Below are 57,671 nucleotides of genomic sequence, written 5' to 3' on the forward strand. Positions count from 1 at the left end.
CATTTCATGGGCTATCGTTTTGCTTTGTTTAATTATGCTACAAAAAATATAGGGGGAGCGGCCGACTTTGACTTTTTTCATATAACAGGTTCCATTTCATCGGAAAAATAAAGCGCATTAAATTAACACTTAACCACCTTTCATGAAAAAACTCTAAATTATTTATTAGGCATCCTGACATTAACAAGATGCAGTAAGCAAGAAATTGCTGATTTAAGCGTAAAACCAGTTATTACAAACACTAATAAGTCGTTYGACGCAACCAGTTACRTATTATTTACAATATAAATCTCCGATCGATGACCACAACTTGGAAAATTTTAACTTTTTTAATAGTATTTAGTTTTTGTACATCTGTAAAGGCGCAAAACACGAGTGTTGCGCTAACCCCCCCCATGGGATGGAACAGTTATAATTGTTACGGTTCGGCGGTTCATGAGGATGAGGTGAAAGCAAATGCTGATTACGTTGCGCAAAACCTGAAGGCGCATGGCTGGCAATATATAGTGGTGGATTTTTTATGGGATTTTGATAACCAACCTGGTAATATTTTTGAAGTGTTTCAAAAAAGACTTGAAGATGGCTCATATAGCCCCCGGCTGGCTATGGACCAATGGGGGCGTCTAACACCTAATATAAAAAAGTTTCCGTCGGCATTTGGAGGTAAGGGATTTAAGCCATTGGCTGACTATGTCCATTCGCAGGGGTTGAAATTTGGTATTCATGTAATGCGTGGCATCCCACGCCAGGCAGTATGGGCAAAATCACCTGTAATGGGCACTAATGGCATAACTGCTGATATGATAGCCGATACTAATTCAAAATGCCCCTGGATGAACCACATGTATGGCCTGGATATGGCTAAACCCGGTGCGCAGGCATACCTGAATTCAATATTGAACTTATATGCTGGTTGGGGCGTTGATTTTATTAAGGTCGATGACTTATCAAGGCCTTATAGCACTGCGGAGGTTGAAGGCTACCGCAAGGCAATTGACAATTGCGGCAGGGCCATCGTGTTCAGTACATCACCGGGGGCTACGCCTGTTGATAAAGCTGATAACGTAAAACAAAATGCTAACATGTGGCGGGTGGCCGATGACTTTTGGGACGAGTGGAATGCAGTATTGCAAATGTTTAATTATGGCAAACAATGGGAAGGCGTTGGCGGGCCCGGCCATTGGCCTGATTGTGATATGATACAGATAGGCAAGTTGTCAAAACGGGGCCCTGTTGGTGACGAACGTTATAGCCGTTTTACAAAAGACGAGGAGTATTCGCATATGACATTTTGGACCATCTTCCGCTCCCCGTTAATTTTGGGCGGCAACCTGCCCGAAAACAGGGAACAGGAATTGAAACTGTTTACAAATGATGAGGTGATAGCCGTTAACCAACATGGGACCGAACCGCGCCAGTTATACAAAACTAATGATGCATTGGTTTGGTATTCGCACGTGCCCAATAGCAAGGATATTTATGTCGCTTTATTCAACCTGGCGACACAACCGCAGGATGTTGATGTAAACTTTGTCCAGCTTGGGCTGAACGGAAGGGTAGCCGTTCGGGACCTTTGGGAAAAAGAAAATGTAGGTACCTTTAAAAAAGGATATAAAAAAACAATCAATACACACGGGGCCGCTTTGTTAAAACTATCGATGGTTAATTAAAGTTATCTTAGCGGTAATACACGCTCAAATAAAAAACTATAAATGAGGGTTTTAAGTTTGGTCTGTTTTTGTTTACACTTTTATCAGTTCGGGAAGGATATGTGGCTTACCGGATGCTACATAAAGTTATCCATGGCAAACATGTTCCTGCATTGGGTGCTGGCATTATGATATAGGGTTGTATGAGCGCAATGGGCTATCGTTTTGCTTTGTTTAATTATGCTACAAAAAATATAGGAGGAGCGGCTGACTTTGACTTTTTTTATATAACATATTCCATTTCCCCGGAAAAATAAAGCCTTAGGAATTAACGAACACAAAAAATGAAAAATATATCTTAATGTTATTATGCTTACAGCCCCGGTTATTTCCGGGGCGTAAGCTATCAAAAAACGGCATTAGATTTTAACGCAACCCTAACCTGGTGCGAAATTCGCCCAAAATGGATAGTCTCCTAAGCGACAGCCTGTAACAGCCTATATTTTACTGTAAGTTCAGGCATGGCGTATTATATCGGGTATGCCGAAGTAGATGGGATTGCAAATTAACCACAACCCTGCTGCATAGCATTAAAAAAACTATTGTAAAAGTTTAAAAGTCAACAATATCAGAGTTCACGCTATTCGAATAAAACAATGAAAATAAACAAACGGATATTATTAGTGTTTTTTACACTATTCCATTTTTTCCAAACATCCGGTTATGCCCAGGTAACTTTGCCAAAAGTGTTTGGCGATAATATGGTTTTGCAACGAGGCATAAATATTCCTGTTTGGGGTAACGCAACTCCGGGTTCTTTGATTGTTGCAACGCTTGGTAAATTAAGTACAAAAGCTGTAATTACAATGGATGATTTGATTTCAGTTAGTATTTGACTATCAGCCAGGCTGCGCTTCATATTAGATTTAGAATTTCGACTATGTTCACTAAAGTTAACGCAGAAAGGGCATTCAACCATGAACTCCCTTTCTGCATTTCAAATGAGATCGTCCAGTCTTTATTATTTAATAATGAAATTAAAACTATATTCCACCTTAACTAAGTATGTCTTACAGTCCTGATTTGCAAAGTCTATGAGCTATACATTTTTTCCCGTTAGGTCAGGCCAATTGATGAAAACTGGCGTGGCTTTGCCTGGATACCTTCCAATTAGTTTTACTCTTCGAATGCCATTTACAGTATTTCGAGCAGAATGTTATCAATTTATAAAATTGGGTCTCCCAATTCTGCAATTCCTCTTAAACTATCAATGAATTTATTAGAATTAAACCCATTGTGGGGAAGCTTTTCAACCTAGCGGTAAGAAAAAATTAACTGACTCGAGATTGCCTCTTTATTACAGATCGGCATCCAAGACATTTATAATTCGAATAATACCTCAATGCGTATTTGTAAAATGTTTGGGCAGCAATAAGGATGTATCACCTGGCTGAGAAAGTAAAATACTTTTCTCATCGAGTGTTTGTTTCAATCTTTTGTCGCCAATCGTATCCAACAGTTCATTTTTCAAATAAAAAAAGCGAATTGCATTGCCGGGTGATTGCCATTTAATTATTTTACAACTACAAGCTGCGTTTTGCGGCGTATTTATAATCTCCTCTATCCGTCCCCTTTTGCCTTGTTTGATGAAAAGCTCCCGTATGCCGATGATCCTGTTTTTTTTTCCCTGGTCAAAGTTCCAGGAAGCGGAGATGACGTCCACATAAGGCCTGCCTTCATCCAAACGCATCAATGATAGTTTAGGCGACTCGATGCTATCCCGGGCGTTAACGACATGCGAGTGAATAGAAACCAGCCAGGCTGCCTCAAACTGCATATAGCCCGCATGTTCGAAATTGGACCCGTAACGAATGAATTTGAAGTAACCATCCTGGTATTTCACATCCATGATATTAGAAACAATTTTATGGAATCGCCCAGCATCATACGTCCGGGCCTGCGGCGATCCGGTATAGCACAGCCAGATTCCCTCCAGGCTGTCGATCTCGGCGCTTGAGGGCCGGTAGGGCAAAATGCTTAAATCACGGAAGAGCTTTTTTTCCTTTGAATTTTCTTCAGCCCAAAGAATCCCTCCAACTAATAAAATACAACAAAGCAGGATTACAATTGCCCGATATGTTTTGATCTTTTTGGACAGCAATAATATACTGCTCTTTATAGGAAGCACGTCAACGATTGGGACTTCAACAGCTGCCGGCTCATCCACTAGCCCTGCATCAACTGGTTTTTGCGCAAAACCCTTTCTACCCTGTCCATATAAATAAATGTAACAGGCATCAACCAAAAATGGGCGCGGGTTCGACACGATCCCATTAATAGCATCTTTTAGCTGACCGCCGGTTATGTCATATTTGCGGAATGGGTAAATGGCAGACGCATTGTTTTCACCCGGCGGGTAATAATTATGGAAAAGCGTTTCACTGGTATTGGGAAGGCTGTTACTGATCTCGCTTAACATACGCGCCAGGTCTTCATAATTCTTTCTGTTCGTATTTCGTTTAATACCCTGGCCGGTTGCTGCCTCGTATTTCAGCACTACCTTTGTCAGCAGGTATACAATTTCGTCCTTTCCCGTTTTGAGCTTCATATGATTTTTAGCATTTCAGGTTTGCTCCCGGTTTCGGAAACGTTTCGGAAATCAAGCGATAAATTTATATACAATTCAGCAATATAAAAAAAGATGGAATTGAAGATGTAAATATAGATTTGTCATGCCTGATAAAACCAATTATGATGAAAAGAAAAACAACATTACTGCTTATGTTGGCAATTTGCTTTTATAACATGTATGCATTTTGCCAAACAGAAGATCCAATAAAAAGCGGTGAAGGCATTGCTGTCACCGCTACTGATAACGGAAAAGTCAGGGGCTATATTCATAACGGAATTTTTACCTTTAAAGGAATCCCCTATGCGGTAGCTGACCGGTTTACGGCACCACGCAAACCCAAAGCCTGGAATGACGAGCGAAGCTCAATGACCTACGGTCCGGTTTGCCCGACCGATCCGACTACGACAGTAAACGATACATTTGAATTTGCTTTTAACCATGATCTGGGATATGCCAATGAGCATTGTCAGACATTGAATGTATGGACACAAAAATTAAACGATGGTAAAAAACGCCCGGTGATGGTGTGGCTGCATGGCGGCGGCTTTACGGCCGGCTCGTCTATTGAACTGCCATCCTATGACGGGGAGAATCTGGCTAAGAAAGGGGACGTTGTACTTGTTTCGATAAATCACCGGTTGAATGTCCTGGGTTTCCTGGACCTTTCTGCTTATGGAGATAAATATAAAAACTCTGGAAATGCAGGTCTGGCTGATATCGTTGCGGCCTTGCAATGGGTAAAAGACAACATCGCGCAATTTGGCGGCGATCCGGATAACGTCACAATATTCGGGCAGTCCGGCGGCGGCGGAAAGGTAACCTGTATGATGAATACAGCCAAGGCGAAAGGCCTATTTCACAAAGCGATCGTAGAAAGCGGCAGTTATATCACTTCTTTTACTGAAAAATCCATTTCACAGCGCGTTGCGGCAGCTTTGCTGGATGAATTACATTTGCAGGCTTCCCAGGTCGACTCTCTGCAAAAAATACCCTATGATCAATTGAATGTCGCCGGTAACAGGGCGCTAAGAAAAGTAGGAACAGCGTTGAGAAAAGAAGGAAAACCGGCAAACGTGGGCTGGAACGCGGTATTGGATGACGATATGTTCCCTAATCGGCCGACCGATCAAGCCGCCATGGACCTTTCAAAAAATATACCACTACTGGTGGGTACCACTAAAAATGAGTTTGCAGCTTTCGCGCCGACCCCGAAGGGCCAGACCATAGAAGATCTGAAAGTTATTTTACAGAAAAAATATGGCGACCAGACCGACGCTTATATGGCAGCGGTGAAACAAGCTTACCCAAATACCAGCAAGCCGTTTGAATACAATGATATCGAATTCGGTTTTCGCTCATTAGCCATCAAACAAGCTGATCAAAAATCCGGGTTAAGCGGTGCGGCACCGGTTTACATGTACCTGTTTACCTGGCAGTCTCCGGTTAACGATGGCAGGTACAAAGCTATGCATTGTATGGATATCGCTTTTCAGTTTGATAATATACGCCGCTGCGAGGAAATGACCGGCGGCGGTAAGAATGCCTATGCACTTGCCTCGAAAATAAGCAGTGCCTGGATCAGTTTTGCCCGCAGCGGTAATCCCAATACGCCAGGTTTGCCAAAATGGCCCGCCTATACGTCTGCAAATGGCGCGACGATGATCCTGGATAACAAATGTGAAATGCGTGATCACCCGGATGCCGAATTGCTTAAAATAGTCAACGCTCCAAAAAAACAATAAAAATTATCAACGATGAGAAGACTCTGCTATGTTTTTGCGCTCGCCATGCTTTGCAGCCCCTTATGCTATGCTTCAAAGGTGGATACCGTTGAGATACCGAGCGCGGCCATGAATAAAACCTACAAGGCTGCTATCGCGTTCCCGGATAGTTATTACAAAACAAAAAAGGATTTCCCGGTACTTTACTTGTTGCACGGCGGCTTTGGGCATTTCAATGACTGGCTGCTCAAAACACCCGATAAGATGCTGGTGCGCAACCTGGCTGACCAATACAATATGATTATTGTGATGCCGGAAGGGGAAATATTCAGCTATTATATTGATAGCCAGGTTGATCCAAACAGCAAATTTGAAACCTATATTATCAAAGAGGTCATCCCGTTTATCGATAACAAGTATCACACTGTGAAAGATAAAAAAGGCCGGGTGATCACGGGCTTGTCGATGGGGGGTTATGGCTCGCTTTACCTTTCTACCCGCCATCCCGAATTATTTGCGGCGGCCGGGAGCATGAGCGGCGCACTCGACCCGAACATGACTACCTGGAACCTGACCCCGGAGCGGTTTAACGGTCTTACTAAGTTTCTGGATAAAATAATGGGGCCGATGACGCCGGATAGTTACCTGCCCTATTCTGTGGTAAATATGGCGGATCAAATCAGAAAAAACAGATTGCCCATCGTAATGGATATCGGGGTAGAAGATTTTCTGCTTGAACCCAACCGCGAATTGCACCGGCGCCTGGTATATAACCATACCCTGCATGATTATACAGAACGGCCGGGCGGTCATACCTGGGAATTCTGGCAGGATACCTTGCCTTACCAGGTTTTGTATTTTAGTAAACGTTTAAAAGCCAATGGCGTAATACTTTAATCCATGCTATCCATCCTCGGCTTTTTAACCATCTGTGTCTTTTTAGGGTTGATCCTGACCAGGCGCCTGTCGGTATTGCTTTCTTTAATCCTGGTACCGGTTTTATTTGCATTGATCGGTGGGTTTGGAGCGAAGGAGATAGGCGACATGGTACTGAGCGGGATCAAACAAGTGGCACCCACCGGCATCCTGCTTATCTTCGCGGTACTATATTTTAGCCTGATGATAGATACCGGGCTTTTCGACCCTGTCATAAGCGGCGTCATTCGCATTGCTAAAGGCGATCCGCTCAAAATCACTCTGGGTACCGCCATTTTGGCCATGCTTGTCCATCTGGACGGAGATGGCACCGCCACTTTTATGATCACCATCACTGCTTTATTCCCTATTTACAAAAAGTTGGGCATGAAGAAGCTGATACTCCCCTGCATCGTCGCGCTCAGCGTGGGCGTTATGCATTTGGTGCCCTGGTCGGGCACTGTAGCCAGGGCTTTAAATGTGATGAAAACTGACCCTGCGCATTTGATCATCCCCATCTTGCCATCTATGATCGGTGGAATACTTTGGGTGCTATTCGTGGCATTCTGGCTTGGCAAAAAAGAGCGTAAGCGGTTAGGCGTCGTCCACCTGGATTATGATCATCGCCAGGAGCTTTCTAATCAGCAAAAAGAAAGCCGCAGGCCGGCACTATTCTGGTTCAATGCTGTTTTAACCATTGTTTTGATCGCGGCGCTTATTTTGTCATTGGCTCCGCCATCAGCATTATTCATCATAGGTTTTGCGGTAGCTATACTGGTCAATTACCCATCCCAAGCCGAACAAAGAAAAAGGATACAGGCACATGCCGCCAATGTGTTTTCGGTTTCCATCATAGTTTTTGCAGCGGGGGTATTTTCCGGTATCCTTACCGGAACTAAAATGATCGACGCCATGGCATTGTCTATGGTTTCCATTATTCCCAAAGAGCATGCGGGTTATCTGCCGGCATTAGTCGGCGTTACCAGTATGCCATTGAGTTTGGTTTTTACACCTGATGCCTATTACTTTGGTGTGATCCCCGTTTTAAAAACTGCCGCGACACATTATGGAATAAATTCCATAGAAATAGGGCGAGCAGCTATTTTAGGGCAAATGACAACAGGTTTTCCGCTAAGTCCACTAACAGCTTCAACTTTTGTTTTGGTAGGATTATCGGAAGTGGAACTGGCAGACCATCAAAAATTCACTTTTAAATGGGCATTCGGTACAACTATAATAATGACTATTATAGCAATACTGACCGGAGCAATAAGTATATAAATGAAGCAGAAAGATAAAGTCCGTATAGGTTGTGGCGCAGGTTTTTCGGGAGACAGGCTCGAACCTGCCGGGATCTTAGCGGAAAAGGGTGATTTGGATTACCTGGTGCTGGAATGCCTGGCCGAACGTACTATTGCCCTGGCACAAAAACGAAAAGCAGCAGATCCTGCACAAGGTTACGACCCACTATTGGAACGTCGTATAGAATTACTGTTACCATTGCTCAAAAAACATAAAATTCGGCTCATTACCAATATGGGTGCAGCAAACCCTGCCGCTGCAGCGGATAAAATTATTGAAATTGCAAAAAGACAAGGTATCTCCATCAAGGTAGCCGCGGTTACCGGCGACGATGTTTTGGAGAACATAAGCGGCGATGAGGTTGCCATGGAAACAGGTAACCCCATTTCCATGTCTGGACAGGTCGTTTCAGCCAATGCTTATTTAGGGGCAGATGCTATTTTGCCTGCCCTGGAAACAGGTGCCGATATTATCATAACCGGCCGTGTTGCTGATCCATCTTTATTCGTTGCTCCGCTGATACATGAGTTTGGCTGGTCTTTGGATGACGAGGATATCATTGCCAAAGGAACTGTAATTGGGCACCTGATGGAGTGCGCGGGACAAATAACCGGCGGCTATTTTGCCGATCCGGTAAAAAAGCCAATAGAAAATATGAGCACATTAGGGCATCCTTTTGCAGATGTTCACCCTGATGGCAGCGCGATCATCAGTAAAGTTCATGGAACAGGAGGAAGTATAACTTTGGCAACGGCTAAAGAACAACTATTGTACGAGGTAACAAATCCCCATCAATATATGACACCCGATGTGTCGGCAGATTTCACCACAGTTTATTTGAAACAGGATGGAAAAGATCGTATCAAGGTGACTGGCGGCAATGGCAACAAGAAACCATCGACACTAAAGGTTAGTATTGGGTATAAAGGAGGTTTTACAGGAGAAGGCGAAATTACTTATGCTGGTGCAAATGCATTGGAAAGGGCGCATTTAGCAGGTGAAATTATTCAGCAACGATTAAAAAGCCAATTTCCTGATTTAAGGACCGACTATATCGGCCATACATCGGTTCATCCTTCTTCGCTTGCAAATGACTGTCAGCCTTATGAAGTACGTTTGCGCGTAGCCGGAAAGGGTGCCACAGCTGATCAGGCTGCGATTATAGGTGAAGAAGTGGAAGCGCTTTATACCAATGGGCCGGCGGGTGGTGGCGGGGTGCGAAAATACGTAAATGAGGTGATCGGTATAGTGTCGGTACTGATCGACAGGAACAAAATAAAACCATCGGTAATAGTGAAAAGTTATGGGCATTAAACTTTATGAGATAGCGCACAGCCGAGCAGGTGATAAAGGCAATACCTTGATTTTATCACTGATACCCTACAATGAAAAGGATTATGAGCTGCTCTGTAATCTGGTGACTGCGGATAAAGTGAAGGAACATTTCAAAGAGGTCATACATGGCGAAATTGTCCGGTATGAGCTTCCTAATATTTGTGCGCTGCAATTTGTATGCCTGCAGGCTTTGGCAGGCGGGGTTACTACCTCCTTAGTGATGGATACCCACGGCAAAACCTTAAGTTATGCACTGCTGGAGATGAATCTTGAATTGCCAGAAACTGCCTGATATTAGCTTTAAAACACCAACGCCACCCCGCTTTTTAGACCTTCCTGATAGTGTTCCTTATCAAACTTGTAAAGGAAGGGCGACCGATGCTTTCCTATTTTGCGGGTTTCGTCTAATTTAGTAACGATTTTAGTCAGCAACAGTTTTTTGGTGAAGTTACGATCATCAAGTGATTTACCCAATATGGTTTCATAAAGGCTGTGGATCTCGGGTAAGGTGAATTTCTCCGGCAATAACTCGTAGCCGATTGGAAAGTGGGCGATGTGCACCCGCAAAGCGCATAATGCTTCATTGATGATATGCCCGTGATCAAACATCATGGGCGGCAGTTCATTAACCGGCCACCATCTGGAATCTGCCTCCAGTTCGCCTTTCGTGGATTCTACTTTCGAAAACTCGGTAAGCGTGTAGAACGCTACGGAAACAAAATAGTCAAAGATCCATGAATCCGCCGGAAGCTCAAAACCTGTTATTTTCTTAATATGTTGGGGTGTAAAGCCATTATCGATTACACGCTGAGGGTTCCCGAATGAACCGAATTGCTTCAGGTAAAGACCTTTGATACCAGTGCGGTCAAAAGCAATTCTGCTGGCGGCATCTTCGATGGACTCTGTTTTTTTGATGTATCCACCCGTCACTGTCCATTTCTTTAAGGTGTAAGGTTGTTGCAGCAATACTTTCAATTCTTTTTCGTGATATCCAAAAATTACATTGTCTACAGCTACGTTCCTGAGAAATTGGTCGGAATATTCGGAGAAAGTGGCGAAGTCTGGGGGTATAATCATGATTCAAATTTGCTTTCCAAAGATACAAAAATTATTAATTCCGTTAAAAATACGGAATTAATTTGGATATGTGAAAGCGCTACCATACCTTTATTCCGTTTTTAATACGGAATAAAAATTATGAAAAGCATCCAATTCTTTTTTATCTTACTTGCCTTGCTTTTGTCAGTTGGAATTACCCGCGCTCAGGACAGCGGTGAGATATCATTTGACAACAATTGGCGTTTCAGAAAAGACACCTTAAATGGTGCACAAGATCCGGCTTTGAATGATTCGGGTTGGCGTATTTTAAACTTGCCGCACGACTGGAGCATTGAAGATCTGCCAAATCAAAAAGAAGGTGAAGTTCAGGGACCTTTTACCAAAACATCTGTGGGCAAAGCCGCGACAGGATTTACCGAAGGTGGGATCGGCTGGTATCGTAAAACTTTTACTTTAAACAATAATTACAAAGGAAAAAAAACATACATCCTGTTTGACGGCGTCTACATGGATGCTGACGTCTGGATCAACGGGCACCATTTAGGCAATCATCCTTACGGCTATACGTCATTTTCTTATGACCTTACTGATTATTTAACAACCAATGGCAAATCAAATGTAATTGCCGTACGGGCTAAGAATTTAGGTAAGAATAGCCGCTGGTATTCAGGCTCGGGTATTTATCGTCACGTCTGGTTGTTGGCTGTCAATCCAATCCATACAAAACTTTGGGGGAATTATATCACGACACCCGAAGTCTCAAAGGATAAGGCAACAGTAAAAGTTCAAACTTCGATAGAAAACAAATCATTAAAGCAAAAGACAGTAATTGTAAAACTCGATCTGCTTAATCCTTCAGGCCAGGTTGTGGCTTCACGAAAAATGCCTCTGACTGTTCCGGCTGATAGCAGCGCTGACTTAACTCAAAAGTTGATCGTTATCAATCCAAAACTGTGGGGATTGGATAATGCGTTATTATATAAGGCCAGGGTAACGCTGACCGCGGACAACAAAACAATCGATCAAACGATCACGCCTTTCGGTATTCGCAGCCTGCAATTTGACGGGCAAAAGGGCCTCCTGCTTAACGGACAAGTGGTAAAATTGAAAGGCGGATGCATTCATCATGATCTCGGCCCATTAGGGGCCGCAAGTATAGACCGGGCTGAAGAACGAAAAGTGGAACTGATCAAAAAGGCGGGTTATAATGCATTGCGCATGAGCCACAATCCCGCTTCGCCGGGTTTGCTCAATGCTTGTGATCGCCTGGGAATGCTGGTTCTCGATGAGGCATTTGATATGTGGGAACTACCTAAAAACCCCCAGGACTATCATCTCTATTTTAAAGATTGGTGGCAAAGAGATTTAACCTCAATGGTTTTGCGGGACAGGAACCACCCATCAGTGATCATGTGGAGCATAGGTAATGAAATTTACGAAGCCCCTGATACATCGGGTTACCGGATTGCAAAAAGACTATCGGATGAAGTAAGGTTACTCGATCCAACTCGACCCGTAACAGATGCCATTGTTTTCCTGCCACCGTATACCAAAAAGCCGTGGAAGGATTACGAGCCCCACGTGGCGAAACTTGATATCGATGGCTACAATTATTTCCTTGACAAATCTATCTACTTTCAGCGCGACAGTGCGACGCTTCATCGTTTTGAAACGGAGCGGGCCAAACACCCGGGAAAGCTGTATTTGGCAACAGAATATTTACCAAATGGTGCTTTGGAGAACTGGGACGAAACGGAAAAATACTCCTGGTTCCTGGGCGGCTTTTCCTGGACAGCGATGGATTATATTGGGGAGGCGGGAATTGGAAGATCAGTTTTGGTACCAGAGTCGCAGAAAGTGCCGCAAGGGATGATGGGAATGGGGCTGTTCTACCGGAATAACTGGCCGGTATTTAATGCCTATTGTGGTGATCTCGACCTGATCGGTAACCCGAAAGCGGCTTTATATTATAAGAATGTAGTTTGGAGAAACAGCCCAGTAGAACTCCTTGTACATCGCCCGATCCCTGAGGGACAGAAGGAAGTGGTGGCAACCTGGGGCATGCCGGACGAAATTAAATCGTGGACATGGCCCGGACAGGAAGGTAAGAAAATGCAGATTGACGTATATACGCGTAGCAAAACCGTAAAACTTGAACTAAACGGGAAAGTGATCGCCGGGCAGGCTGTTCCTGAAGGATCGATTACAGCGACATTTGAGATCCAGTACCAGCCGGGAAAATTGGTAGCTAAAAGTTATGACAATGGAAAGGAAACCGGTTCAAGCGTATTATCGACCACTGGGAAACCAACTGCAATCCGGCTTATTGCTGATCGTAAAATAATAAAGTCAAATCAGAACGACCTTTCATTTATAAGTGTCCAGATTGTTGACAACAAAGGCAATGTTGTTCCTTCAGTTGATGACACAGAAATCAATTTTAAACTTTCGGACAATGCGACGATTGCTGCTGTTGGGAACGGTAACCCATCGGATATGTCCAGTTTTCAGCAGCCGCATAAAAAGGCTTACCAGGGCAGAGCACAGGTGATCCTTAAGTCATTATCGAAACGAGGCCTTGCGACTTTAACAGCCTCGGCTCCCGGATTAAAAGAAAATACTATTCAAATACAAATCAATTAAACAAAAAAAATCATGAAAAAGTTAAGCTTCATTTTTACAGTAATCATCGGACTATTTATCTCCGTAAATGTTAATGCTCAAACCCAACCGGATTACTATCCAGGCAAGTGGAATGTCCTTGTGATGGGCACCCCTAACGGCGATTCTAAAATGACTTTCATTCTCGAAAGGAAGGATGGCAAGTTAACCGGCGCTGTACAGGATTCAACAGGTAAGGAAATAACTAAAATTACTTCTATAGAAGAGAAAGATAAAACCATCACGGCGGCGTTCACCATCCAGAGCTATGATGTTACACTTTCGCTTGACCCGGTAGATGACGATCATGTTAAAGGCAGCCTGATGGGGATGTTTGACGCTAAAGGAGTACGTGTAAAGGAAAATAAATAACCTGAATAATTTAACCATATTCCTAAGTAGTTACCATGAAGACTGTACAGTTTCGTCAAGTTATTGCCGTTGCCTTTTTATTGGTTGGCCATGCCGCATTTTCACAGGAAAAGTTACCCCAACTGGGGCATGCCCCGGTTAGCGAGATCGTTAAGTTAATGACACTTGAAGAAAAAGCGTCTGTAGTTGCCGGAACCGGCATGCGCTTCCAGGGCCACGGCGCTGTCATTGGAGAAGCAGACGGACGTGTACCGGGCGCTGCCGGAAATACCATGAACATTAATCGTTTCGGCATTCCGGGTACGGTTCTTTCTGACGGGCCCGCCGGAGTACGTATCGATCCTTTTCGCAAAGGCGATAGTACGAAATCCTATTATGCGACGGCCTGGCCGGTTGGCACCTTGCTGGCTTCTTCATGGGACACGGCTTTGATTAAAAAGGTTGGCGTAGGATTTGGTAGTGAAATTAAAGAGTACGGCGTAGATGTGATCCTGGCACCAGGCATGAACATTCAGCGCAACCCATTGAATGGCCGCAACTTCGAATATTTTTCGGAGGACCCCTATGTTTCCGGATATATGGCTGCGGCTATGGTAAATGGCATCCAATCAAACGGGGTAGGAACCTCTATAAAGCATTTCGCAGCCAACAACCAGGAGAGCAACCGTAATGCGGTAAATGCAATCATCAGTGAGCGGGCGCTTAGGGAATTATACTTGCGCAGTTTTGAGATCGCTGTTAAGCGGTCGCAGCCTATGACGGTGATGAGTTCCTATAATAAAATCAATGGAACATATACGTCTGAAAGCAATGACTTACTGACCAAGATACTACGTGAAGAATGGGGATTTAAAGGCATGGTAATGACGGACTGGTTCGGCGGTAAAGATCCTGTTGCTCAAATGAAAGCCGGAAATGACCTGCTTGAGCCAGGTACACCCGGGCAGCAACAAGCTATTATTGACGCCGTAAAAAATGGAACGTTAGAGGTCAAAGTGCTCGATCAAAATGTGGAGCGGGTATTATTGTACATCCTTAAAACTCTTTCGTTCAAAAAATATCAATATTCTAACACGCCCGATCTTAAGTCACACGCAACCTTATCCAGGAATGCGGCAGCAGACGGCATGGTGCTATTAAAAAATGACAATTCCGCTCTTCCGCTAAATAAAAGCCAGAAAGTAGCATTGTTTGGCATCGGATCTTACAAACCGGTGATTGGTGGAACAGGAAGCGGAGCCGTTGTGGTAGCTTACATTGTTGCGCTTGAAAAAGGCCTTTCCCAAATCGGCTATGTGCCCGATACGGCTTTGAAAACGATTTACGTTGCCCAGATCAAAGCTGACCTGAAAACACACCCCGAAAAAAATATGGTATTGGGCAGCCCGCATTTGGTGCCGGAGCCTGAATTAAGAGCGACAGATATCAGCTCGGCAGCAGACCAGGATGATATCGGTATTTTTACCATCAGGCGGAACGCCGGTGAAGGCGCTGACCGAAAAGTGGAAGATTTTTATCTTTCAGAAGCCGAGAAAACACAACTAAAAGCTGTGGGTGATGCTTTCCACGCCAAAGGGAAAAAGCTGATAGTTGTATTGAATATTGGTGGTGCCATAGAAATGAAAAGTTGGAGCAAAAATGTTGATGCCATTTTATTAGCCTGGCAACCCGGACTGGAAGCAGGAAACGCTATTGCCGATGTTTTGAGCGGAGGGGTTGATCCATCAGGCAAGCTGGCAACAACTTTCCCGGTTAAATATGAAGATGAGCCATCTGCAAAAAGTTTTCCGGGTACACCCGCTAACCGCCCGGTTGAAAGTATATACGACGAAGGAATATATGTGGGCTACCGGTATTTTAATACGTTCAGTTTAAAGACCTCGTATCCGTTTGGCTATGGCCTAAGCTATACCAGATTTGCCTACAGTAATCTAAAATTGAGTGCGGCTACCTTCAGCAAAAAACTAACTGCTACAGTTACTGTCACCAATTCCGGAAAAGTTGCAGGTAAAGAGGTTGTGCAACTTTATTTAAGCGCCCCGAATAAAACGCTTGACAAACCGTCAGAGGAATTGAAGGGATTTGGCAAAACAAGGTTACTTCAGCCTGGTGCATCACAAACACTCACTTTTACAATTGATCCTAAAAATCTTGCTTCTTTTAATACTGAAAAGTCAAGCTGGATAGCTGATGCCGGAAAGTATACCGTAAAGATCGGGGCTTCGAGCGAGGATATCAGAATGACTAAGTCATTTGCATTAGCTAAAATGTTGATCGTTGAAAAGGATCATAAAGCAATTGTTCCACAGGTCACCATCAATGAATTAAAAAATTAAAAAAATGACACCATCAAAAAAATTATCACCCAATATCCTCTTGCTTTTATGCGTCTGCGGATTTTCGTTATCAGTTCGGGGACAGCAATCGACAGAGTTGCCACAGTTGGGAAAGTCTTCTGTAAAGGAAGTGATTGCCGCTATGACGCTTGAGGAAAAAGCTTCGTTGGTTGTGGGCGGAGGACTCAATATCCCTCCTGCGATGAGGAAGAATAAAATGTTTGCTGGCATGGTTGCACAGCCGGGTACTTTAGCAGCAAATACGGTTAATCCCGTACCAGGTACTGCCGGAAACACGATTGCGATACCAAGGCTGGGAATACCCTGTATCGTGGTAAACGATGGCCCAGCAGGTTTACGCATGATAGGGGGCTTTGGGGGGCAGAAGTATGAATGCACGGCGTTCCCGGTAGGTACGTTGTTAGCATCAAGCTGGGATAAAGACCTGATCTTTAAAACCGGGCAGGCATTTGGCAATGATGTATTGGAATATGGGGTCGATATATTGCTCGCTCCTGGTATGAACATACAGCGAAACCCTTTATGCGGCAGAAATTTTGAGTATTATTCCGAAGACCCATTGTTATCGGGCTCGATTGCTGCCGCTATGGTAAACGGTATTCAGTCGCAGGGTGTAGGCGTATCCATAAAACATTTTGCTGCGAACAATCAGGAGACAGACCGTCAAACCGTAAATACGATTGTAAGCCAACGGGCACTTCGCGAGATATATCTCGAAGGTTTCAGGGTCGCATCCAGGGAATCACACCCCTGGACCGTCATGTCCTCCTACAATTTACTAAACGGGAGATACACATCCGAAAACTACGATCTGCTAACTACAGTATTAAGAAAAGAGTGGGGCTACAACGGGCTTGTGATGAGCGATTGGGGTGCCGGAAAAGATGCGGTTGCACAGGTGAAAGCAGGCAACGATCTGCTAATGCCCGGCCCTAACCAGGTTAGCACCATAATACAAGCTGTTAAAGATGGCAAATTGGATGAAAAAGTATTAGACAGAAATGTTGAAGATATCCTTAACCTTATTGTCAAAACTCCCCGTTTCAAAAATTACAAGTATTCAAATAAGCCTAATACAGTAGCAAATGCTGCAATGTCGCGAAAGGCAGCTACCGAGGGAATGATCTTATTGAAAAACACCGATAGCGCGCTTCCGTTTACCGAAAAAACAAAAAGTGTTGCACTGTTTGGCAATACCTCCTATCAGGCTTATTTAGGCGGTTCAGGAAGCGGCTATGTTGCCGTAGCTTATTCCGTAAACCTAATAGACGGTTTGAAGAACGCTGGTTATATAACCGACGAATCCCTGAAAGAAAAATACAAGACCTATATGACGGAAAATGCTCCCAAAGGTGGCGATATGATCGCGAACATAATGGGTGGCAAAAAACGTGCGTCTGAAATGCCTGTAACAGACTCGCTGGCTGAAGAAATGGCTGGGAAATACGATATAGCGATTTTTACAGTTGGGCGCAACTCGGGAGAGGGTGAAGACAGAAAATTGGATAACGATTTTAATCTTTCGAATGCGGAAACAGCTTCAATAAACACTATTTGCAAGGCATTTCATGCCAAAGGTAAAAAGGTTGTTGTAGTACTTAATATCGGCGGGGTTATCGAAACAGCAAGTTGGAAAAGCAACCCTGATGCCATATTGCTCGCCTGGCAGCCAGGTCTTGAAGCGGGAAACGCTATAACAGATTTACTCAGTGGCAAAGTAAATCCTTCCGGTAAACTGGCGCAAACGTTCCCTATATCTTATGCCGATGTTCCATCGGTGAAGAACTTTCCCGGTATTGAAGTTAAAGATGATTCGACCATAAAAAGAAAAGTGGTTTATGAAGAAGGTATTTATGTAGGTTATCGCTATTATAACACCTTTAAGGTGAAACCTGCCTATGAATTTGGCTATGGTTTATCTTATACCAATTTTACCTATAGCAACCTCAAATTGAGTTCAACTTCATTCATCGGCAAGATCACGATAAGTGTTAATGTGAAAAATACAGGAAAAGTTGCCGGAAAAGAAGTTGTACAGGTTTACCTGAAAGCACCCAAAGGAGATTTGGATAAACCTGCGGAAGAATTGAAGGGGTTTGCTAAAACCGGATTATTAAAACCAGGCGAATCGCAGACACTCACTTTTACTATCAATGCTAAAGACCTTGCTTCGTTCAACACAGACCAATCAGCCTGGGTCGCGGATCCTGGACGATATGAAGTAAAGATCGGCGCTTCCAGCGAGGGTATTAAACAAACTACATCGTTTACATTGAATAGAAGAACTATCGTTGAAAAAGTTAACAGGGTGCTGATGCCTCCAATGGCCGTTGCTGAACTTAAAAGCAAAAATCAGAAATAAAGAAAATGAAAGTTGAGAACAAAACGATAATAGTTACCGGAGGCGGCAGCGGTATGGGCCGCGAACTCGTACTGAACCTGCTGGCAAAAGGCGCAAAAGTAGCTGCGATAGACATCAACGAAAAGGCTTTGCAGGAAACTGCTGCATTGGCAGGTGACAGGAATGTAAATTTAAGCCTGTTTGTGACCGATATTACCGATAGAGCGGGGGTGGAAGGCTTATTAGAGAAAGTGGTCAACAAGTTTGGCGCAGTAGATGGCATTATCAACAACGCCGGTATTATTCAACCATTTATAAGAGTAAATGACTTGAGCTATGAGATGATAGAACGGGTAATGAATATTAACTTCTACGGCACCCTTTATTTGATTAAGACTTTTCTTCCACACCTGCTTACCAGGCCTGAAGCGCACATTGTAGACATATCCAGCATGGGCGGGTTTTTACCTGTGCCGGGTCAAACTATTTACGGCGCATCGAAGGCAGCGGTAAAATTGCTGACAGAAGGGCTGCATTCCGAATTGTCGGGCACGAATGTAAGAGTGACTGTAGTATTTCCAGGCGGTGTTAGCACCAATATCATGTCCAATTCGGGCCTTGCCGACCGACTACCCTCTTCCGCAGAAGGGGCGCAGAAGGTTCTTTCTGCCGATAAGGCCGCAGCAATGATTATCGCGGGGATGGAGCAGAACCGTTACCGGGTGTTAGTGGGCAAGGATGCTAAAATGTTGGACATCCTTTATCGCTTGAACCCTGCGTATGCGGCAGGACTGATCGCAAAGAAAATGGGTGCATTACTTTCCTGGAAATAAGGATAATTCATATTCGATCATTGGATACAAAGAACCCCTGCTTACCGGATGTGACCATTAATTAAATCAATACAAAATCGTAAGTTTAAGCATTGTTAGCTCAAAGCTGAACAAAGAAATCAAATGGGAAAAACGTTGAAAAAAACTACTCATAAAATAAATACTATGATCATTTGCAAAAATTGCGGTAGCCAGGTATCGGGCAATTTTTGTAGTAGTTGTGGACAACGGGCAGACACCCACAAACTGAATATGCATTTTATTTTGCATGATCTGCAACATGGACTGTTTCATTTTGATAAAGGGATTTTGTACACTACTAAACAGCTTCTGACAAGACCTGGTCACACTATCCGCGAGTTTTTGGAAGGAAAAAGAGTCAGGCATTTTCAGCCGCTATCCTTTGTTATTGTGCTTGCCACTTTTTATGGATTACTCTATCATTACTTAATTTTCGACCGCCTTCACGCGAGTCTAATTGAGCCCAGAAACGACATAACCAGGGCTTCCGGGAAAATCATTACCTGGATAACTGAGCATTTTGCTTTTGACTGTCTAATCTTGATCATAACCAGCACCTTGGTTTCCTTTGTCATTTTTAAAAAACGGAAATATAATCTTGCAGAACACCTCGTTTTGAATACATACTTAATGGGATTGTTTTTAATCGTTAGCCTACTCGTTTTTCCCATTGTTTATATTTTCGGTAACGCATTAACTCTTCAATATGGCATAGTTCAACAGGGTTTTCTACTCGTTTTAATGTGCTGGTGTTATTCCCAGTTCTTCAACAATACTTCGAAAGCTAAGATAATCGGCCTCACTTTAGGCGCCTTTTTGGTCATTTCAGTTCTAAACTTGGCTATTGGATATTTTGCCGGTTGGATAGTATCGCAATCTTAGGGACAGAAATAAAAAATGAAGTATTACAAAACCGACGATTGAAGATTTATAAAAATGGCTTCAATTGTTCATTTTATTTTGTGGCAAAGTGGATCCTCAAGGGGATTGGTCCTCGGAATTTCATTTGAGACTCGTGCCAAATCTGCAAACTAGTAATTAAATGGTTCGAGTTTAGTCCCGCTGGGACTTAAGGTAGATAGGAGAGCCCTATGGGATTCGAACCGTCATTAAGCAACTTTTAATTTCGCTTAAAATCCTTAATTGCTCTAACTAAGTTGTTCGAATTATGTCCAATCTGGGGATCATCAAAGTGTTCAATTCGCTCAAAACGCGCATTTGTTCGATGAACTGGTTCGAAATCTGCCCAGCTAATAATTATAACGGTAATGCCCCGTTGACTCTTACACACCCGGAAGATCTTTCGACAGCGCTTGCAGAGGAATTGCAAGCTGAAGGAAACGGCTTTGAAGTGAAGTACGTTGTAAGTGATGTTTCGACAGGAGAAGAGATAGCCGGGTTATTCGGTCAGACTATTGGTAAACCGGAACTGGTTTGGACACCAATCCCTGATGAACAATTAAAACAAGGTATGTTTGCCGGAGGATTGCCGCCGGAATTAGTCGGCCTGATCGTTGAAATGGGACAAGGCGTAAGGGCAGGCATTATTACCAGGGACTTTTTTGCCAGCGGTGCAAAGGTAACTGGTCAGATCAAGCTGGGACAGTTTGCTGAAGAGTTCAAAGCCGCGTATCTGCACGCTTAAACCTTATTTGTCAATAACAACTCACAAAATCATGGAAGCAAACAAAAGTGAAATTCTAAAGCCGGTTGCGAGGGTGCTGGAAACCATAAACGTTCCTATCGAAACTGCATTCAATTACAGCCAGCCGGTTCCTTTACAAAACATCTTTCGGGGATACAATAAATATACCGGCGATCGAAAAAACAAATGAAACAGAAAAATGGGCCAGGGCGGGTTTATCCCGCACGGTAACTTTTGCTGACGGCAACACAGCGACCGAAAATATGTTGTATGTAGACGCGCCGAACTATTTCTCTTATAAAATTGAGAACTTCACCGCTGGAGGGCTGAGCAGCCTGGTCGAAAGCATTGACGGAGCCTGGGTATTTATTGGTCTTGAGGAAAATAAAGTCCTCATCGACTGGAAATATATCATCACTCCGAAGAATGGTGAAGCTGCAAAAATTATTCAGGAGCACCTTTTGCCGGACTTTCAGGGTATTCTTGAACAAGCGATCAGTATCTGCAAAGAAAACCTGGAGGCCGGAAAAATTTGAAAGCGTATTAGCTTATATATGGTTGTCCTGCAAGCCGATTTTAGTTGATAGCCCCCTACTGGCTTTCGTCAAACGTTCGTTGGGACGTTTTTTTATTGCTTTTGGGGCTTTCTGAATCTGATTTCTAAAACATTTCCGTAAGTTAGTATCGGCTGTCCTGCTTTAAATGAACAGAGGCTAAATGTGAGTACTATAGAAAACAAGAAAGATGCTCCCACTAAATCATTTGCTTCTGCAAGTGCGTGGGAGAAATGGCTTGCTGCCAATCATGCAGAGTCAGATGGTATCTGGCTACGCATTTTCAACAAAGAGTCGGGTGAAAAAACCGTTACCTATGCAGAAGCACTCGACGAAGCACTTTGTTATGGTTGGATTGACGGTCAAAAGAAGAAATTTGACAGTGATTCCTGGATCCAGAAATTCACGCCGCGTCGGACACGTAGTATATGGTCTAAACGAAACGTCGAACATATTGAACGGCTTACGAACGAAAAGAGAATGAAAGCCGCCGGATTGGAAGCCTTTGAAGACGCAAAGAAAGACGGGCGACTAGCGGCCGCATATGATTCACCTTCCAATTCGACAGCCCCTGACGATTTTCTCAAACTCCTTAAAAAAAACAAAAAGGCAAAAGCTTTTTTTGACTCGCTGAACAAAACCAACAAATATGCAATCACCTGGCGGCTTCAGACCGCCAAAAAACCGGAGACCCGCGAAAAGCGAATGAACATTATCCTGGAAATGCTGGCTAAGGGCGAGAAATTTCATTAGGGAAAAAACGTGTTCGATGATGCCGTAGTTCTTTTCGGTCATCAACCGATTCATTTCCAAAATGTATAGCATTCACTTTGCTTATCGGCCGGCAATGATGCTCAAAAAATTCAGAACCTGACTTATGAAGTTCAAAACTTGCAGTTCGTCACCCAAGAGAGGGGATAACTTAAGCTAATCATTATTCCCGTTCCGTCACTTTTTACGGTGATTCACCCTCCGGTCTTTTGACATTAAGCATGGTGAAACTTTGTCAAACTGCTAACCGTTGATAGTGCTGATTGGGTTCCAACTATTTACAAGACGTAGTACGCATAACTCACAGACCCAATACCCACTGCACATCAAAAGCATCAGTCACTTCAATCAGACTATCCTCTTCATCATTCCTGATTGCCACGTCACGGCGGTCAGATCCTAATTTTTCGATAAGTACCTTTCTGTCATCAGCATTTTTACACGGCAGAAAAATTGAAAGATAATTTCCAATTTTTCTGCCCTCGTTGTGTACCAGATCCGAACCGTGAATAACTATACGATCAGAAACCAGGGCACCGCTAATAACAGGTATTTCTGTATAACCATGTAATTCCTTGTCAAAAGTTTCAAAATGCAGCGTGCCACCAAAGCAAGTCTGGTAAAACGTAAGTGCTTTTTTGCAATTTCCGGAAAATGTGATGAAGATCCCGCTGATCGATCTATCGCTATCTTGAAATAACATAATACAATAAATTATGCATCCGGTATTTCGGGTTCAACCAGCTTTTTCAATTTCTCCAGGGACTCCTGCCAGCCCAAATAACACATTTCAGCCGGAATGGCGTTAGGAATACCTGTTTGTACTATTTTAAGTTCCGTGCCGCAGGAAACCTTATTCAGCCACACTGTCGTTGTCATTTCCCCGGGTAAATCAGGGTTATCAAACTTCTCGCTGAACTTAATAAACTCATTCGGTTTTATCTCTACATATTCTCCGCCAAATGAGTGGCCGTTACCGGTACTGAAATTAATAAAGGTCATACGGAACTTGCCGCCTTCCTTAAAATCCATTTGCTGCACTTCGCATACAAAGCCATAAGGGGGTAACCAGCTAGAATAAGCTATTGGGTCTGCAAAGGTCCGAAATACCTTTTCAGGACTTGCCTGAATTACTCTGTGTAATGAAACCGTGTTATCTTTCATTTTTTTAAGTTTTTTGGGATTGATCAATAATTCTTCCTAAAGCTTTACACTCAATGATTGATGGCACTCATTAATCGTTCGTTAGTTTGGCCATGATCCCGGATCTTATCGTTATATAGGTAAGAGACGGCAAGAATACCCAGAAAGACCAATGGCATTAACATAAACCCAATATTTTGATCTACACATGTATGACTGATGAACGCATAGATCAAATTAAATGTTAACCCTGCATACGCCCATTCTTTTAACTTAGCCGGGGCATTAGGATAGGCAATTGCTATAACTCCAAGCACCTTGCAGATAATGAGCGTGTAAGCGAAGTAATCAGGATAGCCTAAAGGTTTTGTACCTGCAGTTACATACTGTGATGCAAACAGCATAGTCGCAAGGGGCATTACACCTTCCCAAAGAACAATGATCGTAGTAGCCACCCCAAAAATTATTTTATTCTTTTTCATGTTGTTAAAACTTTATTATTAATTATTTGATTCCACGTATTTCACAAAACTGTTTAAGATAGCCTGCCACCCTTGTTTCTGAAATTCAGGCTCATTCTCTGTTTCCGGATCAAAGGTTGTTACAAGCGTGGTTTTACCTTCCTTATCTGCAAACAATGTTATGGCGGTTCTGCCATCGGGCATGGTATAAGCTATTTCCTTGTGCAAGTCAACCTTATCATAAGTGCCTTCAAAATCAAAACCGAAGCTGCCATCTTTAGCTTCCATCCTGTTCTTAAACTTTCCGTTTAACCGAAGGTCGTTTTTGCTGCGTGGAGTGTGCCAGCTTGGGTCGGGAGTATTCCATTTCATAATGTCGGTTGGATTATTCCAAACCTGCCATACTTTTTCTACGGGAGCATTTACTGTGGCTTCTACCGTAATTTTTGTTTGTTTTGTCATCGTATGTGTTTTTAGTTGAAATTTATAGTACAAAGATGCTACAGGCTCCAAAATTTGGTCTGTTGTAAAAACGACAAATTAAGGGTAGGATTACGACAAGACATGCGTATCTTTAATTAAGATAAGTTTTATGCAAATTTCCGTTTTCGTTCCCCAGCATGGAGTAATAGAAGCTATTACACCAGCATTCAGAACCTTTCACACGGCCAATGAGTTTCTGACTGCATTTGGTAAAAAGCCCATATTCAAAGTAGAGTATGTGGGCTTAAATGAATATGTACCGGCCAACAATGGCGAATACACGGTAAAAACAGATAGGCTGCTCAAAGATGTTAGCCATACGGACCTGCTCATTATACCACCCACTTTCGGAAATACTGAGACAGGGATCCTGGCCAATGCCGAAGCAATACCCTACTTCAAAAAGCTCCATGAGAATGGCACCAGCCTTGCCAGTTTATGCATAGGGGCTTTTCTGCTGGCAGAAACAGGATTGTTAAATGGAAAGAAGTGTTCTACCCATTGGGCACATATAACCGAGTTTAAAGAAAAATATCCACTGGTAGAAGTGGAAGACGGTGCGGTCATCACAGAACACGATAATATTTATAGTAGTGGTGGTGCAAGCAGTTTGTGGAATTTAATACTGTATCTGGTCGAAAAATTTTCCGACAGAGAAACGGCTGTTATGATCTCCAAATATTTTGCCTTAGATATAGGCAGAGACAGCCAATCCCAATTCGCTATTTTCAAAGGGCAGAAAAACCATGGTGATGCCGGCATTCAAAAGGTACAGGCTTATATCGAAGAAAATTATGAAGATAAGATCACCATTGAAGATCTGGTAAATCTTATCAATGTTGGCCGCAGAACTTTTGAAAGAAGATTTAAGGATGCAACAACCAACACCCCAATCGAGTACATACAACGGGTAAGGATAGAAGCTGCAAAGAAATTTTTCGAAGCCTCGCGAAAGAATGTAACTGAAGTAATGTACGGCGTGGGTTATACCGATACCAAAGCATTCAGGGATATTTTCAGGAAGATAACGGGGCTTACACCGATAGAGTATAGAAATAAGTTTGCAAAGGTTGCGAATGAGGTATAATTTGCCGATTCAAAGAATGATGTAAGCAACATCAATACGGAGATGGACTTCCTAATTTGCAGAAAAAATGATAAGGCCGTGCGGTGGAATGAATATTTAGCCGGATAAAATTAGGTTTTCAATATGCCAAAGTTCTTAGATCCTGCAAAAAGGGGTTCGAGAAGTTTCGCATACGGGCTTTCTACTGAATTTAAAGGTTTATAAAATGAACCCGTAGAGGAATCGAATCCCGATTAGGCCACTTTGAATAAGCTTAATAGTTTTAGTTGCTCCACTAAATGGTTCGAATTCTGTCCAGTCTGGGGACCTTTGAGAACAGGCTCAATGTACTATGCATAATCACAAATTGGTGAACCTTACGAAAATTGACGATAAGAGAGAGATTAACTATAGCCATATGTATTTTGTTTTACTTTGGAATTGATTTAAAATTTCCTTTAATTAGCATTGTTATCCACATTAATCCCGTTAAAAAAGGGGCAAAAAACGCTCAAATTTTTTGTTACCTATTTGTAACTCAAAGCTTATAACTCATTTACAATCAATTAATTATTACTTTCTGCATCGGCAAATAGTCGGTTTAACTAATTGATTTTCAAACAATTGCGATAAATCTACAAAAAGTCAAAATTCCATTTTTAATTTTATAAATGGCAGATTTCCAAATCATTGCAAATTAGACCAATTGGCATATTTGTATGTTTTGTTACTGATATTATTTATTTTGATGTTTATTTGTTACTCAAAGCTCGTTATCCTCTCGTTTTTTAATCCCAGCAAATCATTGTGACAATTGGTGACTATTTAACACTAAACAGTACTAAATAGCACAAAACACCACTAAAAGTAGGGGACATAACAAGGGATGTCCAATACATAATTTTTATATGTTAAATGTTCAATTCTGATTAGATTTTGAAAATTTAATATACATGAGTTCAAATTTCACGATTCAAAGAAAATGTGTGCATTGTAAAAGAACATTCGATGCCAAAGCTACCGTCACACGATTTTGTGGCAAGCTGTGCAATAATGCTACAACCCAACGGAATGACAAGACAGAAGCTGAGAAGCTAAAGCCTATCATCCTATCTGCTCCAAAGATACAGCATGTTCAAGGCGTAGAATTCTCAGGTCCCCAAAAAGCAGCGTTACTTCTTGGCGTGTCACGTAACATGATTTATCATTTAATAAACACAAGAATGCTCAACGCCTACAACCTTTCCATTCGCCGAACGATCATTCTTAAAAGAGACATCGATCTGTTATTTCAAAGAGGTCGTTGATAATTACTCCTCCAAAAAAGAAATTATCAAAATTGCTGCCAATAAGTGATTGTTACAAAATAGGCAAGCTGCACGCAAAATTTAAAATGTCAGAAAGTGCGTTGGGTAATTTGATTCATTGGAATAAAATAACAAAGTTCCAGGTGGGCAGGTTTACCTATGTATAAAAAAAGTATTGAATCAATCTTACTCAATCAGAATTAATGGCAAACGTAACTATAAGAACAAGGTCATTGCCAAAAAACCGGCAACCACTTTATTTAGATTCCTCACCTCCGATATTTAACTCAAACATATCAAAACCACGCAAGTTTATGCGAAAGTTGTGGACAGAAAGAAAAATCAAACTATTAATAAGATTAAGGTAAACTTAGGCAGGCTGTCTGAATTATAGGTTTTAGTGTAATTATTAAAAGGGACCGGTTTGATTCCGACCTTTATTATTAGTTAAGGCAACTAACGTCTATCATTATTCCCTGAAAGATTGGGGAGGGGTAAATCACCGTAAAAAAGTGACTGAACGGGAATAATTATTAGCTGAAGTCATCCTTTACCGAGTTGACGCCTGCTGAGCATGAACTTCACGGCTAATGTTTTCTGTTTTTAATGTCAGTTTTTAAAATGATGGTGATTGTTTTCGTTTTATTGAACACCGTTCAGTATATTTGCATCGGTTTAATATTAGATCAAGTTATCATGAAAAAAGCATTGGTCACATGACCGGCAATCTTAATATTTGTAAATTAGTAATTTAGAATGGGCATAGCAGAACGAAAACTGGAAGAGAAGCAGGAAATGCATAAACGTATCCTTAACGGTGCGCGTAAGATATTTTTAGAGAAGGGTTATGAACAGGCCAGTATGCGCAGTATTGCCCAGGAGATCCGTTATAGTCCGGGCTCGCTATATTTCTATTTTAAGGACAAAAGCGAAATTTTCCACGAATTGCATAAAGAAGGTTTTCGCCTGCTGTTGAACCAATTAAAAGTACTGGACAAGGTTGGCGACCCCTTCGAGCGGTTAAAGGCTTCCGGCCGCGTTTTTATTCAATTTGCGCAGGAGAACAAAGATTATTATAATTTGATGTTCATTGTTGACGAACCAGTAAAAGATTCGCTGCCTGAAGGGTTCCAGATTGCTGAGGAGGCGATCAGTTATATGCAGGGAATCGTAAAGGAATGCCAGCAGAAAGGCAAATTCAAGGATATGGATGCGGAATATTTTACCTTCCTGATCATTTCCGTGGTGCATGGCATCAGCGCCCTTTTCTGTAAGCACCGCAACTCAAGCTTTGTTGGTAAAACCAATGAAGAGCTGATGCAGAACGGATATGAGTCTTTTGTGGCCCTGCTCGAAAAAAGCTAGCCTTTTTTTTATAAGTATATTGAACGCTGTTTAAATTTAAAACAATGATTAAAAATGAAATTTAAAAATCAAACACTTTATCAACTTTTGCTTTTATCGTCGGCCTTACTGGCTGCACCCCTTGCAAAAGCTCAGGGCAGGTTGGATGAGTATATCCGGCAAGGCCTTGCCTCCAATGAAAGTATCAAGCAACAAAACTTTGTTCTTGAAAAAAATATTTACGCGCTGAAGGAAGCCAAAAGCATGTTTTTGCCCGAGGTTACCTTTTCCACCACCTACACGAAAGCTGACGGCGGGCGTACGATAGATTTCCCGACCGGCGATCTGTTTAACGGAGTTTACTCCACGCTGAACCAGCTGACGGGTACTAACGCTTTTCCTCAGTTGCATAACCAAAAGATCCAGCTCAACCCGGACAATTTCTACGATGCTAAATTCCGCACGACACTTCCCATCCTGAATGCAGAACTGATCTATAACAAGCGGATCAAAAAGCAGCAGGTAGACCTGCAAAAAGCCGAGGTATTGCTTTATAAGCGTGAACTGGTCAAAGAAATCAAAACGGCTTATTACAATTACCAGAAAGCCGTGTACGCCACCGGTATTTACGAATCTTCACTTCGTTTGGTTGATGAAGGGCAAAGGATCAATACCAAACTGTATGAAAACAGCAAGGTAAACCGAACCGTTGTGCTTAGAAGCCAGAACGAAGTATCCAGGATCAATGCTTCACTAATTGGGGCACAGAAAACAGCAGAATCAGCACGCTACTATTTTAACTTCCTGCTTAACCGCCCGCTTACAGATAGCGTACTTTTAGACGATATTAAAACACTGCCTGCCAGGGACCAAAGCTTGGGTAACAGCGTTACCGGCAGAGAAGAGTTATCAAAATTACGGATTGCTAAAGATATTAACGGCAACCTGACCGGGCTGGCCAGGTCCTATATCGTCCCCAAGTTAGGAACCTTTATCGATCTGGGTTCTCAAGCATTCGACTGGAAGTTTAACAGTAACAGCCGTTATTATTTGTTTGGGATTTCCCTGGAATGGAACCTGTTTTCTTCAGGTAAAAACAATTACCGCGTGAAGCAGGCGATTGCCGACCGCGAGGCCCTGGCGTCACAAACCGATTATGTACAGCAACAATTGCTTACCGAGCTAAAGGTACGCCAGGCCAGTATGCGAAGCGCCATTGCGCAATACGAGGCGGCACAATCCCAATTAAAAACCAGTCAGACCTATTACGGTGATATGCTGAAGCTATACAAACAGGGAATGGCGATCTACATCGAATTGCTGGATGCCCAGAACCAGTGGATAGATGCCCAGCTTCATGCCAATATTGCCCTTTACGACACCTGGATCGCAGATGCCGCGATCGAACGTGCCAATGCCAGTTTCACCATTCAATAAAAACCCATCATGAAAAACCCCGAAGGGCTCTTGAATACCTTAAAAAAACAAACAATCATGAAAAAAATAAAATTACTCAGCCTTGTTGCAGCCACCCTTATTGTAGTTGCCTCCTGCAAAGAAAAATCCAAAGAAGAAAACCCTATTGGCGAACCGGATATTATTTCCGTTAAGGTTTCCAAGGTATCTATTTTAGGCGTACCGGACCGCATTACCGCCACCGGCCTGGTCAGCACAGAAGATGAAGCCAAATACGCCTTCAAGATAGGCGGAGTGATCAGCCGCATCCTGGTACAGGAAGGCCAGTTCTTTAAACAGGGGCAATTGTTAGCGACCCTCAACTCTACGGAAATCTCGGCAGGTTTAGCACAGTCCAGCTTGAGTGTAGAAAAAGCGCAGCGTGACTATAACCGGGCGCTGAATCTTTACAAAGACAGTGTTTACACTTTGGAACAATTGCAGAATACCAAAACAGCTTTGGATGTTGCCAAAAAAGCAAGGGAAGCAACAGCCTTCAATGAGCGCTACTCTAAAATATATGCTGCATCTGACGGTTTTGTCAGTAAGAAAATAGCAAACGAAGGCGAAGTAATTGCAGAAGGGACGCCGGTTCTGCTCATCAATTCAACCGAGCAACATAATAGTTATTCTCTTAAAGTGGGTGTGACCGACCGGGAATGGGCGCTAATTAAGCCGGGACAAACAGCCAAAGTAACGCTCGACGGCTATGCCGGTCAAACCTTTGATGCCACCGTATTCCGTAAGTCGCAGGCGGCAGACCGCGAACTGGGCTCTTTCCAGATCGAGTTGAAGTTACAATTAAACGGCGTAAAGCCCGCCGTAGGCATGTTTGGCAAAGCCGAGATAGCTACGCATCAGGATGAAAGCGTAATGGTTATTCCCTATGCATCGCTGGTAGAGGCCGACGGCAACAAAGGATTTGTATTTACGACCGTAGGATTAAACCGGGTGAAGCGGGTGCCGGTCAGCATTTTGAAGTTCGATAATGAAAATGTGTACCTCAAAGATAAATTGGAAGGTATAGACCAGATCGTGGTTTCCAACAGCGCCTACCTCAACGAACAGTCTTTTATTAAAATCATCAAGTAAGGCCATGAAGATCACAAATTTTGCCGTTAAGAATTATCAGTTCACGCTGATCATATTTCTTTTGGTGGCCGTTGTCGGCGTGCTGACGCTGTTCACCATGCCGCGTTCGGAAGATCCGACCACCCATCCGCCACAATATATCATTACGGTTATTTACCCAGGCACCAGTCCCAAGGATATGGAAGAACAGGTAGTAAAGCCTATCGAGAACAAAATTTATGGACTGGAAAACATTGAAAAGATCCTGACTACCGTAGAAGACGGCGTAGCAGTTATCCAGCCTAAGTTTAAATATGGCGTAGATGTAGACAACAAATACCAGGAAATATCCACCGAGATCAATGCCTTGAAAAACAGCGAACTTCCCAAGGATATTTACCTGATCAAAACAGAAAAGGTTTCCTCGTCAGATGTAAAGGTAATACAGGTGGCCCTTGTGTCTGACAATGCCTCCGGTAAAATGCTGCGGGACGAAGCAGACATCTTAAAAACACAGTTAGAGAAAATTACCAACCTGAAAGAGGTGAAATACTTTGGTATGCCCGAGCAGGAGATCCGCATCGATATGCAGCTGGATAAGCTGGCGCAACTCAAGATACCGCTTAACGTGGTCATGGGTAGTTTGCAAAGCGAGGCTGCAGATATTCCCGGAGGCAGCATTAACCTGGATAGCAAAGTGTTTAACGTTAAAACCAGTGGCAAATTCAAGAACACCGATGATGTGGCCAATACGGTTATTTATAATGCCAATGGTAAGATCATCTATTTGAAAGATGTGGCCACGGTAAGTTATAAGGACGGTACGGTCAACCACATCACACGGATAAACGGGCACCGTTGTGTGCTGGTTACGGCGGCTATGAAAGACAATGTGAATATAGCCAGTGTTCAGAAAGAATATTTACCTGTACTGGAAGCGTTTGGCAAAACCCTGCCGGAGAATATCCACATGGTTAAAAACTTCGATCAGGCCAATATGGTATCTGAGCGTTTGGGCCATTTGGGGTTTGACTTCGGATTGGCCATCTTGCTGGTGGTTATTACCCTGCTTCCATTAGGCTTCAGGGCATCGCTCATCGTGATGATCTCCATCCCGCTTTCCTTAGCCCTGGGCCTAATTGCCATGAACTTACTGGGTTATTCGTTAAACCAGCTGAGTATTGTCGGCCTTGTAGTGGCTTTGGGATTACTGGTGGATGACAGTATTGTGGTGGTAGAAAATATTGAACGCTGGCTCAGGGAAGGCCATTCGCGAACAGATGCCATATTCAAAGGAACGCAACAGATCGGCATCGCAGTTATTGGCTGTACGGCCACGCTGGTTATCGCATTCCTGCCCCTGGCCTTTTTACCCGACATGGCCGGTGAATTTATCCGCAGCCTGCCCATGGCCGTCATGACCAGCGTTTTGGCATCCATGATCGTAGCTTTGACGCTTGTCCCTTTCCTGGGCAGCCGGATGTTAAAAACCCATACCCACGGCGAGGGGAACTTCTTTTTAAAACACCTGCAAAGGTTTCTGACCAGATCATACAGTCGCGTTATGCCGCTTGCCTTAAAATGGCCTAAAACTACTATCGGGATATCATTAGCCCTGAGCGGGTTGGCATTTTTCCTGTTCACATTAACGGGGTTCAAGCTTTTTCCAACCTCGGAAAAACCGATGTTCCTGATTAATATCAAAATGCCCTTACAGGCAGACATCCCGGAAAGTGACCGGGCGACCAAACTGGTAGAAGGAGAATTGAAAAAACATAAAGAGATTGTCTATTACACCTCTAACGTAGGTAAAGGTAACCCACAGATCTATTACAATGTTCATCAGCAGGATGTAAAACCTGATTTTGCCCAGGTTTTTGTCCAATTGGATGAAGAAGCTAAACCTGGAGAAAAAACAGATCTGATTAAACAGTTGAGAACGAAGTTTAAAGACTTCCCCTATGCCAGGATCGAAATAAAGGATTTTGAACAGGGAACACCTATCGAAGCGAATATTGTAGTAAGAGTATTTGGCGAGAACCAGGATACCTTACGGTCCCTTTCATTTAAAGTGGAAGAGATCCTAAAGAAACATCCCGGCACTTTTTTCGTCAACAACGAACTCAATACCTACAAATCTGATGTTAAAATAAAGATCGATAAGGAGAAGGCCCGTACCTTGGGTGTGCTGACCAGTGATGTGGATAAAGTGATCCGTATGGCCGTTGCTGGGTTAACCGTAGGGGATTACATTGATGACCGGGGCGATTCACGCAACGTAGTAATCACCATGCCCAGGGATAAGTTTTCCAATTTAAATGCACTCAAAAAACTTTATGTTAATAATGTGCAGGGAACCCCGGTGCTGGTAGACCAGATCGCTACGATCTCTTTTGAAACTTCACCCACTGCGATCAATCATTTTAATAAATCACGGTTTGCCAAGGTTACTTCCCTCACTAAAGAGCACGTACTGGCCAATGATATTCTCAAAGACGTTGTTCCGCAGTTAAATAAATTAAAGATGCCGCAGGGTTATTATTACAAGCTTTCCGGCGAGGCCGAGTCAGAAGGTGATGCTCTTGGTGGTAATTTCCTGTCGGTGATCATATTAAGCACCTTTCTTTTCATTGGTGTCCTGCTGCTGCAGTTTAAAACCTTTAAAGGGATCATTATTGTGCTATCGATCATACCCCTGGGAGTTCTTGGCGGCGTTGTATTCCTGCTCTTAACTGGTAACCCCATGTCTTTGGTATCCATTATCGGTTTCATTGGACTCTCGGGTATACAGGTAAAAAATTCGCTGTTGCTGGTAGATTTTACCAACCAGTTACGCGCAGAAGGTCATAGCATCGATGAGGCGATCAGTATGGCCGGCGAAACGCGCTTTCTGCCGGTAGTTTTAACTTCTATAACGGCGATTTGCGGTTTGCTTCCTATCGCGCTAAATCCTAATCCGCTTATTGCACCCTTAGCTATCGTATTGATCGGCGGACTGATCAGCTCTACCATCCTTTCGAGGATCGTAACGCCGGTAATGTATAAACTCATACCGCCAAGCATTGAAGATGATTTATAATAAATGAAATAGAAAACTGTAAAAAAACACATTTGAAGAACCTGATTATTAACACATTTTAAAATTCAAAAATCACTAACATAAATTTTAACCCACATGAAAGAATACATATTGCTCACCGGCGCATCATCCGGTATTGGCTACGAAATGGCCAATCAATTAGCAGCCAAAAGCTTGAACCTGATATTGGTTGCCCGCACCGAAACAAAATTGCAGCAAATGCAAGCTGAACTAACAAACAAGTATGGCATACTGGTTCAGTATTTCGTTGCAGATCTCTCTGATGTAAATGCTGCTAAAGACCTTTACAAAAAGGTGCAACAGGAAAATTTATTAGTAACCCATCTGGTGAATAATGCAGGTGTTGGCAACTATGGCAATTTTATTGAAACGTCATTGGAAGAAGAACTGAACATGATTCAATTAAATATTTCCAGTTTGGTAGTACTTACCAAGCTCTTTTCAAAAGATATGGTCAGCCGCAAGTCTGGCAGAATTATGAATGTGGCATCGGTGGTTGCATTTTTACCAATGCCGTATTTTTCTGTTTACTCTGCCACCAAGGCTTTTGTAAAGGCATTTAGTGAAACACTTGATGCCGAATTAGACGGCACTGGTGTTACCGTTGCCTCTCTTTACCCCGGCACCGTAGATACTGGTTTTACGACAAATGAGATGCAATCTACAAATCTTCACAAAACCAAACCAATGCATCCCAAAGAAGTGGCAGTACAGGGTGTAAAGCATCTATTAGAAGGGAATGGAAAAAAAGTAGTTGGTTTTCAAAACTGGTTTAACTCTAAACTCCCAGGTTTTGTGCCTGATAGTATTATGATGAAGATTAAAAAGAAATTAGCCAGTCAACAATAAAGAACTAAGTTATAAATGAAATATTCCACACAATCAAAACAACAAATACAATGAAAACAACAAAATTATTTATATTCGTTAGCTTAACGAGTCTGTCATTGCTACTTTCCTCTTGTTATTCACACAAAAAAGTAGTTCAATCAAGTTTACCTTATTCCGATAAAATCAACTGGCCGGAAGGGTTTAAACCAGCAGAATCTGATTTTTTCATCCACAACGAAATAGACATTAAAGCTTCACCCCAAGTGGTTTGGGATATTCTCATCCATGCTGCCAAATGGCCGGAATTGAACAAAAAAGCTGAAGGTATTAAGCTGCTAAATTCACCCGATGGTAAGCTTAATTCATCCAGTGTTTTTATTTGGCACCCGGCAGGTAAATTCACGTCAACTATAAAGGAATTCAAACCTCCTTATAACGTAGCCTGGCTGGGGGAAACCGATAATAAAAAAATTACCATTTATAATGCATGGATGATTATCCCAACAGCAGAAGGCTGCAAGGTTGTTTCAGACGAATCCCAAAATGGGCCTAAAACAAAAATGGAGAAAATTTTCGCACCTAATATGGTTCGTAAAGATCTTAAGAATTGGTTAATCAGGCTGAAAGAACTGTCAGAAAAACAATCAAACAACTAAAAAATACAGGAACTACTTTTATCTTTAACCTGCCATAACCAATTAAACAAACTATAAAGGATCATGATTTTAAAGAAAACCTGGGCTGTAATTTTATTTACACTATTGATGGTGCCTGCATTTGCCCAAAATATTGCCTTACCACACCTGGAAACCAAAGGGTCTATCAAGCAACTGATTGTTAAAGGGAACCCTTTTTTGGTGTTAGGGGGCGAACTTCATAACTCAAGCACATCCAGTGTGTCTTATATGGCTCCGCTTTGGGATAAAATGAAGAAAAAACATTTAAACACCGTGATTGCGCCGGTTTACTGGGAATTGCTGGAACCATCGGAGGGAAAATTTGATTTTACATTGGTAGACAGCATGATCCACGGTGCGCGGGCAAAAGACCTTCATCTCGTCATCTTATGGTTTGGGAGCTGGAAAAATGGATATTCAACGTATGTGCCGGCCTGGATAAAAAACAATACTACAAAATATCCCAGGGCCAAAGACAAAGAAGGAAATTCCTATGAAATGCTTTCGGCTTTGTATCCTGCATCGCAAAACGCAGATGCAAAAGCATTCAAAGCGCTGATGCATCATATAAAGGAAGTTGACAGTAAATATCAAACGGTGATCGCCATGCAGGTTGAAAATGAGATAGGCTTGTTTAAATCACCCCGTGACTATGGAAAGTTTGCCAATGAAGAATACGAACATGGAGTACCGGCAGATCTGATGAAATATCTGTCGGACAACAAAGCGAAACTGCAGCCTGAACTGGATAGCGCCTGGAAAGCTAATGGGTACAAAACGACTGGTTCGTGGGAGAATGTATTTGGTAAAAGCAGATTTGATACAAAGGATGTATCTGTATTATCCTATTTGCCGGAAGAGCTTTTTACAGTATATCATTATGCAAAGTATGCAGGGGCCGTTGCAGCTGCAGGGAAGAGCGAGTACCCAATTCCAATGTATGTTAATGCCTGGATAAAACAACCTTCGTTTAATTATCCCGGCAAGTACCCAAGCGGAGGCCCCGTCCCTCATACGCTCGACGTATGGCGGGCCGTCGCCCCTTCGATAGATTTTATTTCTCCCGATATCTATGTTCCGTCAAAAGTTGCCCGGTTTACGCTGGAACAATATAGCAGACCGGGTAACCCGCTATTTATCCCCGAAATCCGTCCCGGAGCGCAGTCTGCCAGCGAAGCGTTCTGGGCGTACGGACAAATGGATGCCATCTGTTTTTCTCCGTTTGGAATAGATGATTTACCTGCCGAGGAGGATGAGATCAGCAAAACATACGAAGTACTTAATCTGGCGAAGGATAAAATACTCGAAAATCGTGGCAAGGGCACAATGGCAGGGATTTATCTGGATTCAGTTGAACGTGAACAACGGTTTGACCTTAACGGATACCATATCCAGGTTTTGTTCGGTGGAGTGTCTAATTCCGAAATGGCAAATATTGCCGTTGGTGTCAGAAATTCTAAAGCAAGATTTGCCGGAGGGATTATCATTGCCAACGGCCCTGATGAATTTGTGGTAATTGGAAAGGACATGAGCTTTAAGCTCGAACCAATCATTCCCGACCCTCAAAAACCATTATTTGACGTCGAATTTTTAGATGAGGGACATTTCGAAAACGGGAAATGGGTTACTATCAGGAGATTAAATGGTGATGAAGGTACCGGCGGTGGCGATTATGGATTTGGATTCATGAATCCCAAAAATGCTTATATCAAGTTCCAGCGGCAAAAAGATAATAAGTACAGCCTCATCAGGGTGAAGTTTAACAGGTATAATTAGTCAATCCTTAAAAAGTCATTAAACAATACGGCATAGTTATATCTGGTGATTTAAGTATTTGAGAAATGATCCGGTTAAGCGTTATCAAAAGAGCCAAAAGATTGTCTTTCCAGATATTCATCATCCTTTTAAAGCTCATTGCGGCAGCAGCGAGCATCACATTGATGTTATCGCCTTTGATTCCTTTGTAAAAGTTATGGCTTAGCCGGTGATCACACAGATCACTTTTTTGATAGTAAATACATGTTTATTAATTTTTGTACGAAAAGGTAAGAGTAAAACTTCCGTTGCCTGCTTTGTTCAGAGTTTTTAAGCGGACTACATTGTTTGAAGACAATTTAAACTATCCAAAATTGGAAGTTCCAGGGATTTCCTGAGAATCTGTGACCGCATACCAGCTTTGTACAGACAGATTAATGTTCCGCCAGGTTCAATCAGGTCCATCACTACAAATGTGGGTAAAGGCAAAGCGCGTCAAATGCTTACATTAAACTGCGATAAGCATTTTAAATCTCCAAACAAAATAGCGCAAACGCAGTTATTTAATACAAGTCTGTAGTGTCACAGATTTACATTTCATTTATTTACCCAGTAATTTTATGCGGGAAAACTTAAATACCCRCTCACCCGAAAACAGGAGCGATAAAAACGGGATAGAAAGATCAATGCCAAACGGAGGCGATCACAATTTTAAAGAATTAGTATTGACCTCACCTGTAGCAATATACACGTGTAATCAGCAGGGTTATATCACTTTTTTCAACCAGGCAGCTGTTACGCTATGGGGAAGAACGCCGGAAATTGGCCGGGACTTGTGGTGTGGTTCATGGAAAATTTACTCTCCAGATGGCAAACCGATGCAGCTTGATACGTGCCCTATGGCCCGCACCTTAAAGGAAGGGAAACCCTTTGAAGGTGCAGAGATTACTATTGAACGGCCCGACCTTACCTTTCGGAACCTGCTGGTATTTCCGCGCCCCATATTTGATGAACGGAATGTTATTATTGGAGCCCATAATACGTTGGTTGATGTAACCTACCAAAAACGAGGAGAAGAAAAACAAGCTATACTTTCTGCCATTGTTGAATCATCAGACGACGCTATAATCAGTAAAAACCTCAATGGTATCATTATGAGCTGGAACGCCGGCGCGCAAAAAATCTTCGGCTATACCGAGCAGGAGGTGATTGGCAAACATATCAGCATACTGATACCTCCGGCGTTGCTGGCAGAAGAAGATGTGATTATCAATCGTATCAGATCAGGTAAAAAGTTCGATCATTATGAAACCATCCGCGTGGGTAAAAACGGCAGGGAAATCCCTCTTTCAATCACGGTATCGCCTGTAAGAGACAGTTTAGGTACTGTTACCGGCGCATCAAAGATCGCGCGTGATATTTCAGAGCGTGTAGAAGCTGAGAAAAAAATCAAACAAAGCGCCGAGCGACTCGGGATTTTGAATGCAATTGGAAAAGTGATATCCGAAAAACTGGATGTTCAGTCTATCTTGCAGCATGTTACTGACGCGACCACCCATATTACCGGTGCCGCTTTCGGAGCATTTTTTCATAATACCATAGATGAACGTGGAGAATCTTTAATGCTTTTTACTTTATCGGGGGCTGGGCGAGAGGCCTTTGAAAAATTTGGTACGCCACGTAATACGGCCGTCTTCAATCCAACCTTTAGCAGTAAGGGTATAGTTAGGATCGATGATATCCGGAAAGACCCAAGATATGGCCATAATGCCCCACATTTTGGGATGCCCGAAGGCCAACTGCCAGTAGTTAGTTATTTGGTTGTTCCGGTTATTTCCTCGTCAGGTACTGTTATCGGGGAGCTGTTTTTTGGTCACTCCGAAGCAGGTATGTTTACCGAAGAACATGAAGATCTGGTGGCTAACATCGCTTCCCAGGCGGCTGTTGCCCTTGATAATTCCAAATTATTTGAGGAAGTAAAAGCCTTAAGCGCCAAAAAAGATGAATTTATTGCTTTGGCTAGCCATGAACTAAAAACACCGCTTACTACGATTAAAGGGTTTTTACAGGTGTTGGACCGGACGGAGCAGGTGCCGACAGGTAAGTTGTTTATTGCCAAAGCACTTAACCAGGTAAAAAAGCTGAATGCTTTGGTTTCTGACCTGCTTGACGTATCAAAAATAGAAGCGGGAAAGCTGAGGTTTGATAAGGAGGTTTTTGACCTGAACGAACTGGCGCTGGAGGTGGCTGAAACTTTGAATTACACCAATAAAACCCATCAGATTATGCTTCAAACCGCTGGACAGGCCTTGTTGATAACAGCGGATAAACAAAGAATAGAACAGGCCCTGATTAACTTGCTAACCAATGCTATTAAATATTCGCCCCATGCCGATAAGGTAACTTTGGCGCTGGCGCAATGCGGTGAAGATGCCCTTGTTAAAGTAATTGATCGGGGTATTGGCCTCAGTGCCGAACAGCAAGAGAAACTCTTTTCCCGCTTTTACCGCGCCGAAGGAGCTGCCAATATTTCGGGTCTTGGTCTTGGTCTGTATCTTACCAAGGAGATCATTGACCGGCATCATGGCAAAATTGGGCTAACCAGCGAAGAGGGTAAAGGCTCTGAGTTCTTTTTTTCGCTTCCCTTAAAAAGCAGATAAAAAACAAAAAGGGTAGATAGTTAGTTATATGATAGATAAGGCACTGGAAAATGAAGAAAACGATATACCTGGTTGAGGATAATGCCGATATCTGCAATTTAGTTGAATTCCTGCTGGTTGATTTAGGCTTTGAAGTACAGAGTTATGGCTCCGTAACTGCTTTTCATCAGCGTTCTGAAGCCTCTCCTCCCGATATGATTATCCTCGATATTATGCTGCCGGATGGCAGCGGTCTTGATATTTGCAGTGAATTGAAAGCGGATGTTGCTACACAACCTATACCTGTTCTTTTAATGTCTGCACACGTCAACGGTAAATTGCTGGCTAAAGAAGTGGCCGCAGACGATTTTATCAGTAAGCCTTTTGATATTGATGACTTTACCGCAATAGTACAGCATCGAATGGCCTCGTGATGGCTCATTTCCAGAATGCTTGGTTTGGGCATTGATTTTTTGATCTCCGGCTATTTACACTCTATTTTTAAAACATCTGTAAACGGTACAATCCGTGTTATTCTCCTAAAATAAACCGGTACTTAAAATGTACCCGGAACAAAAAAAAATTAAGCATATTAATTAATTTCATATAAATTGATATAATTGTATTGGAAATCAATGTATTGGTTTTGAGCTTGGTGCATTCCGCTTTTAGCTTTTATATAACGTCTTTTTTTGTATGCCCGGCCATATAAATTAGCCAGATTTTTTTTTGATTTTCTAAAGCATTAATACACACTTAAATTTACCTTAACATCAATACTGTTACTTTGGCCCTATAAAATAATTTTTGTGAAGCAATACCCCGATGATCAACTTTTACTGGAATTACAAAGTGGCGATCACCGCGCGTTCAAAGAAATATATGAGCGTTATGCTGATAAATTAATAGCCTTCGCCATCAAAAAAATTCAGAATGAGGATGAAGCTATGGACATGGTACAGGAACTATTCCTTTCTGTTTGGAAGAACCGTTATACCATACAGGTTAATGGAGCATTGCAAGCCTACCTTATGGTTTCCATCAATTACATGACCTATAAATGGTATAAAAAGCAAAGTTTACAGCCACAATCCCTAAATGATCTTATCGAATTACCAGTGATAGCCGAAGATAGTACCGCCCAAAAACTATCTTTTGCCGAACTGAGCTTTTTAATAAACCGTGAAATTGCCGATATGCCCGAAAAAATGCGGCAGGTTTATTTATGCAGCAGAGAGCAGAACATGAATGGGCAGCAAATAGCAACAGAATTAGGTATTTCACATCAAACTGTCCGCAACCAGATCAGCAGTGCATTGGGGCGGCTAAAAAAAATAGTACATCAGTATAATGGCGTTAGCTTTCGCGAATTTTTGCTACTGATATTTTTTTTTAATTTCTTATAGTACACATCGCCCTTACCTGTCACTTAGTAAGTATAAAGGCTTTTAAGTGAAAGAAAAGGAAATTAAACAACTACTTGATAAATTTAATGCAGGCAAATGCTCTCCTGATGAATTAGCGTTATTACAAACGCTGATGCAGGAACTTAACCATGATCAGGGTATTCAACATCCTGTAAGCGATTTAAAACAATCGTTATGGGAAAAAATAGAAAAGGAAACCATAAGCCAGCCACACATCAGGAGATTGAACACCTCCTGGTTAAAAGTTGCCGCCGTTGTATTGATTGCTCTTTTCGCCGGTATTTTAGGTTCCAGGTTATTTATTAGCCATAAAGCTGATAATAGTGTAGCCTACCAGGTTATTACAGCACCCAAAGGCCAGATGAAACAAGTGTTATTACCCGATAACACCCTTGTTCAATTAAATGCAGGTAGTTCTATAAGATGCCCGGTTAAATTTAGTGCTGCCAGGAGAGAAGTTACCTTATTAAATGGTGAAGCTTTTTTTGAAGTTAAACACGATGTCTTAAAGCCTTTCCTGGTACATACGGGTGGTGTTATTACCCAGGTATTAGGTACCTCTTTCAATATTAAATTTTACAAAGAACTTCCCGATATACAGGTGTTTGTAAACAGCGGTAAAGTAGAAATACACGACCAGAAACATACCCTGGGTATGTACACACCTCAGCAGCAGTTAACTTATAACAAACAAAATCAAAGCTTTTCGAGACAAGTAATTGCCGGCGATCATTCGCTTAGCTGGATGCATGACGAACTCATTTTAGATAATGTTGAATTTAGAGAGGTAGTGGTTTACCTGCAAAACAGGTACAATGTAAATTTTAAATATACCGGCCGAAAATTAAACAAACAACATTATTCGGTAAGGTTTTCAAATAAATTAACCATTACCCAGGTGCTGGATATACTGCAGTTTATTGATGGCAGAAAATACAGGCTGCAAGGCGATACAGTAAATATTAAATAATATATAAGAGAAACCAATGCCTGCTACTAACAGGCACTGGCTTACTAAGTGTAACTGCCAAAATTAAAAGCAAACTGGCGGTTACTAATCACTTTAAAAACAAATGTATGGAAAAAACTTTAACCCAGATTTCAAGAAAGTTAATGACTGCAATTTTATTGCTCTTAACAATTTTCACAGCATTGGTACCGGGGCGCGCGCAGGCCGAGCGTAAAGCATCCCTGGTAGATCAGCCGGTAACCGTAAAATTTGCCGATGAAACAATGGATGCCTCACTTGAGAAATTAAAAAGGGCTATGAACACGGTAGCCTTCAATTACAAATTAGATGATGTAGCATCTGTTAAAGTAAAAGCAGGCTCATTTATAGGCAAACCTTTAAAAGATGTATTGAATGCTTTAATGACCAATACTCAACTGGAGTACAGGGAAAAATATAACACCATTATTATTTCCCGGAAAAAAGTGATCCGTGTACCGGCCAAGATAGTAGTAACGGGTACAGTATCTGATAAAGATGGCCCCCTTGCCGGGGTCGCTATCCGCAGCAAAACATCACAGGCTGGTACTTCAACAGATGTGAACGGTAATTTTAAATTAACCGTTGAGCAGGGCGAAGTACTGGTGTTTGCTTTTATTGGTTACAAAAGCCAGGAAGTTGTTGCCGATCATTCACCGCTGAATGTAACATTGATTCCAGATGTAACGGGTTTAAATGCAGTTGTGGTAGTTGGTTACGGAACGCAAAAAAAATCGGATATAACGGGCGCGGTAGGTTCTTTAAAAGTATCAAATGTTAAAGACAGGTCTGTAGGTTCGGTAACAGAAATGCTGCAGGGACAGGTAGCCGGTGTAACCGTTATTAACGAAAGTGGCGATCCAACAGCTACGCCAAGCATCAGGTTGCGTGGCCAAAGCTCATTTAACACCGAAGGGCCTTTAACGGTAGTGGATGGTACCATTTATAATGGCGGCCCACTTGATCCTAATGACATTGAATCGATAGATGTGTTGAAAGATTCATACGCGGCTATTTACGGTGCAAGGGCCGCGGGTGGGGTGGTATTAATTACTACCAAACGTGGTAAGCAAGGTAAAACCAACCTTGACATTGCTCTTAAAGGTGGTACCCAAAATTCATTAAAAATATTGCAGGCATTAAACGCCGCCGAGTATGCCGATGCTATCAATACGGCCTATGACAATGCGGGTAAAACCCGTGTGCCGGCTTTTGATGCCACGTTAAACCCCGATTCACGTATCACCCGCACCAACTGGCCAAACGCGCTTTTCAGAACAGGGCATGTACAGGATTATAGTTTAAACATTAGCGGAGGCAATGAAAAATCTACATTTTATGTATCCGGCAGTTATCGTAAAAATGATGCTATCCTGTTAAATACCAACTCGGTACGTTACAACTTCAGGGTTAACTCAGACCATCAGATAAAAGACTGGTTGAAAATGGGCGAGAGCATGACCTACTCTTACAGTAACGGCCAGGGAGCCAATACTTCAAGCGCTTATACGGGCGCTATTTTAACGGCTATATTTTATCCGCCCAATGCATCAATTTATAATGCCGACGGTAGTTTTGGCGGTGTACCTGCGGCCTATGCGGGCCAATATGGCGATGTAATTAATCCGGTAGCCTATTTAAAACGTTTGGATAACAGCACTGCGGTAAACAGCTTTACCATTAACCCATATGCTGAAATAAGCTTTTTTAAAGGTTTGAAATTTCGCTCAAACCTTGGTTTTACCAAAAATCTTGGTACGGTTAAAAATTTTAGCACCAGGGTGTTGGAGCCGGGCAAAAAGTTTTTTGATAATTTCCTGTATCAGGAAAGCTATACCTCAACAACTTTACTTGCCGAGCAAACCCTTACTTATGACAGAATGTTTGGCACTGATCACCACATTTCGGCTTTGGCAGGTTATACCTATCAGGATGATAAGTTCAGCAATTTTGGTGTAAATACAGACAATTACCTGAGCGAAGACGAAGCCTATCGTTACTTGATTAACGGAACACTTAGCCCAACAGGTGCGCCTTTGATCGGTAGCCTTACCGAGTCGGCGCTGATCTCCTATTTAGGAAGAATAGGTTATGACTATAAGGGCAAGTATTTTATTAACGGAATTATTCGCAGGGATGCTACTTCAAAACTAAGCAGCAAATACCGTACAGAAACTTATCCGGGAGTTTCTGCAGGATGGCTGATCAGTAAAGAATCCTTTTTTTCGCCTGATGGTTTATTGTCGTTTGCCAAATTAAGGGCAAGTTATGGTCAATCTGGTAACCTTGCCGGTTTGGGCGATTTCCCTACATCAGTATCATTATCCAAAACATTTGGCTACCTGGGCAGCCCGGCAGCGATAGTTTCCGGCTACGGTATTGACGGTTTAGCCAATCCAACCTTAAGATGGGAAACAGCCACACAAACCGATATTGGTTTCGATTTAGGTTTGATGAACGATAAATTGAGCATCACAGGGGATGTGTTTATGAAAAACAATACCAGGTTTTTATTTAAACCTCCTGTAGCAGCGGTTTATGGAGTAGCTAACCCGCCGTTTGTAAATGGTGGAAAAATTCAGAATAAAGGTGCTGAGTTGAGTGTTAAATACCAAAATACTGCCGGTGAGTTCCATTACAACCTGGCAGTAAACGGTTCGTACATTAAAAACAAGATCATTGATATATTACCGGGGGTAGAATCAATACCTGGTAATCCAACAGTGCGCGATAACCTGGTGCCTATTTTGCAACAGCAAGGTTTACCCCTGTATTCTTTTTACGGATACCGTACTGCCGGCTTGTTTCAAACACAAGCTGAGGTTAATAACTACAAAGCGGCAGACGGCACCCTTATTCAGCCAAATGCAAAACCCGGCGATATTAAGTTTGTAGACCTTAATAACGACGGCAAGCTTAACTTAAATGATAAAACCTTGCTTGGCACGCCGTTCCCCAAATTTACTTACGGTTTCACCGGCAACTTTAATTATGGCGCGTTTGATATGAGTATATTTTTACAGGGGATTTTGGGTAATAAGATCTTTAATGCCGTAAAATACACCGGTTTAAATGCCTCCATTCAAAACTATAACCTACTGGCCGATGCAAAAAATGCATGGACACCCACCCATACCAACACCAGTATTCCAAGGTTATCTGCAAGCGACGATAACGGCAACTTTGGTAATGTTTCTGATTTTTATGTCGAAAACGGTTCATACATGCGTATCAAAAACCTAACCCTTGGTTATACTTTACCTAAGACGCTCATGACCAAAATCGGAATCCGCAGCGCAAGGATCTTTGCCAACGCGCAAAACCTGGCCACATTTACTAAATATAAAGGTCTTGATCCAGAAGTAGGCATCAACCAAAACGGTGTTGATTTAGGTTTGTACCCACAATCAAGGATCATTTTAATAGGTATTAACGTAGGCTTATAATAACGAGGTATTTAGAATTAAGGAGACAATTAAGATGAAATTTAAAAATATAGTTAAATGCTTGTTAGGTGTAATGGTAATTATACTTGCGCAAAGCTGTAAAAAAAGTACGTTAGATAATATTAAACCTACCGGTACGCCAACCAGCACCAATTTTTGGAAAAATGCCAGTGACGCCCAGGCAGCCGCGAATGGTTTATATGAAAAACAAAGCAACAGCGAGGATCTGTATGGCAGGGGTTTCTTTTGGTTTATAAACGCCAGCGACGATATGGTAGTTGGCCGTACATCTTCAGATAGGGAAAATATCAAGAATTTTATTTGTACCGGTAACGAAAGCAGTATTTATGCGCCATGGTCATTACACTTTGTGGTGATGAAAAGGGCAAATGATGTTATTGCTAACGTTCCGGCCATCAATATGGATCAGGCCACCAAAAACTTCATATTAGGGCAGGCTTATTTTGTGCACGCTGTAATGCACCTGGAAATTGCCGATCTGTATGGAACAGATAAACAAGGCGCGCCGGTTCAAAACCGGGCAAACCCAATTGCGTTCCCACTTCAGTTAGCGTCTGTAAAAGATAACTATGCCTATATAGAGGCCGACCTCAAAAAAGCCGCCTCGCTATTGCCGTATTTTGATAAACTGGCAGGTACAGATCGTGGCCGGGCGCATAAAACAGCTGCCTGGGCATACCTGGCTAAAACCTACCTGCACGCTAAGGATTATGCCAATGCCGAAAAATATGCCGATTCGGTTATTTCAAGTGGCAAACACGCTTTGCTAACCAATTATGCTGATGTGTTTAAAATCGCAAATAACTATAGCTCGGAGTATATATGGTCTGTTGCCAGCAGTTTAAACGGACAAAGCATATTGCCGGGAGCTATGTTGGAGAATAAAGGATGGGGCTTATATAACGGCTTTGGCTATTACCAGCCAACTAAAGAGTTGGTTGATGAGTTTGAAACCGGTGATAAAAGGCTGGCGACAACCATCCTTAAAAATGGCGATACTTTTCAATATTTTGGTCAAACCTATACTTACCCCATTGGTGGCAAAAGCAACAGCCTAACCGGTTACCAGTTTAATAAATACATGGAGCCATTTAGCTATTCAGGTGGCATACATATAAGCCCTAACGGCGATGAACCGTCAACTGATTTAAACGTGCCTTTGCTACGTTACGCCGAGATATTGCTGATAAAAACCGAGGCACAAATTATGCAGGGTAAAAATGGCGATGCAGCTTTAAACCAGGTACGTGTAAGGGCTGGTTTACCCGCGAAATCAGGCGTTACCATGGCCGATTTGAAACATGAGCGCCGCGTTGAGCTGGCCGGTGAGTGGAGCGATCGTAATTTTGACCTTGTGCGCTGGGGCGATGCACAGGCAACTTATGCAAAACCCTTACACGGCGCCAACGGTTCGCAAGTGTGGAAAGCGCGCAACTTTGATCCGGCAAGGGATAATGTATGGCCCATTCCGCCTAAAGATATCCAGATAAGCCAGGGCCAGTTGAAACAAAATGCGGGCTGGTAATTAAATTTATACCTTTAAAACCGGGCAGCGCCCGGTTTTTTACATTACAATAAAAATGAAAAACAGTACTGCAATTATTTTACTTACCGCTATGCTGCTCAACATCAGCATGGCAGGCACTGCCCAAATTAAGGCATATACGGTAGCCGATGCCCACTCGCATAACGATTATAAAAACAATATTCCTTTTTACCGTGCATATGAAAAAGGTTTCGGATCTATAGAAGCCGATGTTTATGCGGTTAACGGGCAGTTAATGGTTGCCCATGATAAAAAGGAGATTAGCCCCGGCCGGTCGTTAAAAATTTTATACCTCGATCTCTTAATTGAAAAGTTCAGCCGCGATCAGCAACGGCATTTAAGACTGCTTATTGAAATTAAAGAAGATTATAAAGCTGTACTGCCACTGGTGATAAAAGAACTTAAACCGCTTGCAAAGTATTTTTCATACGATGGACATACCGGCAGGTTATCTATAGTGATGACAGGCGCTGTTCCGCCTGCTGCAGAAATGGTTAACTACCCGGCCTGGATGTCATTTGATGTTGACCATTTGGATGGTTTTACTACTGCACAATGGAAAAAGGTAGGCATGGTAAGTTTCCCCATCAGTAAATATGTTCATTGGAACGGTAAAGGCGTTTTAAACCCGGAGGAGATAAGCAGGGTAAAAGGCGGGATAGACAGTGTTCATAACGCTGGTAAAATGATACGCTTTTGGGAAACGCCAGATACCAAAAGCAGTTGGCTGGCCATGATGCGCCTGGGAGTTGATGTAATTGGTGCCGATAAGATTGAAGAGTTTGGCGATTTTTTGAATAAAAAAGAAAGAGCTGAATATACAGCCCCACAGCCATATGCGGTATATCACCCCACTTATAAATCAGATGGTGAAGTAAAAAAGGTTAAGAACATCATTTTATGCATCGGCGATGGTATGGGTTTATCGCAAATATATGCTACCTATACCGCCAACCGGGGGCAGCTTAATATATTCCAGATGCTGAATATCGGCTTTTCTATTACCTACTCGGCCGATGCTTATATTACTGATTCGGCGGCAGGCGCTACTGCCTTTGCCTCGGGACAAAAAACAAATGACAGGGCTGTAGGTGTTGATCCGGCTGGTAAACCATTGCGCTCACTGGCAGATTATGGTGCCGATGCCGGTAAAAAAACAGCTGATATTGTAGTATGTGAATTAACAGATGCCACACCAGCTGCATTTTATGCGCATGAATTTGAAAGGAGTAATGCAACTGCTATTGCAAATCAGATAGTTTCTTCACCTGTTGATATATTTTTAGGCTCGGCCTATAAGGATTTTACTCACCCCGTAAACGGCCAAACACCGATTGATAAAATGAAACAACGGGGGTATACCGTCATTCGTAATTTTGATGATTTTTTAAGTACGCCAGCTACAAAAATCCTTGCTTTAATGGATGATAGCGTAACCAGGCCCAAAATGGATGGCCGGGGAAACTATTTGCCGCTAGCATTTAAGAAGGTAACCCAAGCCTTTAAAAATGCACCAAATGGATTTTTTATGATGATAGAAGGATCGCAGATTGACCATGGGGGCCATAGCAATAACCTTAAGCAGGTAATTACCGAAAACAGCGACTTTGACCGTGTAGTTGGCGATGCTCTACGCTTTGCCGATGAGGATGGCGAAACACTGGTTATTGTTACTGCCGATCACGAAACAGGCGGCTTATCATTATTGGATGGTAATATTAATAAAGGCTATGTTTGGGGTGATTTTAGTACAAACGATCATACCGGCACGCCTGTGCCTGTATTTACTTACGGCCCGCATTCGCTTGATTTCAGAGGCGTTTTTAACAATACCGATATTTTTAACAAAATAAAATCCTTGCTAAATAAGTGATTAACCATTGATTTGTTGGTCACCAAAAAAAGCCGTCTCATGAATAATCCTGAGGCGGCTTTATATATCGTATTGGAGTAATGGTCCTTATTACTGTTTTATCTAAACCGGCAAACAGCACTAAACAGTATCCATTGCGGTTTTATTATCACCTTCATTAGCAATAGCATCTTTTACAGCAGTATTTTCACAGGCATACCCAAACAAGCATCTGTCTTTTATCATGGTAGCAACCTCGGCTGGTACAAATTCTTCCCACCCGCTTACACCCTGTTTTATGAGTTGTAATACTTTATCTGTTTCTACATGGAGGTTATTTTCGTTATAATGCCTGATATCTTCTATTTTGTTATTGGCTATCAGGTAACGGTACAGATCCATGAGGTGAGGAGGTGGATTAAACTTAAGGCAATTCCAGATAACCCCATTACGCAAAGTGGGGTAAATGAATAGTTTTACCTTGCGGCTGAATAAGGTGGCAAACGATTCCAGAATACCACCCGGAAGGTCCTGGTAATGTTCTTCAGAAAAAACATATTCCAGGTTGGGGTAGCCCAAAACCACGCCCATCTTCAATTTAGTGATCTTTGACAGGTAGGCCACTAATTTATAATATTCATGAAAATTGGAGATCATTACCGTTTGCCCAAGCGAACATAGAATATCCACCCGATCAAGGAAATCTTTTTCATCAATTTCCGCAGTTAGGTCGGCGTTCCTTTCTTTTAATGATTGCAAGGTAAGTTCGGTAACTACCACAACATTTTCCTTGTCAACATCGGGTTCCTGCATAAATTGTTTAACACCCGTATTGAGCATATCTAAATGCACATTAATGATTGGGCGGAAACGTCCGCGTATCACCACGATATGCTTCTTATACAAAACTTCAGAAGGCTGCAGGTTTTTACCGTTGGGGCTAAAAACGGCCGCATCCGAAAAACCATATTTTACCAGGTGTAAACTCATCAGGCGGTTATCTACCTTAGTAAAGTCGGGTCCTTCAAAACGGATCATATCTATCTGGATCCGGTCTCTGGATAGGTTATCCATTAATGAAAGCAAAAACACAGGAGCGATCTCATTGTAATAAAAACAGGCATACATGAGGTTTACTCCCAATATCCCTACTGCCTGTTGCTGCAAATTATTATCATTATCTAATAATTTTACATGTAGCACTACATCGTTAAACGCTCCATTCGGCTCCAGCTGAAAACGCACGCCCATCCAGCCATGCCCATCATTTGTTTTGTTATAATTAAGCGCCGATACCGTATCAGAAAAGGCAAAGAACGTTGTAGTATCCCCGCGCTGCTTGGCCAGGCGTTCTATTAACAGACCATACTCATGATCAAGCATCGAAATCAGGCGCGATTCACTTACGTAACGGCGTACCTGCTGCACTCCATAGATAGCATCAGAAAAAGTCATATCATAAGCCGACATGGTTTTGGCAATGGTGCCCGATGATGCACCAGCCTTGAAAAAATTGGCGGCTACATCTTGTCCGGCGCCAATTTCGGCAAACGAGCCATAAATTGAGGGGTCGAGATTAATGGCAAGCGCTTTTTGTTTTGTTCCAATATCTTTATTATGAATACTATTCATGCACTTTTTATTTGTTATTAACTATGCCCAAAATCACGAAGCGATAAGACGATATAAAATTACGATTTTTTAGGTAATAGGTAGCTAAATATTAGGAAAAAGGCAAGGAAACAGGTTTTATTTTTTAATAAAGGTATCAAATTAAGCTTTCGGGTTGCTTACTTATCAACAAATCTTAATAAAGTAAATACATTAGAAAAAGAATGTGGAGCAGGTATTACGATCGGTGAAATACTTAATTATTCTTTCTTATCCGGCTGATTTTTTTATCCTCATTTCACCTGCTTTTTATAACTTACCGCTTTATATATAAAACGTACATGCTGAAAAGCGTAACCTTAGTCCACTATAAACTTTGTAAATGTTATAAATTAAAGGTAATGAGCCGGTTCATTACTGTAATAACAGTTTTGTTTATTTTTTTATTAGTACCTGCCGGTTTGCTGGCCGAAGGTAGTAAGGAACTAAATTCAAACGGTGGCAGCCGGGCCTACCTGTTTTCGAGCAATACTACAAACAATGCATCATTCCCTTTCCCAACTTTAGGTACTATGAAGGTGTATGTAAAGGTTGGCGAAAGTATTTATGCAGGCTCAAGTGCCCAGGGAATTAATTCAGGTTCCATCAGCCTGCGCGCACCCGACGGCGCCACTTATACCAGCGAGGCTGCAGGAAACAATGGCCTTATCCTCAATCGCGCACAAGAAATGGCCGGGCCTCTGCCCAATAAGGGCGGTTATACACCGTTTATTAAAATTGTTCAGGCAGGGCAGGAGGGGATCTGGGAAGTTGACTTTATTGCAGAAAACCCCGGCTTCGATCTTGGCGGAAACCCACCCACCGTGCCCGCTAATGCTAATTGGATCCAACCAACTGCCGAGTATATAGCTGCCTTTGACGTATCTGTACGTAATACTACTAACACAGGCTTTATAAGCGGCAGAGTTTATACACAGGTTTTTTCGGGCATATTGGGTACGTTCAATGTGGGGTTTAATGGCATATTTCATATTTTAACCAGGGATGGATACCGGTATACACTCAACAATAATGGGCAGGCAGGCAACGGATTTACCTTTTTTGTAAACAATAAAGGTTTTAGGAATGCCGATGGTTTAGCATCTTATAAAAGTATCAACGGCCTTAGCGCCAATATTAATGTGCAGGATCCACGAGCGGCAGATACGCCAATAGATATTACGCAGAAAATATTTTTTAACACCCCGGCAGCTGATATGCCTGCCGTTGCCAATACACCAGGTTCTGCCACAACCTGGCTGTTAAATACACCTGTTGCACCTACAATAAGCAATGTGACTTTTACGGGGACAGAAGGAACCGCAGGAAAGGCTGGTACCAGCCCTTTAGGAGCCGATTTTACCTTTAATATTACCGGTAACGGCAGCTACATAATTGCCATTGATGTGAACCGCAATGGCCTGTACACCGATGCTATCGACCGGAAACTAACCGGCCAGGCCAATGCAGGCGCCAACCAGGTGCATTGGGATGGTTTGGATGGATTGGGCAACAAGGTAACGGCTAATACCGCCGCGCTTTATAAAGCCAATATAACTATAACTACAACAGCCGGGGAGGTACATTTCCCATTTTTTGACGTAGAGCGAAATGTGAACGGGTTGCTGCTCAGTCGTACCAATGGTACTTTTGCCCCCGATGATTCGCTTTATTGGGATGACACCCCCATAACCGTTGTAGGCACGCCATCAAACCCAATTAAAAATCTTACAGGCTTAAGCAGTGCCATAAACGGGCATAAATGGGGCACCAGCACAGCTATCCCTAATAATGATGCTGATTTTGGCAATAACAAATGCATTGATACCTGGAGCTATATTAAAAGTAAGCCTGTAAATACTGCCGTTAGTTTTGTGATGCAGGAGGCCGATCTTTCTGTAGAAAATATTTCTGCTATAACGGCTTGTTCGGGTCAGCCAGTTATATACAAGGTAACCGTAAAAAATAACGGGCCATCCGATATTAGTACAGCGCAGTTCGGCTTTAATTTTCCTGCCGAAATTAGTGGGCTATCGGTTAGCAGCGCAGCGACCACTGGGATATCTGCAGTAAATGGTGGTACAATTACGGCAAATGCTTATCACTCCAATGTCAACCTGGCCAATGGAGCGGTACGTACATTTACCATCACAGGGAAGGTGGCCTTAACTACAGGTGGCGATCTTACCGTTTCTGCGGGAATTTTGCGCCCGGCAGATGTAACCGATCCTGATGCTACCAACCCCGATGCAACGCCACCCGCCGACGCAGCTATTGAGTGCGAGGTGATGCCCTCTGGTACGGGGTGTAACAATATTAAAACCAATACGGTTAATATTACCATTGGCCCGGATGCCGGTCCCGATCAAACGATATTGCAAAACGCGCAGGCTACAATGGCCGCTACGGGTATGGGTACCTGGACACAGGCTGGCAATGATGCGCTGGCAGCCACAATTACCAATCCGGCAAGCGCCGCCACTACTATAACCGGCTTAAATAGTTTGGGCTTGTTTCATTTCATTTATACCAACACCAGCGGATGCGCGGATACGGTAGTGCTGAAGGTTATATCAACTGATCTGGATATTCCCAACATCATCACTCCCAAAAATGATGGCAAAAATGATGCTTTTAAAATTGTGGGCCTTGAAAGCTATCCCGGTTCACAATTGCTGATCTTTAATCGCTGGGGTAATGAGGTTTACCGGGCTGATAATTATAAGAACGACTGGAACGGCAACGGCCTGGCCGAAGCCACCTACTATTATATCCTGAACAGGAAAGAACATACCGGCGAAATTATCCCGTTTAAGGGCTGGGTGTTTTTAAAATTAAGTAAATGATGAGTAGCTGTAAACTATATATGTTAATAACCGGCCTGGTTTTACTCGCAGTAAAATTGCAGGCCCAGCAAAGTATACAGTTTAGCCAGTATCTGTTTAATGGTTTGGCAGTAAACCCTGCTTACGCCGGTTATAAAGAGGATTGGACTGTTAACTTAAGCAGTCGCATTCAATGGGTGGGAATTAATGATGCACCCAAAACGGGTACGGTATCAGTTGATGGTTTAACAAACAGTACCAATCAAAATATTGGGTTAGGACTCATTGCCACGTTTGATAAATTGGGCCCCGAAAGCACTTCATCAATATATTTAAACTATGCCTACCGGTTGAGGCTGGATGAAGATGACACCAAACGGTTAAGCTTCGGGATTGGCTTCGGTGCCATACAATACCGGTTAGATGGTACTAAATTTAATGCCACGGATGATGGCGACGCCAATATACCTGCGGGAACCCAAAGTAATGTGACGCCCGATTTTCGTTTCGGGGTATACTATTACTCGCCAAAGGTTTATTTTGGTGCATCGGTATTTAATTTGTTATCGGGGCTGGGTAATGCGGTTGATCATTTGCAGCAATATAAACAGGCGCGAACGGTGTATTTAATGGGCGGCACCATGATTCCGCTGAGCCCTTTCATCGACCTTAAGCCTTCACTAATGATCAAGGAGGATTTTAAAGGGCCAACCAATATGGATGTAAGCAATTATGTGGTATTTAACAAGACGGTATGGCTGGGGGCGTCATATCGCACAGGGATTAACTTATGGAATAAAAGCAACCTGCAAAGCGGACTGGATAAAACCGATGCGGTGGCTGCCATAATACAATTTTATGCGAGTAATCATTTCAGGATAGGATATTCTTATGATTTTACAACCAGTAAGCTGGCCAGTTCGCAAAGCGGATCGCACGAACTATCGCTCAGTATCAGTTTCCCGGGCAAAAATCAAAGAGTTGTTAGTCCACGATATTTTTAGGCAGATGAAGAAGTTTATATTGATCGGAATGTTTATGACTTTGCTTGCAAAGGTAGTTTGCGGGCAAGAGCAGCTATCCGTAAAGCAACAGGCCGATAAGTTTTTTGAACGCTATGAATATTTCAAAAGCCTGAAATTCTACCTGAAACTGACGGATCGCGGAAAACCAGGTGTGAAACTTGCAGAGCGTATTGCTACTTGCTACCGCTATATCAACCATTACCCGGAAGCTGAGGAATGGTATGCAAAAGCGTTAACAGATCCTAAAGCCGAAAAACTCAGTCATTATTTTTATGCCGAAGTATTGCTCAGGAATCAGAAATTTGATCAGGCCAAGCAACAATATAAACTTTACTTCGCAGATGACGACGGAGCATTAGCGCTAAAAATAGCCAATTGTGATTCGGCCATGGCGTGGATAAAACAGCCATCGCCATACAAAGTGAATAATGCCGGGAATGTAAACACGCCATATTCTGACTGGGGAGCAGCTTACGATGGCAAAACTGGGATTGTATTCACGTCCGACCGTGAAACCGGGGATGACAAAACGGATAACCGTACTGGCAATGGCTGGTTTAAATTATACGCATTCGATTTAAACACCAGGGAAACAAAGCAATTTTCTTTAGATCAGGGTAATAGCACGGAGTTTGAAGATGCATATCATGTTGGTCCGATGGTTTTGAACCATACAAGCGACACCGCCTACATTACGCTTACTACCGAAGTAATGGCTAAAAAATTACCAATAGATAAGCGTATCGGCAAAAACAGGCAAAGGCTTTATACACGCCGCCTGCAACTGGTAATGGCTGTAAAAAAGAATGAACGCTGGGTTATCTCGGGTAGTTTCTCTTACAATAATGTTCAAATGTATTCGGTTGGTAATGCTGCCTTATCCCGAGATGGCAAGCTGATCTATTTCAGTTCGGATATGCCCGGGGGTATGGGTAAAACCGACCTGTGGTATTGTGAAAAACTTGCAGATGGGTTATGGGGAAAGCCCGTGAATTGTGGCCAAACCATCAACAGCAAAGAGGAGGAAAACTTTCCTAATGTAGATGAAAATAACATTTTGTATTATGCATCCAGGGGCTTGCCTGGCATGGGCGGCTACGAAATTTATGCCGCGCATGGCGAAAAAGCTAATTGGGGTACGCCTCAAAACCTGAAGTCCCCTATTAACACTACCAGCGATGATTTTAATTTTATAACTAAGGATGGTCAAAGTGGCTACCTGTCATCAAATCGAGATAACGGCAAGGGCAGTGACGATATTTATACTTTTACCCTAACTAAGGATACTATACCAATAAAGCCGGTGGCCGAATCACCCAAGCCTGTTTTTGCAGTAACAAACCCCGATTTTTCGGTAAGAACTATTTATTACGACCTTGATAAATCATTCATCAGGCCCGATGCCGCTGCAGAACTGGATAAGCTGGCTGCTATTTTAAAGCAATATCCGACATTAAAAATTGCATTATCCTCCTACTGCGATTCAAGGGCATCCTATCAATATAACCTGGTGCTATCACAACGCCGGGCCAAAGCTGCAACGGATTACCTTGTTGCAAAAGGGATTTCTGTTTTGAGAATAACGGCCACAGGCTACAGCGAAACACACCTTGTAAACAAATGTGCAGAACATATAAATTGTGCCGAAACGGATCATCAGTTGAACAGGAGGACTGAGGTTGAAGTAATTTGGAAAGCTAATTAGCACCATGCTACTTATGGCCATAAAATGTTCAATACTGTTTAGTTTATTGAAATTTATAGGATAATATTGCCGTGCAATAAAAACGAAGATTTTATACATCGCATATTATGAATTGGGAAACATTATTATCCGCTAAACGGTGGGGGTATGAAGATAAATATATTGCAAGTCAGGCCGATGCGCGTTCTGAATTTCAGAGGGACTATGATCGTATTATATTTTCTTCTCCATTCAGGAGGCTGCAGAATAAAACCCAGGTATTCCCTTTGCCGGGAAGTATCTTTGTTCATAACCGGCTTACACATAGCCTGGAAGTAGCCAGTGTTGGCAAGTCATTAGGTCGCATATATTATAATAAATTAAAGGAAGAAGAGCCCGATCTGGATACCCGCCTGCCACTCATCAGTGAGATTGGCAACATTGTATCTGCGGCATGTTTGGCTCATGACCTTGGTAACCCGGCATTCGGGCATTCGGGCGAATCTGCTATATCTCATTACTTTACCGATGGTGACGGTATGCGTTTCCAAAAAAGCGTTACTGCTGAGCAATGGAGCGACCTGGTCAATTTTGAAGGTAATGCCAATGCGCTGCGTATTTTAACCCACCCTTATGCAGGCAAAGGATACGGCAGTTTTGCCCTTACCTATACCACCATTGCCGCTATTGCTAAATATCCGTGTGCTTCCATTGCTGGTGGCGATAAAACAAACATCTATACCAAAAAATATGGTTTTTTCCAGTCGGAACAGGCAGGGTTTGAAAAGATAGCGTCGGAGCTTCAGTTAAGTAAAGTGCAGGAATCGCCTTTGATGTATAAGCGCCATCCATTAGTATACCTGGTAGAAGCCGCCGATGATATTTGTTATAATATTATCGACCTGGAAGATGCGCATCGCTTAAAAATATTATCCTACCAGGATGTTGAAGATATAATGCTTCCATTATGCAACGATCCTAAAATGAAAGCCCGGCTGGAAGATATTGATGATACAGATGCTAAAGTAGCGTATTTACGTGCCCGGTCTATCAATACACTGATACAAGCCTGCTCTAAATTGTTTTATCAGGAGCAGCAAACTATTTTGGATGGAGATTTTAATTATTCACTGATTGATATGATAGATGAGCCGTTTCGCTCTATCATGAAAAACATCACAAAGCTATCGGTAAAAAAAATCTATAACTATTCGTCGGTTGTACAAATAGAGGTTGCAGGTTATAAGGTTATGGGAGGTATACTGGAGGAGTTTATTCCGGCCTATTTGCAAAATAGCTCCAAATACCATCAAAAACTGGTTGAATTGATCCCCAAACAATTCCTGACCAGCAAACAGGATGATTATTCAAAAATTCAAAGCGTGCTGGATTTTGTATCGGGGATGACAGACCTGTATGCGGTAGAGTTGTTCAGGAAGATCAAAGGCATATCTTTTCCGTCGATGAGTTAAAATCGGGGATTCTTTTTAGCAGCCTATACAACCCGGCAAATTGTTGGAGCGTTTTTTGTGATATACTACTTTAGTAAACTATTATTAATAAGGATACTAAGATTAGTAAACCGATTTATTATTAAAATAAATCGATTAAAGGTTTAGTAGTATAAATTCAATTTAATATATTACCCAATATTTGAAGTAAATAAAATAAGAGGGTGAAAAAAAAACTATCGATTGTTGATATAGC

General features: G+C 42.4%; 45 protein-coding genes and 1 pseudogene (1 of these 46 running past the window's edge). 38 read left to right on the forward strand and 8 right to left on the reverse strand.

Annotated features, from left to right (window positions below):
* The first annotated feature begins 299 nt into the window (after positions 1 to 299).
* The gene (locus tag AC1DQW_RS15640) at positions 300 to 1,670 is read left to right on the forward strand and encodes a glycoside hydrolase family 27 protein (RefSeq protein ID WP_477454945.1); all 1,371 of its coding nucleotides are present in this window, start codon (positions 300 to 302) and stop codon (positions 1,668 to 1,670) included.
* Positions 1,671 to 2,305: 635 nt separating this feature from the next.
* Entirely contained in the window at positions 2,306 to 2,545 is a 240-nt protein-coding gene (locus tag AC1DQW_RS15645) for a hypothetical protein (protein WP_477454946.1), read from the forward strand.
* A gap of 503 nt (positions 2,546 to 3,048) precedes the next feature.
* On the opposite strand, the gene AC1DQW_RS15650 is transcribed toward AC1DQW_RS15645, so the two are convergent.
* Entirely contained in the window at positions 3,049 to 4,257 is a 1,209-nt protein-coding gene (locus AC1DQW_RS15650; RefSeq protein WP_477454947.1) for a hypothetical protein, read from the reverse strand.
* A 143-nt stretch (positions 4,258 to 4,400) separates the two neighbouring features.
* Here AC1DQW_RS15650 and AC1DQW_RS15655 point away from each other — a divergent pair, with 143 nt between their 5' ends.
* Genes AC1DQW_RS15655 through AC1DQW_RS15675 form a run of 5 tightly spaced genes read left to right on the forward strand, consistent with a single transcriptional unit; the run spans position 4,401 to position 9,846 of the window.
* Positions 4,401 to 6,023 carry a carboxylesterase/lipase family protein gene (locus tag AC1DQW_RS15655; RefSeq protein WP_477454948.1) on the forward strand — a complete coding sequence of 541 codons (1,623 nt, stop codon included), beginning with the start codon at positions 4,401 to 4,403 and terminating at the stop codon, positions 6,021 to 6,023.
* 12 nt (positions 6,024 to 6,035) lie between these two features.
* On the forward strand, positions 6,036 to 6,899 hold the full coding sequence (locus tag AC1DQW_RS15660) for an alpha/beta hydrolase (RefSeq protein ID WP_477454949.1): 864 nt from the start codon (positions 6,036 to 6,038) through the stop codon (positions 6,897 to 6,899).
* A gap of 3 nt (positions 6,900 to 6,902) precedes the next feature.
* Complete coding sequence (locus tag AC1DQW_RS15665; protein ID WP_477454950.1) at positions 6,903 to 8,198, forward strand: CitMHS family transporter; 1,296 nt, start codon at positions 6,903 to 6,905, stop codon at positions 8,196 to 8,198.
* Positions 8,199 to 9,533, forward strand: coding sequence for an acyclic terpene utilization AtuA family protein (locus AC1DQW_RS15670; RefSeq protein WP_477454951.1), 1,335 nt, complete (start codon positions 8,199 to 8,201; stop codon positions 9,531 to 9,533).
* Positions 9,523 to 9,846, forward strand: a complete 324-nt coding sequence (locus AC1DQW_RS15675) for an AtuA-related protein (protein ID WP_090473028.1) — start codon at positions 9,523 to 9,525, stop codon at positions 9,844 to 9,846. The genes AC1DQW_RS15670 and AC1DQW_RS15675 overlap by 11 nt, the downstream gene beginning before the upstream one ends.
* Positions 9,847 to 9,854: 8 nt before the next feature.
* Here the strand turns inward: AC1DQW_RS15675 and AC1DQW_RS15680 are convergent, their stop codons facing one another.
* Positions 9,855 to 10,631, reverse strand: a complete 777-nt coding sequence (locus AC1DQW_RS15680; protein WP_477454952.1) for an NUDIX hydrolase — start codon at positions 10,629 to 10,631, stop codon at positions 9,855 to 9,857.
* 120 nt (positions 10,632 to 10,751) lie between these two features.
* Between AC1DQW_RS15680 and AC1DQW_RS15685 the strand changes: the two genes are divergently transcribed.
* The 10 genes from AC1DQW_RS15685 (at position 10,752) to AC1DQW_RS15730 (ending at position 22,150) form a co-directional block, all read left to right on the forward strand.
* Positions 10,752 to 13,256, forward strand: a complete 2,505-nt coding sequence (locus AC1DQW_RS15685; protein WP_477454953.1) for a glycoside hydrolase family 2 TIM barrel-domain containing protein — start codon at positions 10,752 to 10,754, stop codon at positions 13,254 to 13,256.
* A gap of 12 nt (positions 13,257 to 13,268) precedes the next feature.
* Positions 13,269 to 13,646 (forward strand): hypothetical protein, encoded by a 378-nt coding sequence (locus AC1DQW_RS15690; protein ID WP_477454954.1) that lies wholly within the window; start codon positions 13,269 to 13,271, stop codon positions 13,644 to 13,646.
* A 35-nt stretch (positions 13,647 to 13,681) separates the two neighbouring features.
* Complete coding sequence (locus AC1DQW_RS15695) at positions 13,682 to 15,982, forward strand: beta-glucosidase (protein ID WP_477454955.1); 2,301 nt, start codon at positions 13,682 to 13,684, stop codon at positions 15,980 to 15,982.
* A gap of 4 nt (positions 15,983 to 15,986) precedes the next feature.
* Positions 15,987 to 18,365 (forward strand): glycoside hydrolase family 3 C-terminal domain-containing protein, encoded by a 2,379-nt coding sequence (locus tag AC1DQW_RS15700; RefSeq protein WP_477454956.1) that lies wholly within the window; start codon positions 15,987 to 15,989, stop codon positions 18,363 to 18,365.
* Positions 18,366 to 18,370: 5 nt separating this feature from the next.
* Positions 18,371 to 19,177, forward strand: a complete 807-nt coding sequence (locus AC1DQW_RS15705) for an SDR family NAD(P)-dependent oxidoreductase (RefSeq protein WP_477454957.1) — start codon at positions 18,371 to 18,373, stop codon at positions 19,175 to 19,177.
* Positions 19,178 to 19,342: 165 nt separating this feature from the next.
* Positions 19,343 to 20,080, forward strand: coding sequence for a DUF3667 domain-containing protein (locus AC1DQW_RS15710; protein WP_477454958.1), 738 nt, complete (start codon positions 19,343 to 19,345; stop codon positions 20,078 to 20,080).
* A gap of 343 nt (positions 20,081 to 20,423) precedes the next feature.
* A complete protein-coding gene (locus AC1DQW_RS15715) occupies positions 20,424 to 20,843 on the forward strand; it encodes a hypothetical protein (RefSeq protein WP_477454959.1) in 420 nt (139 codons plus the stop codon).
* Positions 20,844 to 20,874: 31 nt separating this feature from the next.
* On the forward strand, positions 20,875 to 21,033 hold the full coding sequence (locus AC1DQW_RS15720; RefSeq protein ID WP_477454960.1) for a hypothetical protein: 159 nt from the start codon (positions 20,875 to 20,877) through the stop codon (positions 21,031 to 21,033).
* Between the two features lie 73 nt (positions 21,034 to 21,106).
* Positions 21,107 to 21,379 carry a hypothetical protein gene (locus tag AC1DQW_RS15725; RefSeq protein ID WP_477454961.1) on the forward strand — a complete coding sequence of 91 codons (273 nt, stop codon included), beginning with the start codon at positions 21,107 to 21,109 and terminating at the stop codon, positions 21,377 to 21,379.
* Between the two features lie 183 nt (positions 21,380 to 21,562).
* Positions 21,563 to 22,150 (forward strand): YdeI/OmpD-associated family protein, encoded by a 588-nt coding sequence (locus tag AC1DQW_RS15730; RefSeq protein WP_477454962.1) that lies wholly within the window; start codon positions 21,563 to 21,565, stop codon positions 22,148 to 22,150.
* 319 nt (positions 22,151 to 22,469) lie between these two features.
* On the opposite strand, the gene AC1DQW_RS15735 is transcribed toward AC1DQW_RS15730, so the two are convergent.
* Genes AC1DQW_RS15735 through AC1DQW_RS15750 form a run of 4 tightly spaced genes read right to left on the reverse strand, consistent with a single transcriptional unit; the run spans position 22,470 to position 24,234 of the window.
* Positions 22,470 to 22,871: a VOC family protein gene (locus tag AC1DQW_RS15735; protein ID WP_477454963.1), complete on the reverse strand. Its 402-nt coding sequence runs from the start codon at positions 22,869 to 22,871 to the stop codon at positions 22,470 to 22,472.
* An 11-nt stretch (positions 22,872 to 22,882) separates the two neighbouring features.
* Positions 22,883 to 23,332 carry an SRPBCC family protein gene (locus tag AC1DQW_RS15740; RefSeq protein WP_477454964.1) on the reverse strand — a complete coding sequence of 150 codons (450 nt, stop codon included), beginning with the start codon at positions 23,330 to 23,332 and terminating at the stop codon, positions 22,883 to 22,885.
* A gap of 50 nt (positions 23,333 to 23,382) precedes the next feature.
* Positions 23,383 to 23,793, reverse strand: coding sequence for a DoxX family protein (locus AC1DQW_RS15745; protein WP_477454965.1), 411 nt, complete (start codon positions 23,791 to 23,793; stop codon positions 23,383 to 23,385).
* 18 nt (positions 23,794 to 23,811) lie between these two features.
* Positions 23,812 to 24,234 (reverse strand): SRPBCC family protein, encoded by a 423-nt coding sequence (locus tag AC1DQW_RS15750; protein WP_477454966.1) that lies wholly within the window; start codon positions 24,232 to 24,234, stop codon positions 23,812 to 23,814.
* 130 nt (positions 24,235 to 24,364) lie between these two features.
* On the opposite strand from AC1DQW_RS15750, the gene AC1DQW_RS15755 reads away from it, so the two are divergent.
* The 9 genes from AC1DQW_RS15755 to AC1DQW_RS15795 all read left to right on the forward strand — a co-directional run bounded on the left by AC1DQW_RS15755 (position 24,365) and on the right by AC1DQW_RS15795 (position 36,882).
* Positions 24,365 to 25,342 (forward strand): GlxA family transcriptional regulator, encoded by a 978-nt coding sequence (locus AC1DQW_RS15755; protein WP_477454967.1) that lies wholly within the window; start codon positions 24,365 to 24,367, stop codon positions 25,340 to 25,342.
* A 932-nt stretch (positions 25,343 to 26,274) separates the two neighbouring features.
* Positions 26,275 to 26,628, forward strand: a complete 354-nt coding sequence (locus tag AC1DQW_RS15760) for a helix-turn-helix domain-containing protein (protein WP_477454968.1) — start codon at positions 26,275 to 26,277, stop codon at positions 26,626 to 26,628.
* Between the two features lie 756 nt (positions 26,629 to 27,384).
* Positions 27,385 to 27,993, forward strand: coding sequence for a TetR/AcrR family transcriptional regulator (locus AC1DQW_RS15765; RefSeq protein WP_477454969.1), 609 nt, complete (start codon positions 27,385 to 27,387; stop codon positions 27,991 to 27,993).
* 54 nt (positions 27,994 to 28,047) lie between these two features.
* Positions 28,048 to 29,409 carry a TolC family protein gene (locus AC1DQW_RS15770; RefSeq protein WP_477454970.1) on the forward strand — a complete coding sequence of 454 codons (1,362 nt, stop codon included), beginning with the start codon at positions 28,048 to 28,050 and terminating at the stop codon, positions 29,407 to 29,409.
* A 57-nt stretch (positions 29,410 to 29,466) separates the two neighbouring features.
* Positions 29,467 to 30,519 carry an efflux RND transporter periplasmic adaptor subunit gene (locus tag AC1DQW_RS15775; RefSeq protein WP_477454971.1) on the forward strand — a complete coding sequence of 351 codons (1,053 nt, stop codon included), beginning with the start codon at positions 29,467 to 29,469 and terminating at the stop codon, positions 30,517 to 30,519.
* Positions 30,520 to 30,523: 4 nt separating this feature from the next.
* On the forward strand, positions 30,524 to 33,577 hold the full coding sequence (locus AC1DQW_RS15780) for an efflux RND transporter permease subunit (RefSeq protein WP_477454972.1): 3,054 nt from the start codon (positions 30,524 to 30,526) through the stop codon (positions 33,575 to 33,577).
* A 96-nt stretch (positions 33,578 to 33,673) separates the two neighbouring features.
* On the forward strand, positions 33,674 to 34,447 hold the full coding sequence (locus tag AC1DQW_RS15785) for an SDR family NAD(P)-dependent oxidoreductase (protein ID WP_477454973.1): 774 nt from the start codon (positions 33,674 to 33,676) through the stop codon (positions 34,445 to 34,447).
* Between the two features lie 50 nt (positions 34,448 to 34,497).
* Complete coding sequence (locus tag AC1DQW_RS15790; RefSeq protein ID WP_477454974.1) at positions 34,498 to 35,085, forward strand: SRPBCC family protein; 588 nt, start codon at positions 34,498 to 34,500, stop codon at positions 35,083 to 35,085.
* 63 nt (positions 35,086 to 35,148) lie between these two features.
* The gene (locus tag AC1DQW_RS15795) at positions 35,149 to 36,882 is read left to right on the forward strand and encodes a GH35 family beta-galactosidase (protein WP_477454975.1); all 1,734 of its coding nucleotides are present in this window, start codon (positions 35,149 to 35,151) and stop codon (positions 36,880 to 36,882) included.
* A gap of 7 nt (positions 36,883 to 36,889) precedes the next feature.
* On the opposite strand, the pseudogene AC1DQW_RS15800 reads toward AC1DQW_RS15795, so the two are convergent.
* Positions 36,890 to 37,096: pseudogene (locus AC1DQW_RS15800) on the reverse strand (hypothetical protein); the annotation flags it as partial.
* A gap of 385 nt (positions 37,097 to 37,481) precedes the next feature.
* Between AC1DQW_RS15800 and AC1DQW_RS15805 the strand changes: the two are divergent.
* From AC1DQW_RS15805 to AC1DQW_RS15835, 7 genes are all read left to right on the forward strand, one after another.
* Complete coding sequence (locus AC1DQW_RS15805) at positions 37,482 to 39,521, forward strand: PAS domain S-box protein (RefSeq protein WP_477454976.1); 2,040 nt, start codon at positions 37,482 to 37,484, stop codon at positions 39,519 to 39,521.
* A gap of 50 nt (positions 39,522 to 39,571) precedes the next feature.
* Positions 39,572 to 39,934 carry a response regulator transcription factor gene (locus AC1DQW_RS15810; RefSeq protein ID WP_477454977.1) on the forward strand — a complete coding sequence of 121 codons (363 nt, stop codon included), beginning with the start codon at positions 39,572 to 39,574 and terminating at the stop codon, positions 39,932 to 39,934.
* 375 nt (positions 39,935 to 40,309) lie between these two features.
* Complete coding sequence (locus AC1DQW_RS15815) at positions 40,310 to 40,906, forward strand: RNA polymerase sigma factor (RefSeq protein ID WP_477454978.1); 597 nt, start codon at positions 40,310 to 40,312, stop codon at positions 40,904 to 40,906.
* Positions 40,907 to 40,952: 46 nt separating this feature from the next.
* Positions 40,953 to 41,897: a FecR family protein gene (locus AC1DQW_RS15820; protein WP_477454979.1), complete on the forward strand. Its 945-nt coding sequence runs from the start codon at positions 40,953 to 40,955 to the stop codon at positions 41,895 to 41,897.
* Positions 41,898 to 42,004: 107 nt separating this feature from the next.
* A complete protein-coding gene (locus tag AC1DQW_RS15825; protein ID WP_477454980.1) occupies positions 42,005 to 45,361 on the forward strand; it encodes a SusC/RagA family TonB-linked outer membrane protein in 3,357 nt (1,118 codons plus the stop codon).
* 34 nt (positions 45,362 to 45,395) lie between these two features.
* Positions 45,396 to 46,907, forward strand: a complete 1,512-nt coding sequence (locus tag AC1DQW_RS15830) for a RagB/SusD family nutrient uptake outer membrane protein (protein ID WP_477454981.1) — start codon at positions 45,396 to 45,398, stop codon at positions 46,905 to 46,907.
* A gap of 55 nt (positions 46,908 to 46,962) precedes the next feature.
* Positions 46,963 to 48,801: an alkaline phosphatase gene (locus tag AC1DQW_RS15835; protein ID WP_477454982.1), complete on the forward strand. Its 1,839-nt coding sequence runs from the start codon at positions 46,963 to 46,965 to the stop codon at positions 48,799 to 48,801.
* A 120-nt stretch (positions 48,802 to 48,921) separates the two neighbouring features.
* Here AC1DQW_RS15835 and AC1DQW_RS15840 read toward each other — a convergent pair whose 3' ends face one another.
* A complete protein-coding gene (locus tag AC1DQW_RS15840; protein ID WP_477454983.1) occupies positions 48,922 to 50,412 on the reverse strand; it encodes a TonB-dependent receptor in 1,491 nt (496 codons plus the stop codon).
* Positions 50,413 to 50,792: 380 nt separating this feature from the next.
* Here AC1DQW_RS15840 and AC1DQW_RS15845 point away from each other — a divergent pair, with 380 nt between their 5' ends.
* The 5 genes from AC1DQW_RS15845 to AC1DQW_RS15865 all read left to right on the forward strand — a co-directional run.
* Positions 50,793 to 53,276, forward strand: a complete 2,484-nt coding sequence (locus AC1DQW_RS15845) for a T9SS type B sorting domain-containing protein (RefSeq protein WP_477454984.1) — start codon at positions 50,793 to 50,795, stop codon at positions 53,274 to 53,276.
* Positions 53,273 to 54,259, forward strand: coding sequence for a PorP/SprF family type IX secretion system membrane protein (locus AC1DQW_RS15850; RefSeq protein WP_477454985.1), 987 nt, complete (start codon positions 53,273 to 53,275; stop codon positions 54,257 to 54,259). The genes AC1DQW_RS15845 and AC1DQW_RS15850 overlap by 4 nt, the downstream gene beginning before the upstream one ends.
* A gap of 4 nt (positions 54,260 to 54,263) precedes the next feature.
* Positions 54,264 to 55,985 (forward strand): OmpA family protein, encoded by a 1,722-nt coding sequence (locus AC1DQW_RS15855; protein WP_477454986.1) that lies wholly within the window; start codon positions 54,264 to 54,266, stop codon positions 55,983 to 55,985.
* A gap of 107 nt (positions 55,986 to 56,092) precedes the next feature.
* Complete coding sequence (locus AC1DQW_RS15860) at positions 56,093 to 57,436, forward strand: deoxyguanosinetriphosphate triphosphohydrolase (protein WP_477454987.1); 1,344 nt, start codon at positions 56,093 to 56,095, stop codon at positions 57,434 to 57,436.
* A 203-nt stretch (positions 57,437 to 57,639) separates the two neighbouring features.
* Positions 57,640 to 57,671: the start of a LacI family DNA-binding transcriptional regulator gene (locus tag AC1DQW_RS15865; protein ID WP_477454988.1), read on the forward strand. It continues 994 nt past the right edge of the window; 32 of the gene's 1,026 nt are visible here — the first part of the coding sequence; its start codon is at positions 57,640 to 57,642; its stop codon lies beyond the right edge, outside the window.

The organism is Mucilaginibacter sp. P5_A4 (assembly GCF_056400605.1).

Coding starts and splice junctions, on each gene's coding strand:
- AC1DQW_RS15720 (WP_477454960.1), top strand. CDS start 20,875: ATGGAAGCAAACAAAAGTGAAATTCTAAAGCCGGTTGCGAGGGTGCTG.
- AC1DQW_RS15700 (WP_477454956.1), top strand. CDS start 15,987: ATGACACCATCAAAAAAATTATCACCCAATATCCTCTTGCTTTTATGC.
- AC1DQW_RS15715 (WP_477454959.1), top strand. CDS start 20,424: ATGAACTGGTTCGAAATCTGCCCAGCTAATAATTATAACGGTAATGCC.
- AC1DQW_RS15810 (WP_477454977.1), top strand. CDS start 39,572: ATGAAGAAAACGATATACCTGGTTGAGGATAATGCCGATATCTGCAAT.
- AC1DQW_RS15765 (WP_477454969.1), top strand. CDS start 27,385: ATGGGCATAGCAGAACGAAAACTGGAAGAGAAGCAGGAAATGCATAAA.
- AC1DQW_RS15645 (WP_477454946.1), top strand. CDS start 2,306: ATGAAAATAAACAAACGGATATTATTAGTGTTTTTTACACTATTCCAT.
- AC1DQW_RS15835 (WP_477454982.1), top strand. CDS start 46,963: ATGAAAAACAGTACTGCAATTATTTTACTTACCGCTATGCTGCTCAAC.
- AC1DQW_RS15660 (WP_477454949.1), top strand. CDS start 6,036: ATGAGAAGACTCTGCTATGTTTTTGCGCTCGCCATGCTTTGCAGCCCC.
- AC1DQW_RS15705 (WP_477454957.1), top strand. CDS start 18,371: ATGAAAGTTGAGAACAAAACGATAATAGTTACCGGAGGCGGCAGCGGT.
- AC1DQW_RS15665 (WP_477454950.1), top strand. CDS start 6,903: ATGCTATCCATCCTCGGCTTTTTAACCATCTGTGTCTTTTTAGGGTTG.
- AC1DQW_RS15795 (WP_477454975.1), top strand. CDS start 35,149: ATGATTTTAAAGAAAACCTGGGCTGTAATTTTATTTACACTATTGATG.
- AC1DQW_RS15790 (WP_477454974.1), top strand. CDS start 34,498: ATGAAAACAACAAAATTATTTATATTCGTTAGCTTAACGAGTCTGTCA.
- AC1DQW_RS15855 (WP_477454986.1), top strand. CDS start 54,264: ATGAAGAAGTTTATATTGATCGGAATGTTTATGACTTTGCTTGCAAAG.
- AC1DQW_RS15710 (WP_477454958.1), top strand. CDS start 19,343: ATGATCATTTGCAAAAATTGCGGTAGCCAGGTATCGGGCAATTTTTGT.
- AC1DQW_RS15725 (WP_477454961.1), top strand. CDS start 21,107: ATGTTGTATGTAGACGCGCCGAACTATTTCTCTTATAAAATTGAGAAC.
- AC1DQW_RS15735 (WP_477454963.1), bottom strand. CDS start 22,871: ATGTTATTTCAAGATAGCGATAGATCGATCAGCGGGATCTTCATCACA.
- AC1DQW_RS15675 (WP_090473028.1), top strand. CDS start 9,523: ATGGGCATTAAACTTTATGAGATAGCGCACAGCCGAGCAGGTGATAAA.
- AC1DQW_RS15830 (WP_477454981.1), top strand. CDS start 45,396: ATGAAATTTAAAAATATAGTTAAATGCTTGTTAGGTGTAATGGTAATT.
- AC1DQW_RS15680 (WP_477454952.1), bottom strand. CDS start 10,631: ATGATTATACCCCCAGACTTCGCCACTTTCTCCGAATATTCCGACCAA.
- AC1DQW_RS15745 (WP_477454965.1), bottom strand. CDS start 23,793: ATGAAAAAGAATAAAATAATTTTTGGGGTGGCTACTACGATCATTGTT.
- AC1DQW_RS15650 (WP_477454947.1), bottom strand. CDS start 4,257: ATGAAGCTCAAAACGGGAAAGGACGAAATTGTATACCTGCTGACAAAG.
- AC1DQW_RS15780 (WP_477454972.1), top strand. CDS start 30,524: ATGAAGATCACAAATTTTGCCGTTAAGAATTATCAGTTCACGCTGATC.
- AC1DQW_RS15755 (WP_477454967.1), top strand. CDS start 24,365: ATGCAAATTTCCGTTTTCGTTCCCCAGCATGGAGTAATAGAAGCTATT.
- AC1DQW_RS15770 (WP_477454970.1), top strand. CDS start 28,048: ATGAAATTTAAAAATCAAACACTTTATCAACTTTTGCTTTTATCGTCG.
- AC1DQW_RS15670 (WP_477454951.1), top strand. CDS start 8,199: ATGAAGCAGAAAGATAAAGTCCGTATAGGTTGTGGCGCAGGTTTTTCG.
- AC1DQW_RS15640 (WP_477454945.1), top strand. CDS start 300: ATGACCACAACTTGGAAAATTTTAACTTTTTTAATAGTATTTAGTTTT.
- AC1DQW_RS15775 (WP_477454971.1), top strand. CDS start 29,467: ATGAAAAAAATAAAATTACTCAGCCTTGTTGCAGCCACCCTTATTGTA.
- AC1DQW_RS15760 (WP_477454968.1), top strand. CDS start 26,275: ATGAGTTCAAATTTCACGATTCAAAGAAAATGTGTGCATTGTAAAAGA.
- AC1DQW_RS15785 (WP_477454973.1), top strand. CDS start 33,674: ATGAAAGAATACATATTGCTCACCGGCGCATCATCCGGTATTGGCTAC.
- AC1DQW_RS15685 (WP_477454953.1), top strand. CDS start 10,752: ATGAAAAGCATCCAATTCTTTTTTATCTTACTTGCCTTGCTTTTGTCA.
- AC1DQW_RS15860 (WP_477454987.1), top strand. CDS start 56,093: ATGAATTGGGAAACATTATTATCCGCTAAACGGTGGGGGTATGAAGAT.
- AC1DQW_RS15840 (WP_477454983.1), bottom strand. CDS start 50,412: ATGAATAGTATTCATAATAAAGATATTGGAACAAAACAAAAAGCGCTT.
- AC1DQW_RS15845 (WP_477454984.1), top strand. CDS start 50,793: ATGAGCCGGTTCATTACTGTAATAACAGTTTTGTTTATTTTTTTATTA.
- AC1DQW_RS15695 (WP_477454955.1), top strand. CDS start 13,682: ATGAAGACTGTACAGTTTCGTCAAGTTATTGCCGTTGCCTTTTTATTG.
- AC1DQW_RS15740 (WP_477454964.1), bottom strand. CDS start 23,332: ATGAAAGATAACACGGTTTCATTACACAGAGTAATTCAGGCAAGTCCT.
- AC1DQW_RS15825 (WP_477454980.1), top strand. CDS start 42,005: ATGGAAAAAACTTTAACCCAGATTTCAAGAAAGTTAATGACTGCAATT.
- AC1DQW_RS15655 (WP_477454948.1), top strand. CDS start 4,401: ATGATGAAAAGAAAAACAACATTACTGCTTATGTTGGCAATTTGCTTT.
- AC1DQW_RS15690 (WP_477454954.1), top strand. CDS start 13,269: ATGAAAAAGTTAAGCTTCATTTTTACAGTAATCATCGGACTATTTATC.
- AC1DQW_RS15750 (WP_477454966.1), bottom strand. CDS start 24,234: ATGACAAAACAAACAAAAATTACGGTAGAAGCCACAGTAAATGCTCCC.
- AC1DQW_RS15850 (WP_477454985.1), top strand. CDS start 53,273: ATGATGAGTAGCTGTAAACTATATATGTTAATAACCGGCCTGGTTTTA.